Here is a 55,736-nt window from a genome sequence, read left to right as displayed (position 1 = left end):
CCGGCGCAGCCGCGGCTGCGGCCGAGGTGGCCGACCCGCTGCACCCCGAGCCGTTGGAACCGCCGCTGGATCCCCCGTCCGCCGGTGTGCCGGCCAGTGAGGCCCTGAAAGAAGGAGTCGGTTCGAAGGATGGCTGACCGCACCCTGCGATCCGCGGGGGTGATGGCAGCCGGAACCGTGCTGTCCCGCCTGCTCGGATTCGTCCGGATCGCCCTGCTCGCTGCCGCCATCGGCACCGCGCTGCGCGGCGACATCTTCACCGCCGCGAACACGATCCCGAACAGCCTCTACATCCTGCTGGCCGGCGGGGTGTTCAACACCGTACTGGTCCCGCAACTGGTCCGCGCGATCAAGAACCACGACGACGGCGGCCAGGACTTCACCAACCGGATCCTCACCTTCGGCTTCGTCGTACTGGCTGTCGTCACGGTGGCGTGCGTCCTGTTCGCGCCGGCGATCGCCGAGCTCTACCTGCCGAAGGAGCTGCACGATCCGTCGCGGGTCTCCGAGCGGGCGTCGATGGTGATGTTCGTCCGGCTCTGCCTGCCGCAGATCTTCTTCTACGGCGCGTTCGTGCTGGTCGGCCAGGTGCTGAACGCGCGGCGCCGGTTCGGCCCGATGATGTGGGCGCCGATCGCGAACAACATCGTCGCCTGCGGGTCGATCGTGATCTTCCTGCTCATCTACCGGGTCGGCGACACCCCGCCGACCTACAGCCACGGCGAGGAGTTGCTGCTCGGACTCGGCCACACGATCGGCATCGCCGTACAACTGCTGGTGCTGTTGCCGTACCTGAAGGCCAGCGGGCACACGTACAGGCCGAAGTTCGGGCTGCGTGGTACCGGTCTAGGGCATACGGCCCGTTTGGGCATCTGGACCGTGTTGTTCGTCGCAGTGAACCAGGTGACGCTCGTCGTGGTCACCCAGCTCGCGATCGCCGGTAGCGCCTCCGACGACCCGGGGGCGAAGGCCGGTCTGTTCGCGTACAGCACCGCGATGCTGATCATTCTGGTGCCGCACGGCATCGTCACGGTCTCGCTGGCCACTGCGGCGTTGCCGCAGATGTCGGCGTTGGCTGCCGAAGGCAACGTCACCGAGGTCGGGCGACTGTCGGCGCGGTCGATCCGGCAGACGCTCGCGATCGTCGTCCCGGCGGCGGCCGCGATGATCGCGTTCGCGTATCCGATCGTGACGGTGATCGCCGGCTACGGCTCCGGTAAGAACAACCTGACGCTGATGTCGTACACGCTGATGACGCTGGCGCTGGGGATCGTGCCGTTCACCATTCAGTACTTCCAGCTGCGGACGTTCTACGCCTTCGAGGACACGCGAACGCCGTTCTTCATGCAGTGCATCATCGCGGCCACCAACATCGTGGCGGCCGTGGTCGGGGTGCGGGTGCTGCTGGATGCGGAGCACCTGCGGTTCAGCGGTGTCGTCCTGGGTGCGGCGTACTCGCTGACGTACCTGGTCGCCGTACTGATCTCCCGGCCGGTGCTGCGGCGGAAGGTTCCGCACGTGCCCGGCGCCGGGATCGGGCTCCCGCTGCTGGCGATGGTGATCGCCGCCGTCCTCGGCGTGGCCGCCGGCCGCGTCGTCCTGTGGGTGGTCGACCTGGTCATCGACTGGTCCGGACCAGTCGGGGCAATCGTCCAGTTGGCCATCGCAGCGGCGGTCATGCTGCCCGTGTACGCCGCTGTCGCCCGGGTGCTGCGGATCCACGAGGTGAACGACGTGGTGTCCGTGATCACATCCAAACTGCCCGGCCGCCGCTGATCTCACCGCTTGTGCGCTTGTGGACCACTACCTGATGGAGCAGGGCACTAGCATGGGGGCTGCTTACGGACTCCCGCCGACAGGGTCCGGGGTGCCAGACGCAGGCCGACCAGTGCATCGAGGAGGGCGAGAGACACCGTGTCGAACCAGACCGTCAGTCCTGGTGCCCTGCTTGCCGGCCGCTACCGGATCGCCGAGTTACTCGCGGAGATCGACGGTGCGCGGGTGTGGCGAGCAGTGGACGAGGTGCTCAGCCGGGCAGTCGTCGTGGATGTCCTGCCGGTCGGCGATCCGCGAACCAACCTTCTCTTCGACGCGGCCCGGCGAGCCGCCGCGGCCGCTGACCCGCGCTTCCTGCGGGTGCTGGACTGCGACATGCACGACGGAGTCACCTACTGCGTCCGCGAGTGGGCCGGGGGTCGTCCGCTCGAGCGGATGCTCAGCGCCGGTCCGCTGACCGGACAGCAGGCAGGCTGGCTGGCCCGCGAGGTCTCCGAAGCACTCGAGAACCTGCACCGCACCGGCCTCGCGCACGGCGCGATCAGCCCGACGACCGTCGTCGTCACGGATGCGGGCGCCATCAAGGTCGTCGGCCTGGCGACCGAGGCGGCGCTCCGCTCGTTCGGCCCGGGTACGCCGGAGGGGGACGTGCTCGCACTGGGCGAGCTGCTCTACGCCTCACTCACTGGCCGCTGGCCTGGCCCGGCGCCGGCCTGGGGTCTGCAGCCCGCGCCCGTCGAGCACGGCCGGCTCCTCAGCCCACGGCAGGTGCGAGCCGGCGTACCGCGGTCGCTGGACGACATCACCGACCGCCTGCTGGCCGACCCGCCGCGGCACCACGCGCCTCCGATCACCAGCGCGGCCGGCCTGTCCGCGGCGCTGTCCGGAATCGTCGGCAGCTCGCACGAACCGCCGAACCAGATGGACGAGACGGTCCAGGTCGCCCGGCAGAACGGCAGCATCGACGACGCGACCCAGGTCGCGCAGGAGTTGCCGCCCGCGCTCGACCCGACGCCACCGGCCTACCAGTCGGAGAACGGTCACTCGGCGTACCAGACTGCGGCCGAGACTCGACCGGTGCGGCGCCAAACGCCCCCGCCGTCGAACGGGAAGGGCGGCGGCCGCCGCCGCGACGAGCCGAAGCCGAAGGGATCCTGGGGTGGCCGGATCCTGATCCTGCTCGCCATCCTGGCGCTGCTGTCCGTGGTCGCGATGGCGCAGTTCCTGCTCAAGGGCGGGCTGGGCAACAACAGCAACGACGGGTCCGGCGACAAAACCACGAGCGCCCCGCCGTCGACCAGCAACACCCCGTCGGCGACCGGTGGTCCGGCCAAGATCGTGGGCGCCAAGGACTTCGACCCGGAGCCGGCCGGTAACGGCGAGGAGCACCCCGAAGAGGTCAAGAACTCCTACGACGGCGACCCCAGCACGGCGTGGACGACGCAGTCCTACAAGAACAAGCCGAATCTGGGCGGTCAGAAGCCGGGCGTCGGCATCATCTACGACCTGGGCGCGCCGACCGCGGTGTCGAGCGTCGCGGTCGCGGTCGAGGGCGACAAGACGAGCCTGCAACTGATGGTCCCGAAGGGTGACACCAGTACCTCGCCGACGACCGTAGCGGGTTGGACCCCGATTGCCACCCAAGCGGACCAACCCGAGGGTACGGTGACCCTGAAGCCTTCGGCGCCGACCTCAACGAGATACGTGCTGGTCTGGCTGACCAAGCTGCCGAAGGATGGCAGCGGTTACCGGGGCAAAATCTCGGAGGTCACGATCCAGAAATGACGGCTCACCTGGACTCGGGCCCGAATCCGGCCCAGCCGGAGGTCCCCCGGATCGGCACGGCCCAACCGGTCGCGCAATCGGTCGGACAGCCGGTCGCGCCACCGGTCGCCCCAGCGGTCGCACAACCCGCCGCGTCGAGCGGTCCGACGAGCTATGACCAGCTGGACGACCACGAGCTGCTCCGGCTGCACGTGGCCGGCAACCCCGATGCGTTCGGGTTCCTGGTCAAGCGGCACCGGGACCGGATGTGGGCGGTCGCGATCCGGACGCTCGGCGAGCCCGAGGAGGCGGCCGACGCGCTGCAGGAGGCATTCATCTCGGCGTTCCGTCGGGCGGACTCGTTCCGCGGTGACGCGAAGGTGACCACCTGGCTGCACCGGATCGTCGTGAACGCGTGCCTGGACCGGATCCGCCGGCGCCAGGTGCGTGCCGCCGATCCGCTGCCGGAGGACGAGGACCGTGCGGCCGAGCTGGCCGGCCCGGCCGAGGAGGATCCGGCCGAGGTGCGCGAACGGCGCATCGACGTACTGAACGCCTTGAAGCAGATCAACCCGGACCAGCGCAGCGCGCTGGTCCTGGTCGACATGGAGGGGTACTCGATCGAGGAGGCGGCCGCGATCCTCGACTGCGCCCCCGGCACGGTCAAGTCCCGCTGTGCCCGCGGCCGGGCCCGGCTGCTGCCGCTGCTCAAGCACTGGCAGACGACCCGGGCCGGCGCCGCCGACGGACCGGCCAAGCCCGGCGAATCGACGGGAACCGAATGACCGGGCCCGCCGTCGAAGCGAAGTCGCCGAGTCCCGGCTCGCCCCGTTCCGGGTCCCGGCGAGACCTTCATGCCTCGACCCGGAGCATTCCGATGACCACACCGCGCGCCTGCCTGCGCACGTCCCGCGAGGGGGCGACGTTCCGATGACCGATTCCGGTCTGCCGACCAGTGAGCACCTCGAACACCTCGACACCGACACCATCGCCGACCTGATCGAGAACCTGCTGCCCGCGCCCGAGGCACACCGCGCTCGTGAACATGTGAAGGCCTGTCCGGAGTGCCAGCAGACGTACGACGCGCTCGTCGAGCTGTCCGAGGATCTCGCCGAGGAGGGCCGGACGGACATCCCGATGCCGACCGCCGTCGCCGAGCACCTCGACGCCGTCATCGTGTCGGAGTCCGTGCTGCGCGCCTCGACCGTCGGTGTCCACTCGCTGGCCCAGATCCGCGAGGAGCCCCGCCGCCACCTGCCCAAGCTGCTCGGCGCGGCAGCGGCCGTCCTCGTGGTCGCCGCGATCGGCGTCGGCGTGGTCCTGGCCACCAAGGACCAGGCCGGCGAGAGCGCCGCCAACGCGAATCCGACCTCGGTTCCGACCGGCGCGGTGGTCACGATGACCACCAAGGACGTAGGGCCGGACGCGCAGGCCTGGCTGGAGCACAACTCAGACCCGATCCTGAACGCGCCCGCGGCCGAGATCGCCTGTGCCCGGGTCTTCGCCTCCGGCCGGCCGAATCCGCAGCTCCAGCTGGTGCAGCCGGTGAAGCTGGACGGCAAGCGCGCCACGCTGATCGGATTGCAGGGAGGTTCGCCGCGTGACATCCAGCTGTTCGCGGTCACCGGATGTAGCGATGGCGGCGTCGCGACGCCGTTCTACGACACGACGGTGACACTGCGCAGTCGCTGAGGCGCCCATGCGGTGGAGAGGCCTCGCAGTAGGTACCGTATTCGTACGGCCCCTCCCCACCGCCCTCAGCAGGGGAATGCCAGGCCTCTAGGATCCGTTGACTACGACGTATCACAGTCTCGACGACAGAGGAACGCCTGCATGAGCGACTCGGTAGTTCGTAACGTCATCATCATCGGCTCCGGCCCGTCCGGTTACACGGCCGCCGTGTACGCCGCGCGCGCCCAGCTGGAACCGCTCGTCTTCGAGGGTTCGGTGACGGCCGGTGGCGCGCTGATGAACACCACGGACGTCGAGAACTTCCCGGGCTTCTCCCAGGGCATCATGGGCCCCGCGCTGATGGACGAGATGCGCACCCAGGCCGAGCGCTTCGGCGCCGAGCTGGTCCCGGATGACATCGTCGAGGTCGACCTGACCGGCGACATCAGGGTCGTCACCGACTCCGCGGGCACGCAGCACCGGGCCAGGACCGTCATCCTCGCGATGGGGTCGGGCTACCGCAAGCTGGGTCTGGAGCAGGAGGCCAAGCTGTCCGGCCACGGTGTCTCGTGGTGTGCGACCTGTGACGGATTCTTCTTCCGCGAGCACGACATCGCCGTGGTCGGCGGTGGCGACTCCGCGATCGAGGAGGCCACGTTCCTGACCAAGTTCGGCAAGAAGGTGACGCTGGTGCACCGCCGCGGCGAGCTGCGCGCGTCGAAGATCATGGCCGAGCGGGCGTTCGCGAACGAGAAGATCGACTTCGCCTGGAACTCCGAGGTCGCCGAGATCCACGGTGGCGACAAGCTGACCGGCGTCACCCTGCGGGACACCGCGACCGGTGAGACGCGGGAGCTGCCGGTGACCGGCCTGTTCATCGCGATCGGGCACGACCCGCGGTCGGAGTTGGTCAAGGGTCAGGTCACCTTGGACGAGGAGGGTTACGTCATCGTCAAGGCGGGCACCACCGAGACGAACCTGCCCGGCGTGTTCGCGGCCGGCGACCTGGTGGACCACACCTACCGGCAGGCGATCACCGCGGCCGGCACGGGCTGCGCGGCGGCGCTGGACGCCGAGCGCTTCCTGGCCAACCTGGAGCACTCCTCCGCCACCGCGGCCGCCGAGCCCGTCACCGTCTGAACCGCTTCAACCCGACCTCACCATCACTGAAGGAGATACGCCCGTGGGCGAGAAGATGAACGCCGTCACCGACGCCGAGTTCGACCAGACCGTGCTGAAGAGCGACAAGCCGGTCCTCGTCGACTTCTGGGCCGAGTGGTGCGGGCCGTGCCGCCAGGTGTCCCCGATCCTGGAGGAGCTGGCGCAGGACCACAGCGACAAGCTGACCTTCCTGAAGATGAACGTGGACGAGAACCCGGTCACCCCGAGCAACTACCGCGTTACGGGTATCCCTACGATCAACGTCTACGTGAACGGTGAGCTGGCCAAGTCGATCGTCGGCGCCAAGCCGAAGGCGGCGCTGCTGAAGGAGCTCGCGGACTTCACGTCCTGATCTGCATTCCGCCACCGCAAGGAGCACAGTCAGTAATGGAAGGTCCTCACGGCGTGTACCGGATCGGCGACAGTGGCGAAGCTGTCGCCGAGATCATCGGAAAGCTTCAGCGGCTCGGGTTGCTGACCGGCGGTCATGACGTCTACGACGAAATGACCGCACACGCCGTGCGGGGGTTCCAGCAGCAACGCGGACTGATGGTCGACGGAGTCGTCGGCCCACAGACGTACCGGGCGATCGACGACGCACGCTGGGCGCTGGGCGACCGGCTGCTCACGTACGTCGTCTCGCACCCGCTGACCGGTGACGACGTGCTCGCCCTGCAGGCGAAGCTGCAGGAGCTCGGGTTCGCGGTCGCCCGGATCGACGGGATCTTCGGGCCGGACACCCAGCGCGCGGTGACCGACTTCCAGCGGAACATGGGCCTTCCGGGCGATGGCACGTGCGGTCCCTCGACGTTCAAGGCACTGCAGCGGATCCGCCCGATGGCGACCGGTGGCCGGCCGGACGCGTTGCGTGCGTCGGAGGCCGTGCGGGCCGCTGGGCCGCGACTCTCCGGCAAGACCGTGGTGATCGACCCCGGCCACGGTGGCTTCGACTACGGCTGGGAAGGCTTCGGGCTCCGCGAGTCCGACGTCGCGTACGACCTGGCGGCCCGGATCGAGGGTCGGCTCGGTGCTACCGGCGTACGGGCGTATTTGTCCCGTGGGCGCGATCAGGGGCCGGACGAGCTGGCGCGGGCCGCATTCGCGAACGAGACGGACGCGAACCTGTGTGTCTCGCTGCACACCGACGGCTCGATGAACCCGGAGGCTCAGGGCGTCGCGACGTACTTCTACGGCAACGACCTGCACGGCGCCTCGTCAAGCGTCGGTGAGCAGTTCGCCGGTCTGGTGCAGCGCGAGATCGTCGCGCGGACCGACCTGCTGAACTGCCGGACGCACGCCAAGACCTGGGACCTGCTGCGGCGGACCAAGATGCCCGCGGTCCGGCTCGAGATCGGCTACGTCACCAATCCGCACGACTCCGCCCGCCTGGCCGACCCGGCCTTCCGGGACGTGATCGCGGAGGCGATCGTCGTCGCGATCCAGCGTGTGTACCTGCCGCCGGAGCAAGACGCAGCGACTGGCATGCTCCGCTTCGGGCAACTGACCGTCTAGTAGGCGGGCAGTGTGATGGCTCGCGCGGCCTCGTGGATCGGGCGGGTCACTTTGGCGATCATCGCGTCCTTGCCGGGCAGCTTCGGCATGACCCGGAGCATCATCGCGCCGAGCCAACTTTGCAACGCGCTCTTCGACACCATCCGGCCCAGGTTGTCCCGGCCGAGCTCGAGGTTGCGCTCGACGTACGGGCGCATCAGCCGTTCGTACGTCGAGAACGCAGTCCGATGATCTGATCCCGCCAGCTCGCCGGCCAGCACATACGCACCGACCAGAGCGAGACTCGTGCCTTGGCCGGATGCGAACGACGGACAGTACGCCGCATCGCCGACCAGACTCACCCGACCGGTCGAGTACGACGGGAGCCGGACCTGGCTGACCGTGTCGAAGTAGAAGTCGTCGGCCCGAACGACCTCGTCGAGCAGCCGATCGGTCTCCCACCCGGCGCCGCGGAAGGTGGTGTCGAGGATCTTCTTCTGCTGGTCGGGATCGCGCCGGTCGTAGCTGACGTTCGGCGCGGTGAAGAGGAACAGCGCCTTCGCGTCGTCGGTCCGGGCGGTGCTGTAGAGGTTCACGGTCCGCCCGGGGACCGAGTAGATGAGCTCCCACCGGTCGAGCCCGAGGTGGTTGGGCACCGTCCCGATCGACACGATGTGGCCGAGGTCGTCGAGCTCCTGCGTCCCGAAGGCCAACTCCCGGACTGCGGAGTGCAAACCGTCCGCACCGATCACCAGGTCGAACGTCCGCGGCTCGGCGTGCTGGAAGGTGGCGGTCCCGCTCTCCTGGTCGATGCCGGTGATCGTGTCTCCGAAGACGTAGTCGACGTCGGCGCGGGTTTCGTCGTACAGGATCTGGCTGAGGTCGCCGCGCATCACCTCGAGGTCGGCCTCGCCGCGGCCCATGAAGAGATCGGCCGGGACGCTGACGAGTCGCTTGCCGGCGCCGTTGACGAACGACATGAACCGCATGTCGGTCTCGAGGCCCTCGAGTCTGTCCTTCAGGCCCATCCGTTCCACCACGTCGATCGCCGCGCCCCGGATGTCGACCTTGTAGCCGCCGGGCCGCAGCGCCGGCGCCCGCTCGACCACGGTGACGGCGAGGCCATGCCGATGCAGCCACCAGGCCAGCGCGGGGCCGGCGATACTCGCACCCACGATCAGTACCCGTCTCATGGTCCGAGCGGACCACGCCCGACCTTTCATGGATCTGACGCGCTACTCCTTCTCGAGGGCGAGGTTCGGAAGGAGGCGATCGAGGCTGCGTGGCAGCCACCAGGCCCGATCGCCGAACAGGCGCAGGACCGCGGGGACAATCACGCAGCGGATCACCAAGGCATCCAGCAACACCGCGGTCGCCAGGCCGAGTCCGAACTCCTTCAGCATCCGATCCGGACTGAGCAGGAAGGCGCCGAAGACCACGATCATGATCGCGGCCGCCGCGGTGATCACGCTGCCCGTGTTCGCCAGTCCTTCCCGCACTGCGGCTCGCGCGTCCTTCGTACGACGCCACTCCTCATGGATCCGGGAGACCAGGAAGACCTCGTAGTCCATCGACAACCCGAACACGATCGCGAAGATCATCACCGGCACGAACGCCTCGATCGGTCCGGACTGCGCCCCGAACCAGCCCTGCTGGAACACCAGCGTCATCACCCCGAGCGAGGCTGCGATGCTGAGCAGGTTGAGCACGGCTGCCTTCAACGGGATCAGCAGGGACCGGAACACTGCCATCAGCAGCAGCGCCGACAGACCCACCACCACCAGGATGAAGATCGGCAGCCGCTTGCTCACCGCCGAGGCATAGTCGTCCGCCGCGGCGGTCGAACCACCGACCAGGTACGTCGCCTTCGTCTGCGACCCGAGTGCCGGCAGGGTCGTGTCGCGTAGCCGGTTCACGAGCTCGCTGGTGGCGGCGTCCTGCGGCGCCGACTTCGGGAACGCCAAGAGGGTCGCGATCTTGCCGTCCGGCGACAGCTGCGGCGGAGTGACGCCGGCGATGCCCGGATCAGCGGTGAGCGCCGGAACGAGAGCGTTCGCCGCCGCCTGGTCTCCTTCGGACACGATCACGAGCGGACCGTTGAAGCCTGCCCCGAATCCGTCCGCGAGTAGGTCGTAGGCCTTCCGACTCGTCTTGGCCGGGTCGTCCGTCCCGGCGTCCGCGAACCCGAGCCGCATGTCCTTCGCCGGTAGCGACAACGCGATCAGGGCGACCACCCCGAGCACCAACGGCACCCACGGTCCGCGCTGCACCAGACTCGCCAGCTTCCGCCAACCCTCTCCCGGCGTACGACGCTTCTTCGCGGCATGCTTGCGGACACTCCGCTCGATCCGTCGACCGAACAGCGTCAACAGCGCCGGCAACAACGTCACCGCGGCCAGCATCGTCGTCAGCACGGTCAGCGTGACCCCGAGCGCAACGCCTTGCAGGGAACCAAGTCCGAGCGCGAGCAGACCGAGGAGCGCGATCACCACTGTGCAGCCCGCGAACAACACCGAGCGCCCGGCCGTATCCAAGGCCTTCATCGATGCGCTGGTGCGATCGGCGCCGTCCTTCAGCAGCTCATAGCGATACCGCGAGAAGATCAGCAGGGCGTAGTCCACTCCGACACCGAGCCCGACCAACGTCATCACCGGCACTGTGTACGACGGCACCGTGAAGAAGTGCGACGCGAGCACGAGCAGGCCGATCGTGCTGCCCACCGCGAAGACCGCGGTCAGCAGCGGAAGCGTTGCCGCAAGCAACGATCCGAACAGGAGCACGAGGATCACCAACGCGGCCAGGATCCCGGCGCCCTCGGCCGCGCCACCCGGTGCCTGCTGCGCGGATCGGGCCAGGTCTCCGCCCACCTCGACCTGCAGACCGTCCCGCTGGAATTGCTGGGCTTTGTCGATGATCGCCACGACATCCGTGCTCGGCACATCCACAGTGGCGACATCGAGGCTCACCTCCGAGTACGCCGTACGCCCATCAGGTGCGAGTGATCCGGGCGCGGTGAACGGGTCCGCGACCGCGGCGACGTGCGGGAGGGCGCGAACCGCGGCGAGCATCGAGAGGACCCGTGGCTTCGCGGACGCGAGTCCGCCGTCGGCCCGGAGCACGATCTGCACCGAGGCGGTTTCGCCTCGCGGTTGGTGCGCTGTCAGGGCGTCACTGACTCGCTGGGAGTCCGTCCCCGGGAGCGAGTTGTCGTTCTTGTAGTTGTTGCCGATCAGCACCGAGGCCGCGGTCACGGCCACGAGGGCGACGACCCAGAGCACCAACGCCAGGCCGGCGTGACGCATCGACCAGCCGGATACGCGGTGCAGCAGCCCGGCTCGCGCACCCGTGTCCTTCCCGGGCGGTCGTCGTACGGGGGTCTCTACAGGCATTGCGGCTCCTCACACCTTTATACGTAGTTCCGCTACATGTCGTCTCTCGACGGTAGCAGTTGTATGAGTAGACTGGCTACATGAAGGCTGATGCGCTGCGTGGGCACCTGGACCCGATGATCCTGGCCGTCGTCGAGCACCAGCCGCTGCACGGCTACGCGATCATGGAGGCGCTGCTCGAGCGCAGTGGTGGCGAGCTCGACCTGCCGACCGGCACGCTGTACCCGGCGCTGCGGCGACTCGAGCGGGCCGGCTACCTGGCCAGCGAGTGGAGCACGGTCGGTGGGCGCAAGCGCCGGACGTACGAGCTCACCTCGGCCGGTCAGACGATGCTTGCCTCGGGCAAGCGGGAGTGGGTGACGTTCCGGGCCGTCGTCGAAGGCGTGCTACGCCCGGGCGAGGCGTAGGCCGCGCACGGACTGCAGGCCAACCAAGAGCAGCGGCAGCACGACGAAGGCGGTGACCACGCCGTACCCGGCCAGCATCTCGCCCGGGCGCTCGCTCGTGGCTGCCATAGCGACGCCGATCACACTGATCACGACCGCGCTGGCGAGTCCGAGGTGCGCGGTCGCTCGGCCGACGCGCTCCCGGACGGCCGGGTAGCGCATGCCGGTGCTGGTAGCGATGAGGACGAGGACGGCCCCGGCGGCCGCGGTCATGCCTACTATCTCGACCAACGTGTTCAGGATTGTGTTCAGCGAGTTCGACGGGTCGACGTCGCGATTCCAGCTCCAGATGCCGTCCTGCCAGACGATCGGCTGGATCATCAGCACCATGAACAGCAGCACCGCCGTACGCCGGCTCTGGCTGATCGCGAGCTCCGTCCGGTAGCCAGGGACCACGTCGGCGAGGTCACCGAAGTCGGCAATGGCCGCACGCTCCGCCGCCTCTCGATCGAGCCCGTCGGCCTCGAACGCTTCGATCGCGTCGGTCAGGTGGTCGCGCGCTTCCGCCAGCAGATCGGCCTTGGGGCGCCGCGGGCCGCCGAGCGACCTGCTCATGGCGGCCAGGTACTCGTCGACCGGTGTGCGGGTGCTGACGCGGGTAGGCACGTCATCAGTATGGAGATTCACCTGCCCGCTCACGTCCGGGGTCCCACTGACTCTCCCCTGAGCTTCTTTCCACGGGCAACTGCCCGGCGTCGCCGTACGACGAAGAACCCGACGTAGGAGGCCACGACAATCACGAAGCCGACCTTCTCGACGATCGGAGTCGCGCCCTCGGGCCAGAGCCGGCCATCGAGGTAGTGCTCGATGTAGCCGGCCGCGTACGGCGTCTCGCCGCCACGCCGGCGGAAGTACTTCTCGGTGGCGGTGACCGGGCAGCCGAAGTCGACCAGGACGATCACGACGTTCCACGCGACGATGCCGAGATGGACCCAGATCAGCTTCGCCCAGCGCCAGGCGAGGAATCCGCCGATCAGGAAGAACAGCAGCAGGGCGCCGTGCAGGACCATCACGACATCGGCCAGCAGGCGCCAGATCATGATGCTGCGGTCAGTCGCTCGCGTCGCGCTGCATGCCGTCCCGGACCGTGACCGGCGCGGGCTCCGGCCGGATAGCGCCCATCAGCCGCTCGACCGCGGCCTCCATCTCGCTGCGCCAGGTGATCGCGGAGCGCAGGTCGAGCCGGAGCCGAGGATTGCGCGGGTGTTCGCGGACGACCCCGAAGCCGACGGCCTGCAGGAACTCGGTCGGCCAGACACAGCTCGGCCGGTCCCACCGTGAGTCGCCGAACGCCTCGACCGCCCGGAAGCCACGCTTCAGCACGTCCTTCGCGACCGCCTGGACGAGGATCTTCCCCAGGCCGAGCCCCTGGTACCGCGGCAGGATCCGGCCGGTTGCCAGGACGACGGCATCCGGACTCACCGGCGCGGTCGGGAACGCCTGGATCCTGGGCAGGTACGCCGCCGGCGCGTACACCGCGAACCCGGCCGGCTCGTCGTCGACCGACAGCACGACTCCCGCCGTACCCCAGTCGAGGAGCAGCTGGGACAGCCAGGCTTCCTTCTCCAGGCCGGTGCCGCCGTTGCGCTCGGCCTGGCGCGCGGCGACCGGATCGAGCTCCCAGAACACACACTCACGGCATCGCACCGGGAGCTCGCCGAGGTTGGCGAGCGTCAGCGGTTCGAGCCGTCGAGCCATCAGCGCATCCGGTCCTGCGGTGGCGTACCCGTTGTTACCTTGGTCACTGCCGGTGTCCCTGGACTCTCACTGTCAGCGACCAGCGGGCTCCGGCGCGGGGGCCGGGGTCCGTGCGTCCGGGGTGACCGCCGCCTCGGGAGCGACGTACCGCTGTTGCACCTTCTGCGCCGGTTGCCGCCGCAGCAGCTCTCCGGCGAAACCGGCCAGAACGCCCAGTAACAGGCCACTGAGAGCCCAGCCGACGACCTTGCCCACGCTCATCCGATCTGCCTTCCGTTGCACCTCTCAGGCCGCACCGCGCCGTGGTGCGTCTGGACGCCTGTCTCAGCAACCAGATCGCGGCATGGTCGAACCTGCCCCTATAAGGCATGGTAGTGAGAGGTCGCGCCGATCCGAAGCCCGGGCACAACCCGGGTCTGTCGTCGTAACCTGGTGACTTCCCCCTCGAGCACCGTTGGAGTGGCCCCCGTGAGTCCTGACGTACCTGATGTCCGGCAGACCCGCCTCGACAACTACGTCGACCGGTACGCAGCACGGACCAAGGGTATGACCGCATCGGAGATCAGAGCCCTGTTCTCGGTCGCGAGCCGGCCCGAGGTGGTCTCGCTCGCCGGCGGCATGCCGAACATCGCAGGCCTCCCCCTGGACGTTGTCGGCGGCGCAGTCCGCGACCTGGTGATCGACAACGGCGCTGTGGCGATGCAGTACGGCTCCGGGCAGGGCGATCCGACGCTGCGGGAGCAGATCTGCGATGTGATGCGGCTCGAGGGGATCGAGGCACATCCGGACGACGTCGTGGTCACGGTCGGGAGCCAGCAGGCGGTCGACCTGGTCACGCGGGTGTTCTGCGATCCGGGCGACGTGGTGCTCTGCGAGGCTCCGTCGTACGTGGGGGCACTTGGCGTGTTCCGTGCGTACCAGTGCGATGTCGTCCATGTCGCGATGGACGACGACGGAGTGGTGCCGGAGGCGCTCGAGCAGGCGATCGCGACGGTGCGTGCCGCCGGCAAGCGGATCAAGTTCTTCTACACGATCCCGAACTTCCACAATCCTGCAGGGGTTTCGCTGGCCGACGAGCGTCGGGCCCGGGTGCTGGAGATCTGTCAGCGCGCCGACCTGCTGGTGCTGGAGGACAACCCGTACGGGCTGCTCGGCTTCGACGGTGAGCCACAGCGGGCGTTGCGCGCGGACGATCGCGAAGGGGTGATCTACCTCGGCTCGTTCTCGAAGACGTTCGCGCCGGGGTTCCGCGTCGGCTGGGCCGTGGCGCCGCACGCAGTCCGCGAGAAACTCGTGCTGGCACAGGAATCCGCGACCCTGTGTCCGCCGATCTTCAGTCAGCTCGCGATCTCGTCGTACCTGGTCCGTCATGACTGGATCGGGCAGGTCAAACAATTCCGCGAGATGTACCGGGAACGCCGTGACGCGATGCTGGCGGCATTGGCCGAGAAGATGCCTGCGGCAACGACCTGGACCAGGCCGGGCGGCGGGTTCTACGTCTGGCTGACCCTGCCGGACGGCCTTGATTCGAAGGCGATGCTGCCGCGGGCGGTCACTGCCCGGGTGGCGTACGTACCGGGGACGGCCTTCTTCGCCGACGGTTTCGGCTCGCAGTGCATGCGGTTGTCGTACTGCCACCCGACCCCCGAGCGGATCGTCGAAGGGGTCTCCCGGCTCGCCGCGGTGATCAACGAGGAGCTCGAGCTGCGGCAGACCTTCGGGCCGCTGAAGCCGGGGACCGGCCGCAACTACGATGCGCCGGGACCTGAGCTGACGTAAGCCCTTCTGCGCAAAGGTTGCGCAATGGATCGATGGGTGGGCGGGGGTCCTTGATTCGCTAGCGGTACCGTTCCAGTGGGCCTCGGGACCGGCGGCCGTGCCGGAGTTGCCCACGAGTGATCGGGATATTTGTGATGAGTGATCTGGGTCGAGTGCTGGTACTGGCCGGCGGACTGTCACACGAGCGGGACGTTTCGCTCCGGTCCGGCCGGCGGGTCACCGACGCCCTGCGCAGCGTCGGTGTCGAGGTCGAGCAGCGCGACGTCGACGCGAGTCTGGTCGAACGCCTCCGTGACGATCCACCGGACGCGGTCTTCCCGGTACTGCATGGCGTCACCGGCGAGGACGGCGCGCTCCGCCAGGTCCTCGACCTCTACAACGTTCCGTACGTCGGCGCCGACGCCGCCGCGTGCCGGATGGCCTTTGACAAGCCGGTCGCATCCACGCTGGTCGGATCGGCCGGGCTGTACACGCCTTCGTCCGTGGTGCTCGGGCACGACACCTTCCGTGAGCTCGGGGCCGCTGCGCTGATGGAGGTGGTCATCGGCGAGATCGGGCTGCCATTGGTCGTGAAGCCGGCCCGCGGTGGTTCTGCGTTGGGTGCGTCGATCGTGCGGGCCGCGGATGAGCTGCCGGCGGCGATGGTGAACTGCTATGCGTACGGCGCGGTGGCGTTGATCGAGCAGTACATCGACGGGACCGAGGTCGCCATGACCGTGGTCGACGTCGGCGACGGGCCGCGCGCACTGCCTGCGGTGGAGATCCGGCCGGACTCCGGGTTCTACGACTACGAGGCGCGGTACACCGCCGGCGCCACGCAGTTCATCGTCCCGGCTCGGCTCGACCCCGCGGTGGCGGCGGCGTGCGCTTCGGCAGCCGTGTGCGCTCACCAGGCCCTGGGGCTGCGCGACCTGTCCCGCTCGGACCTGGTCGTCGACGCGGCCGGCATCCCCTGGTTCCTGGAGGTCAACGTGGCGCCGGGCATGACCGAGACCTCGCTGGTCCCGCTGGCCGCGGAGGCAGCGGGCATCGAGCTCGGCGTGCTCTGCCGGGACCTGCTGGCCACCGCCGCCTCCCGTTAATCCCATGTCTTCGCCGTCCCCAGCCGACTCCCCCTCGCAATCCGTGGATCGGGGCGCCTTGGTGCGCACTGTCTTCACTCCGCGGTGGTTGGGGTTGTTGCTGCTGGCGCTGGCTATCGCGGGGATCATGTCGGTGCTCGGGGTCTGGCAGCTCGGCGTTTACCAGTCGAAGACCTCGGCAGCGACCGCGCAGCGGGCTGACGCTGCGCCCGTCCCGCTGCAGTCCCTCTTCGCCATCGACGACGGTTTGCCGTCGAAGGCGGTCAGCCGACGCGTGACGGTCGCCGGCACGTGGGGCCCGGCCGCGGACCAGGTCTTCATCGCGGATCGCCGCCAGGGTTCGGCAGACGGCTTCTGGGTGGTGTCTCCGGTGATGCTCGACAAGTCCGGTGCCGTGATGGTCGTGCGTGGCTGGGTCGCCTCGGTCAACGATCCCGCCGGTACGGCTCCGACCGGCCCGGTTCAGCTCACCGGCTCGGTCGTGTCATCCGAAGCGGAGGACTCGTCGGACGACGCCGCCAAGGGGCGGGTGCTGTCCTCGCTACGCATCCCCACGATCGTCCACCTCGTCAGCTACCGGCTGTACGACGCCTTCGTGATCCAGGCGTCCGTGGACTCCGGCGTCGTACCGTCTCCCGCGCCTGCCGTCGTCACGCCACCGGCTCCGCCCACCGATCATGCCGGACTGCGGAACATCGCGTATGCCTTCCAGTGGTGGGTTTTCGCCGCCTTCACGCTGTGGATGTGGGGCAAGATGGTGCTCGACGCGCACCGGTCGCCCGAGGATTCAGATCCCTTGTCTGGCGGGGATTCCGGCGACGACGGGGATGAGCCGGACCAGGCCGCTCGGCCCGTCGAGCCGAGCGGTACCGTTTCAGCGTGACTTCCTCAGCCGATCCCGCCACCCCCGCCACCCCATCGCTGACGCCGGCCATCCGCGGCGCCCTGACGCGCTACCGCGTGATCGCGTACGTCGTCGGCGTCATGCTCCTGCTGCTGGTCTTCGTCGCGATGCCACTCAAGTACTTCGGCGACAATCCCGGCGCTGTGAACGTGATCGGCCCGCTCCACGGCTTCCTCTACATGATCTACCTGCTGGCGACCTTCGACCTGTTCCGCCGAGTGCGCTGGTCCTTCCCCCGCCTCGTCCTGATGGCCCTGGCCGGCACCATCCCGTTCCTCTCGTTCTACGCCGAACGCAAAACCACCCACGAACTCCAACCCCACTGACCCCTAGACCGTTTCACGTGAAACACCCGAAGTCAGTTAGTGGTTTTGTCGACAAATCACACGCTTGAACTGCAGCACCGGCCCGCCGCACTCCGCCCCCAGAATCCCGGCCCCAGAATCCCGCCCTCAGAGGAATCCGGCCTCCGGCCGGTCCGACCTGGCGCCGCGCGGAGCGCAGAGCGCGCGCTTCGAGCGACACTGTGATGGCGCCGCCGGATGGTCGTGCGCGGCTCAAAGCCCGGTATTCCTCTGTGAGCGCGATTCTCCGGGCAGTCGCCCGAGTTACCTCGCCGCCCTCTGGGCTCTCCCGGATCTGACGCCCGCGGCGCGCAGGCCCGAGCATGCTGCCTGCGGCACGAGCGCCGCAGGCGTCTCAGCCCAGCAACTGGTGCCCCGCGTCGGAAGTTGCGTTAGCGCTACCGGCGCCCAGAAACTTCCGACGCGTGGCACTAGTCCTGTTGTTTGTTGGGGTCCATGAGGGTGACGATGCGTTCGAGGTCGTCGAGGGTGGCGAACTCTACGGTGATTCGGCCCTTGGACTTGCCGAGGTCTACCTTCACGCGGGTCTCGAAGCGGTCGGAGAGGCGATCGGCCAGATCGACCAGGCGCGGGGCTACCGGCTTGTTGCGGCGACGCTGGGGGGTGGGGTCGTCGGCGTTCATATCGCCCAGGGCGACGATCTCTTCGACTGTACGAACCGACAGACCTTCGGCAACGATCCGCTGGGCGAGCCGCTCGATGGCGTCGCCGCTGGGGAGGCCCAGGAGCGCGCGGGCGTGACCGGCTGAGAGAACACCAGCGGCGACTCGACGCTGGACGCCGGCGGGGAGTTTCAGCAGACGCAGCGTGTTGGAGATCTGCGGACGCGACCGACCGATCCGGCTGGCGAGCACCTCTTGGGTGCAGCCGAAGTCGTCGAGCATCTGCTGGTACGCCGCTGCCTCTTCCAGCGGATTCAGCTGGCTGCGATGCAGGTTCTCCAGGAGCGCGTCCCGAAGCATCACGTCGTCCTGCGTGTCCCGCACGATCGCAGGGATCGTGGTCAGGCCGGCCTGCTGAGTCGCGCGCCAACGGCGCTCCCCCATCACCAGCTCGTACTTGTCCTCGGACAGCTTCCGGACGACGATCGGCTGCAGCAGCCCGATCTCCTTGACCGAGTGGACCAGCTCTTCCATCGCCTCCTCGTCGAAGACGGTGCGCGGCTGCTTCGGGTTCGGGCTGATCTGGTCGACGTCGATCTCCGCGAACTGAGCCCCGGGGACGGCGGCCAACTCCGGACCATCGGACCTCGGCGGCGCACCCGGGATCGAGTGCGACTTGCTGCCGAGCGTGGTCGTGGTGCCGGGAGCGGGGGTGCTGGGAATCAGCGCACCAAGTCCGCGTCCGAGTCGGGTGTTCATCGCGCTCCCTCGTGTTCGACAGCCTGCTGAGCTACTACTGGCCTACCACACCAACTGCCGGCGACCGCCGACAGCCGTTTCACGTGAAACGCAGCGGTGATCAGGTGTTGTTCCGCAGGGCGATCTCGCGGGAGGCCTCCAGGTACGACAGCGCGCCGGCCGACGCCGGGTCGTACGCGAGCACGGTCTGCCCGTGGCTCGGGGCCTCGGAGATCCGGACCGAGCGCGGTACGGCGGTCCGCAGCACGGCATCGCGGAAATGCCCGCGCACCTCGGCCGCGACCTCACCGGCGAGCTTGGTGCGAGCGTCGTACATGGTCAGCAGGATGGTGGAGACGTCGAGCCCCGGGTTCAGGTGCGACTTCACCATGTCGATATGGCGGAGCAACTGGGACAGACCCTCGAGCGCGTAGTACTCGCTCTGGATCGGGACCAGGACCTCGCGCGCGGCGGTCAGCGCGTTCACGGTCAGCAGGCCCAACGACGGCGGGCAGTCGATGAAGACGTAGTCGTACTTCTCGCCCGCGGCCTCGGTCTCTTCGAGGTGCGCGTCGAGGACCCGCTTCAGCCGGCTCTCCCGCGCGACGATGCTGACGAGCTCGATCTCGGCACCGGCCAGGTCGATGGTCGCCGGGACAACGACGATGCCGGGGTGCTCGGCGCAGGGCTGCAGCAGCTTGCTCAGCGGCTCGTTCTCGATGATCGCCTCGTAGACACCTGGGGTGCCTTCGGAGTGGTCGATGCCGAGCGCGGTCGAGGCGTTGCCCTGGGGGTCCAGGTCGATCACCAGGATCCTCGCGCCGTACAGCGCGAGGCCGGCGGCGACGTTCACCGTGGTCGTGGTCTTGCCGACTCCGCCTTTCTGGTTGGCGACGACGAAGACTCGGGTCTCGGCGGGCAGCGGGAACTCGCGGCCCATAGTGCGTCCTTCATTCACCAGCAAGGTCCGTTCGGTGGCGGCGGCGATCGGTGTCTCGAGAAGTCGTCGCTGAAGCTCGTCCGACGTGGCCCGCGCGGCGATCTGTGCGGCAGTCATAGCGCCCATTCCAATAGGTGCGGGACTTGGCCCGAAGAGGATGTCGGTAGGGGTCGGTGCAGCTCTGCCCCCAGCTTCGTCCACAGGCCTCTGTGGACGAATCCCCGTCTGGGAGGGCAGATTCGTACGGTCGTCATCCACAGGCAGTGGAGACTCCGAGAAGTCCTGGTCGGCGTCCACCAGTGACGCCGTTTCCGGTTCAGCACCATCATCTACCAACTCTCCCGTTTCACGTGAAACGGGACCAGAGTCAGTCACAGAGTCAGGGACAGCTTCAGGTGCCGGGAGTACGTCGAGACCACTCGCGGCGGCCGCCCGCAGCCCGGACGTGTCGAGCGGCTCGGCCGCCGGCGGTGCCGTCACCACCGGAGGTGCGGCGGCCGGACGCGCGGCGGCGATGCGGGTCTCTTGCGTGATCAGACGGACGGCGGAGTCCGGGTCGGTAGGCCAGCCAATGCCCTGCGATGACTTCGGCTCACCCGTGCTCTTCTCGGGCCACCCGAGGGCACGACTCACCAACCCGCTCACCTCCTGGATCTTCCGTGCCGGGATCCCCCTGCAGCACGTCCGGCCACAATACTCACCACCGTCGTCGGGTGGGTCAGCTCATCCACACCAAGTTCGTGAATGTGCCACAACTCGGCTCCCAGCGAGGTCAGCTCCCGCTCGGAGGCTTCCAACTCCTCCTCGGCGGACGAGCCCTTCATCGCCAGCATCAGCCCGCCCTCGACACACAGCGGCAGGCACCATCCGGCAAGTTTGCCCAACGGAGCCACGGCCCGTGAAGTCACCACGTCGTACGAGGCCCGGGGAAGTTCCTCGGCCCGCGCGCGAACCACTGTCGCGTTGTCGAGGCCAAGAGTCTCCACGGCCTCCTCGAGGAAGGTGGTGCGCCGGAGCAGCGGCTCGACGAGCGCGACCTGGAGGTCGGGGCGCACGAGTGCGAGCACGATCCCGGGCAGGCCGGCTCCGGTGCCGATGTCGGCGACCGAGGACTCCGCCGGAATCAGGCGCTCGAGGACCGCGCAATTGAGCAGATGCCGATCCCACAGCCGCGGGACCTCCCGCGGCCCGATCAGTCCGCGGACCGTGCCCTGATCGGCCAGCAGCTCGGCGTACGCCGCAAGCCGAACCGCCGCCCGTGGATACAGCTCTTCCACGAGCGGCGGCGGCGTTTCACGTGAAACGGAATCGGTCACCAGTGGACCAGACTCCGGAGTCGGCCGGTGATCATCGGCTCACGACGGCTGCACCACGACGCGGCGCCGGGGCTCCTCGCCCTCGGACTCGCTGGTCAGGCCGGCGGCCGCGACGACGTCGTGGACGACCTTGCGTTCGAACGGCGTCATCGGGTCCAGCCGCACCGGAGCTCCGGTGGCGTTGACCTCGTCGACCGCCTTGCGGCCGACCTCTTCCAGCTCGGCCTTCCGGTTCGCCCGGTAGTTCGACACGTCGAGCATCAGCCGGGACCGCTCGCCGGTCTCCCGGTAGACGGCCAGCCGGGTCAGCTCCTGCAGCGCCTCCAGCACCTTGCCGTTCTCGCCGACCAGGTTGTTCAGCTCTGCACCCACGATCGACACCGCGGCGCGATCGCCGTCGATGTCCATGTCGATGTCACCGTCGAGGTCCGCAATGTCCAGCAGCTCCTCGAGGTAGTCGGCGGCGATGTCGCTCTCCGCCTCCAGCGCCTTCAGGCGATCGCCCGGGGTGCTGGTCGTTCCGGCGGACTGCTCCGCCGTGTCAGTGTCATGCATGCCGTCACTCACGGCCACTCCTTCACAGTGTCGAGATCCGCCCCACGGGGACCCAGGTCAAACGCAAGCAGGGAGAGCAACCGGTGCGCGCCACTCAGCGCGAACCACCGGGCTTCTTCTGTGCCGCCCGCTTCTGTGCGGCAGACTTCGCCGCGGGCTGGCGCTTCGGTGTTCCCTTCTTGCCGGCCGGCTGCTTCTTGGCAGCTCCAGCCTGAGTCTTCTTGGCCGGGCTCTGCTGGGCGTTCGAGGACGCCTGCCCGTTGCTGGCCGCGGGGGTCTCCTCCGCGTCCGTCGCCCCACCCGTCACCGGGCCGGTCGTCCTGCGGTCGCTGCGCGACTGACGCTTCGGCTGCTGCCGCTGCGCCGGACGACGGTCCTGAACGACGGTGTCGGTGCCGGCGTCGGCGCCGCCGAGGCCCTCGTTCTCCGGGCGGCCGGAGCGACGGTTGTGCTCGCGCTTGCGGGCCTCCATCGCGTCGAACGCCGGGGTGCCCGGGGCCGGGTTGCGGCGAATCACGTAGAACTGCTGGCCCATCGTCCACAGGTTCGAGACGAACCAGTAGATGAGCACACCGATCGGGAAGTTGAAGCCACCGATCAGGAAGAAGACCGGGAAGACGTACAACATGACCTTCTGCATCTGAGCGGCCTGGCCGGTCAGGGCTTCCTTCGGCATGTTCTTGCGCATCAGCTGCAGCTGCGTGGTGAACATGGTCGCGGTCATCAGGATGATCAGCACGATCGCGACGATCTTGACGTTGCTCGAGCCGTCGCCGTTCGCCTTCACGAAGGTCTGCGAGATCTCCGCGCCGAAGATCTTCGCGTGCTGCAGCGAGTTGACGTACGGCTTCATGATCTCGCTGTGCCACTGGCCCTTCGCGGCATAGTCGAGCACGCGGAACAGCGCCAGGAAGATCGGCGACTGCAGCAGCAGCGGCAGGCACGAGGAGAGCGGGTTGGTCCCGGTCTCCTTGTACAGCTTCATCATTTCCTGACCGAGCTTCTCCCGGTCGTGGCCGTACTTCTTCTGCAGCTCCTTCATCTTCGGCTGCAGCAGCTGCATGTTCCGGCTGGAGCGGATCTGCCGGACGAAGAGCGGGATCAGCAGGGTCCGGATGACGATGGTCAGGCCGGCGATCGACAACGCCCAGGCCCAGCCGCCGTTCGGGTCGAGCACCTGGCCGAGCAGCCAGTGCCAGCCGACCAGCAGCGCCGAAACGGCCCAGTACAGCGGCGTCATGACGGTGTTGAACAGGTCTACGATCCCGTCCCACACCGCGAGCCCGGGGATGGCCAGAAGAGTCACTCATGCACCTCGCTGCGCAGGCCCGGCGTCGGTCGACGGTTCGGGCTGGTTGGCGGAGATCGAGTCTCCGCGCTGGTCGACATCTTTGGGTGGAACGGGGTCGTAGCCGCCGGGGTTCCACGGGTGGCAGCGAAGGAGTCTCCTCATCGCCAGCCAGCAACCGCGCACCGCACCGTGGCGCTCGACCGCCTCCAGGGCGTACGCCGAACAACTCGGGTAGAACCGGCACACCTGCCCGTACATCGGGCTGATGATGAGTCGGTACCCCTTCAAGAAAATGATGATCCCGCTCCGCACGGGATTGATCCGCATCATGGTGTCAACAGCCGATGCAGCGCCGCGTCGACGTCGGCCACGAGCTCGTCGTACGACGCCTCGGACGACGACGGGAGCGCCCGCACGACCGTCAGGCTGCCGGCCGGCAGGTCAGGGAGCCGCGTCGCCATGACGGCACGCAGACGGCGGTGGACCCGGTTCCGCAGAACCGCGTTGCCCACCGCCTTGTTCACCACGAATCCGACGCGAGCGGGCTCGGCCAGGGTGTCGTCAACACTGTCCTCCCGGCTGGTCCGCACCAAGAGGTGCAGGACCACCGCGCGCCGACCAGCGCGCCGTCCCGAACGGACGGCGCGACGGAAGTCGTCGGACCGACGGAGCCGGTTCGACGCGGGCAACACGAGGTGGTCACCGTCGAGGAGGTCGGTCAGGCCGCGAGGCGCTGACGACCCTTGCCACGGCGGGCGGCGATGATCGCGCGGCCCGCACGGGTACGCATCCGAAGACGGAAGCCGTGCTTCTTGTGCCGGCGACGGTTGTTCGGCTGGAACGTCCGCTTGCTCACTGGAATGACTCCGGTTACTCGAGAACACAAAATTGTCGACAAATCCACTGATAGATCTGCCGATGGTGCATGTCCTGCACGCTGTCGGTGAACCAGGAGGGTCCCGCAGGGAGCGCAGCACGAAACGGCCGGCTCAACACCGACTGATCCACGGTACGTGGCCGCCTGTGGACAGGTCAAACCAGGTATCCCCAGAGTTGTCCACAGGCCTGTGGACAGAATAGTGGATAGCCGGTTGCGCGCCGGTTCGTCACTGTCTGCTGGAGTTGGCGACCGACAGCGATCGCACACCACGACTACGCTCCGCCGTCTACCCGACACGCCGGAGGTTGCCCCCAATTTCAGGTTCATAGCCTGTGGATGACGGCTTGAAGCAGGCTGGTCAACCTTGTTAGCGTCAGCCCCTCACACCAGAGGTCCCACACCCCGCAATCGGTAACCAACCTGCTCCACCCGTCGTTCACAACTGTGGACAACCGTGTGGACAGTGCGGCGATCGGCAGCGGAACCAGCAACCGCGCTGAGCCGAACAGCACCACGACTCACCGGCCGCACGGTGTTGGGTCGAACGGTCGCGCCGCCCGGGTCCGCCTGGAACGCGCCGGCCACCGCAGCGATGGATTCGGGGAGCAACGCGTGGTCGAGGACCATTCCGCCAGTGCGGAATACATACCGGCGGAGTACACACCGGCGCGGTACGGACCGGTCTACACCGGACCGCAGTACAGCGAACCGCACTACACCGAGCCGCACTACACGGAGCCGCACTACACCGGCGACGGCGGACAGGACCTCCGGCCCGACCCGGTCGCCGACTTCCGCACCGAGCTCGCCCCGACCGAACCAGAGTTCCTGCCGGAGTCCGAGCTCCGGCCGTCCCTCCCGATCCCGATGCCCGAGCCCATGCCCGAGCAACTGCCCGAGCAACTGCCCGAGCCGACACCCGAGCAGACGCAGCCGGCACCGGGCGGCGGCTACCGGTATCGCTCCGACCTCGAGCGCGCCGCAACGGACTTCCCCACCGGTACGGCGTACTTCGGCACGGCCCCCGCGGTGAGCAATCTCGGGCACCCCAGTGGGAGCAACAGCACTGCCTGGAGTGGTCAGCAGTACGCCGGAACGGGTACTGGCACTGGCGACACAGTGGGCGCGGCACGGAACGAGGGTGATGTACGTGCGGACGACGAGGCTGCTGAACCTCGAAGGTCACCGGCAGAGCAGCCGGCCCAGCAACCAACCCAGAAACCAACCGTTCAACCACAGGGGCAGCAACTGGCGCAGCCGGCGGCCGCACCACCGACCGTCCCAGCAGCTGGCCCAGCGGCGAGCGCAGCATCGGGCCCAGAATCCGGCCCAAAATCTGGCCCAGAATCTGGCCCAACACCTGTCGCAGCACCGGCCGAACCGGCGAGCCCGGTGATGGACCTCGGCGATGCGTGGACCCGGGTGCTGGCCGGCCTCCCGCCGAACCAGCGCGCCTGGCTGACGAACTCGCGTCCGGTTACGCTGCACGAGAGCACAGCGATCGTGGCCGTGCCGGACGACTTCACCCGCGGTCAGCTCGAGACCCGGCTGCGTCCGGACCTCGAGCGGATCCTGACCGAGAGCTTCGGTCGGGACATCCGGATCGCGGTCACCGTCGACCCGTCCCTCGATCCCGAGCTGCGCGAACAACAGGCACCGCCGCCGGCACCCGTCGTACGCGAGCCGTTGCGCACCGAGGGCTCGTACCAGCCGACCATCCAGTCCGCGCTGACCGATCCGGACCAGGGGCCGCAGTTCGGTCAACCGCGTCCTGAGCAGCGGTACGAGCAGCCCGAGCCGCAGCAGTACGCACCGCCGGCCCAGCAACAACAGCAGCCCTTCGGCGGAGGCGGCGGTGGAGCACAGCTTCCGAACGGCGCACCTCCGGCCCACCAGCCGACCGAAGGACAAGGTGAAGCCCGGCTCAACCCGAAGTACACCTTCGAGACCTTCGTCATCGGCAGCTCGAACCGGTTCGCCCACGCGGCCGCGGTCGCCGTCGCCGAGGCACCGGGCAAGGCATACAACCCGCAGCTGATCTACGGCGACTCCGGTCTGGGCAAGACCCACCTGTTGCACGCGATCGGCCACTACGTCCGCAGCCTCTACACCGGTGCGCGCGTCCGGTACGTGTCGAGCGAAGAGTTCACCAACGACTTCATCAACGCGATCCGCGACGACAAGGCGTCCCAGTTCCAGCGCCGGTACCGCGATGTCGACGTCCTGCTGATCGACGACATCCAGTTCCTCGAGGGCAAGATCCAGACCCAGGAGGAGTTCTTCCACACGTTCAACACCCTCCACAACGCGAACAAGCAGATCGTGATCAGCTCCGACCGCGCGCCGAAACGCCTGGAGGCGCTGGAGGATCGGCTCCGGAACCGGTTCGAGTGGGGCCTGATCACCGATATCCAGCCGCCGGACCTCGAGACCCGGATCGCAATCCTGCGCAAGAAGGCGGCGACCGAGCGGCTGACCGCGCCGCCCGAGGTGCTGGAGTTCATCGCGTCGAAGGTGCAGACGAACATCCGTGAGCTCGAGGGCGCACTGATCCGCGTCACCGCGTTCGCCAGCCTGAACCGGCAGCCGGTCGATCTGAGCCTGGCCGAGATCGTGCTGAAGGACCTCATCCCCGAAGGCAGCAAGCCCGAGGTGACGGCCAGCATGATCATGGGCCAGACCGCGTCGTACTTCGGACTCTCCATCGACGACCTGTGCGGATCCAGTCGCAGCCGCGTGCTCGTCACCGCCCGCCAGATCGCCATGTATCTGTGCCGCGAGCTCACCGACCTGTCGCTACCGAAGATCGGCCAGCAGTTCGGCGGCCGCGACCACACCACAGTCATGCATGCCGAACGAAAGATCCGTCAGCTGATGTCCGAACGGCGCAGCGTCTTCAACCAGGTCACCGAACTGACCAACCGGATCAAGCACCAGGCAAAACAACAGTAGGAAGCACACACAGGCTGGGGACACAGCTGTGGATAACTGTGGGTACTGCAGTGGATACGTCGGTGTGTGGTGTGGATGCGCTGTGGGCAAAGAATCCGTCGTACCCAGGCGTCCCCAACACAGCGAGAGCTCGTCCACACGCAGTACACAGGCCCATTCGCGGTCTGACCTGCGAAGTCGCGGCTTTTCCACACTATCCACCGGTGCGAAGAACACTATGGAATCTGTAGAGGAATCCCAGTCCACAAAACGATGGTGCGGCCCAACCTGGGGAAAACCCCGCACTCGCGCCGGCTTGAACTACCTGTCAGGCTGTCCCCGAGACACCACCAGTGACACCAGCAGAGGCACCATCAGCAGCACCTTCAGCGGCACTTGGTACGACGCAGACGCGACCCGCCCGAAAGCGCCACGTCAGGCCCGATTGGCGTAGAGCACACTTGTCCGTGGCAGGATCTGCCTGGCACACAGCCGAATCAGGAGGCACCAGCGGTGAAGTTTCGCGTCGAGCGCGACGTACTGGCCGAGTCGGTGGCCTGGGCCGCGCGCAGCTTGCCCAGTCGTCCCAGCGTCCCGATCCTGGCCGGCCTTCTGGTCGAGGCCGAGGACGGGCAGATCACCTTGTCCGGCTTCGACTACGAGACCTCGGTCCGGGTCACGGTCCCCGCACAGGTGGCCGATGCCGGGAAGTGCCTGATCTCCGGCCGGCTGGTCGCCGACATCTCGAAGAGTCTTCCGAACCAGCCCGTGGACATCCAGGTGGACGGGGCGAAGGCCCAAGTGACCTGTGGCAGTTCGCGGTTCACGCTCCAAACGCTTCCCACAGAGGAATATCCGGCTTTGCCGGAGCTTCCGGCCGCCAGCGGGACGGTCAAGGCCGACGTCTTCGCCCAGGCGGTCTCCCAGGTGGTGACCGCGGCCGGCCGTGAGGACACGCTGCCGGTGCTGACCGGCGTCCGGGTCGAGATCGAGGGATCCACGATCTCCCTGCTGGCCACCGACCGGTACCGGCTCGCGATCCGCGAGCTCGAGTGGAATCCGCAGTCCCCCGATGCGTCGGCGGCCGCGCTGGTTCCGGCCCGGGTGCTGTCGGAGACCGCGAAGGCGATGACCGGCTCGGACGTGATCGTGTCGCTGGCCGCGCCCGGTACCGGTGACGGCATCGTCGGCTTCGAGGGCGAGGTGTCCGGCGGTAACCGGCGGGCGACCACCCGGTTGCTGGACGGCGAATTCCCGAAGGTCCGCGGCATCATCCCGACCGACGCGGCGATCCAGACCCGGGTCCGGATCGAGACCGCGACGCTGGTCGAGGCGGTGAAGCGGGTCGCCCTGGTCGCGGAGCGCAACGCCCCGGTCCGGCTGACCTTCAGCGACGACGGCGTGACCCTGGACGCCGGCAGTGGCGACGAGGCGCAGGCCTCGGAGTCGATCGAGGCACGTGTCGTCGGCGACCCGGTGACCGTAGGCTTCAATCCGACGTACCTGCTCGACGGCCTGAACGCGATCGGTACGCCGGTCGCACACCTGGCCTTCACGCAGGCGACGAAGCCGGCCGAACTGACCGGTGTGAGGGATTTCGACGGCGAACCGATCACTGAGTTCCGGTACGTGCTGATGCCGGTCCGCCTGAACAGCTGAACCAAACGCCAAGAGAACAAGGGGATTCACGATGGAGCTCGGCCTTGTCGGTCTCGGCAAGATGGGCGGCAACATGCGCCAGCGGATCCGCAACGCTGGTCACACCGTGGTCGGGTTCGACCACAACCAGGACATCTCCGACGCCACGGACCTGGCCGACATGGTCGGCAAGCTCACCGCCTCCGATCAACCGAAGGTCGTCTGGATCATGGTGCCGGTCCAGGCCATCGACCCGGTCGTCACCGAGCTCGCCGAGCTGCTCTCACCCGGCGACATCGTCATCGACGGCGGCAACAGCCGCTGGACCGACGACACCCGACGGGCCGCGCAGCTCGCCGAGAAGGGCATCAAGTTCGCCGACTGCGGTGTCTCCGGCGGCGTCTGGGGCCTGGAGAACGGCTACGCCCTGATGTGTGGCGGCGACCAGGACACCATCGCGACGATCATGCCGATCTTCGAAGCCCTCAAGCCCGAGGGTGAGTTCGGCTTCGTGCACGCCGGCAAGGTCGGCGCCGGGCACTTCACCAAGATGGTCCACAACGGCATCGAGTACGGCATCATGCAGGCCTACGCCGAGGGCTTCGAGCTGCTCGAGGCCGCGGACATCGTGGACAACGTGCCCGCCGCGTTCGACTCCTGGCGTGAAGGCACCGTGATCCGGTCCTGGCTGCTGGACCTGATGGTCATCGCGCTCAAGGAAGACTCCCACCTCGACAAGATCCGCGGGTACGCCGACGACTCCGGCGAGGGCCGGTGGACCGTCGAGGCCGCGATCGACAACGCCGTACCGGTGCCGGCCATCGCGGCGGCGCTGTTTGCCCGGTTCGCCTCGCGTCAGGACGACTCGCCCGCGATGAAGGCGATCGCCGCGATGCGCAACCAGTTCGGTGGCCACGCGGTCAAGGGCGCCGAGGCCGCTGACCCGTCGTACGCGACACCCCCGATCAAGCACTGAGGTGTTCGTCACCGCCCTGGGTCTGCTCGACTTCCGGTCCTACCAGCAGGCGGAGGTCCAGCTCACTCCGGGCGTGACGGCCTTCGTCGGCCCGAACGGCCACGGCAAGACCAACCTGGTCGAGGCGATCCACTACACCGCGACGCTCGGTTCGCACCGGGTGGCGAACGACGCACCGCTGGTGCGGGCCGGCGCCACCCGGGCGATCGTGCGGACTGAGATCCACAGCCAGTACGACCGGGATGTGGTCGTCGAGCTTGAAATCAATCCTGGGAGGGCAAATCGGGCCCGGGTGAACCGGTCGCCGGTCCCGCGGCCACGCGAAGTGCTCGGATTGCTCCGCACGGTGCTGTTCGCGCCGGAGGATCTCGCCCTGGTGAAGGGCGATCCGTCCGAACGGCGACGGTTCATGGACGAGCTGCTGACCCTGCGATCGCCGCGGATGGCCGGCGTACGACAGGACTACGACCGGGTGCTCAAGCAGCGGAACTCGCTGCTCCGCAGTGCCTCGATGGCTCGGCGGCAGAACCGGTCGAGCGCGGCCGAGGGCCAGCTGCGCACCCTGGAAGTCTGGGACTCCAACCTGGCCCGGACCGGTTCGGAGTTGCTCGCCACCCGGCTGGAGTTGCTGGAATCCCTACGTCCATTGGTTTCCAGCGCGTACGACGCTGTTGCCCGAGGCAAGGGTGATGCGCGGCTGGAGTACAAGTCCTCGGTCCTGCTCGAGCCGGGTGTGGTGTCGCGCGAGCAGTTGGCCGAGGTGCTGATGGAGGCCGTCCGCGAGAAGCGGCAGGACGAGCTCGACCGGGGAGTGTCGCTCGTCGGTCCACACCGCGACGACGTCGTACTGGGCCTGGGTGACTTGCCCGCGAAGGGGTATGCGAGTCACGGTGAGTCCTGGTCGTTCGCGCTCGCGTTGCGGTTGGCGTCGTACGAGCTGCTTCGAGCCGACGGGGGTGAACCGGTGCTGATCCTGGACGACGTGTTCGCCGAGCTCGACACGCAGCGCCGGGACCGGCTGGCCGAGTTGGTGGCGCCCGCGGAGCAGGTGCTGGTGACGGCGGCGGTGGGCGCGGATGTGCCCGCTGAGCTCAGTGGGGCGCGTTTCGAGGTCGGCGATGGGGTCGTTCAGCGTGCCTGAACCCGAGAATTCCTCTGAGAGCGGCCTTGAGAGCCAACTACCGGAAGAGCCCGAGCACGACAAGCAGGGTCTGGACCTGGCGAAATCGCTCGCGGGACGGCTCAAGGGGATGAGTCCGATCAAGCCGGCCAAGCGGCGCCGGCGGCCGCGGATCGACGGTGCGCAGATCAGCAGCGCGCGCCCCGACGACCGCGATCCGCAGAAGCTGACCAGCACCCTCGGCCGGTTGATGCGTGACCAGGGCTGGGAGGTCGACGTCGCCGTACACGGCGTGATGGCCCGCTGGCCGTCGATCGTCGGTCCGGAGATGGCCGAACACTGCACCCCGGAGTCCTACGAGGACACAGTGCTGACCGTACGAACGTCGTCCACGGCGTGGGCCACTCAGCTCAAGCTCCTCGCGCCCGACCTGGTCCGTCGCCTGAACGCCGAACTCGGCGACGGCACGGTCACCCTCGTCAACGTCCAAGGCCCCCACGCCCCCAGTTGGCGCAAGGGCCCCCGAACCATCCGCGGCGGCCGCGGCCCACGAGACACCTACGGGTGACTGGTCCCGAGACCCGGTCCCTCACTTAGGATCATCCGCGATGCGCACGATCGTCGATGGCTTCGTTGAGATGGTCCACCTGATCGGAGACACCTTCCGGCTCTGGTGGCGGAACCTGCTGCCCATGACGACCTGGTGGCTCGGCGGATTCGTCGGGTTCACGGTGTCGATCAATGCGGCGATCTGGCTCGCGCGGCATGCACATCAGAGCCTCGGGACCGGTGTCTTCGCGATCGGCGTGCTGTGTCAGATCACCGCAGCCGTCGGCATGATCCGGACCTGCGCGATGTCGCTGTACCGGTGGCGGGACGCGGCGTCCAGCGAGACCGAGGAGACCTCGGACCCGATGCAACACGGTCTGCTGGAGTTGCTCGCCGTCACGCTGCTGCCGCTGGTCGCGGTCTGGTCGGCCTGGGGCTTCTTCGACGACCAGGTCGGTCAGCTCACCGCCACCTTCCTGGTCCAGAACGGGACCCAGAGCACGTTCTTCCAGGTCGGCATCCACTCGTGGCACAAGTACCTGCCCGCCTTGCTGGTCCTGCTGGTACTTCGCCGGCTGCTCCAGGCGGTCGACGATCGGTGGCCGAGCCGACCGGTCAAGTTCGCCCAGGTCTGGTCCGAGGCCTTCTTCGTTCTGGTAACCGTGGTCATCACGCCGTTCGCGGTCAGCGAGGGCAAGCTGTGGTTCAAGGAGCGCAGCTTCTGGTACTGGTCGGTGGACTGGTGGAGTGGCCTGAAGGACTTCTTCGAGAGCATCCGGATCCCGCTGCCCGCCGGTATCGAGTTCCTCTGGGGCTTCTTCTGGGAGACGCTCTGGCCGCTGTTCAAGCTCGGCATCGGTGAGCCGCTGACCTGGCTCGCGATCACGACCGTCGTCTTCGGCCACCGCGTGCTGTCCAGCGGTGGGGTCTTCCGAGGCACCCGGCTGGAGCGGCGCCTCGGTGCGCAGCCCGATCCGGAGGCAGCGCAACCGAACCGCTTCGTCGCGCTGACCTACAAGGCGCCCGACCTGGTGCTTGGTGGACTGCGGGAAAAGTTCTACCCGGCGCTGAACGCGTTCCGCCTGCTGGTCCGAGTCGGGCCGGTCTTCCTCGGCGTCGTCTGCATGGTTTACACGTTCTGGTTGCTCGGCGAGGCGTGGGCGTTCGTCGGCATTCAGCGCACGATCGGGATCCACGGCATGTACTGGGGTCTGATGAACATCGAGATCTCCGGTCTGATCCGGGACATCGTCTTCCAGCCGCTGCGGATCGCCTTGCTCGCGGCGGCGTTCGACCTGTGCATCTCGGTCGGGATCCAGCGCCGCAACGAGGCCGCCGCGAAGAAGGCGGCTGAATCGCAGCCGGCGAAGGCCGCCGCTACGGCGTGATCATCACCCGGAAGTAGCCCCCGGAGTCACCGACGAGGACGCCGGTCAGATGCGGGACCGCCGACGCCGGTACGACGTAGACCTGCGCGATCTGTCCGGGCTTGTTCAGAGTCCACGGAAAGTCGTCGTTGGTGCAGTAGGTCGGCAGCTTGAACTTGTACGGCTGCTGGCCGTCCCAGGTGTTGCCGCGGTCGTCGGTCAGCGACGCCGCGCACTGGAACCCCTTGTCCTTCAGGTAGGTGCCTTCGCGCGGTGTGACCGTCATCGTGGCGACCATGATCACCGATCCGGCCGGCTGCGGCAGGTCGATCGGCTCGCCGTCGGTGTCGATGAGTTTCGTGTACGCCTGCAGGGAATTCAGCGTCCAGTCGACGTGGTCGACCGTCACCGGACCTTTGCTGACGACCTGGTCGATCTTGCCGTTCTCGTACAGGCGTTCGGGGTCGTCCAGGTAGTTCCGCAGCAGGACGAACGCCGAGGTCGACAGCAGCGCCAGCAGCAGGGCGAACTGCACGACCAGCCGGGACGCCCGGCTCGCGATCTTCACGATGCCACCCGGGTGACCGGCCGCTGAACGACGTACTGCTGTTCTGCCCCGTCGACGAGCTGTTGCGCGATCTCGTCGCTCGGTATGCCGAGGTCGACCGCGATCTCGGAGTTGAGGACGTTGAAGATCATCGTCGGAACCACCCTGAGCGTCAGGTTCTTCAGGTCGGCGGGGTTCACCTCGAACACGATGGCGCCGGTCTTCGCGTAGCCGGCGTCGGGGAAGTCCAGGCTGCTGCTGGTGATCCCGTCGATAGGCGCGTAGACGCTACCGCCGTCGGCGACCAGAGTCGCGTTGATGTTGTCCGGCTTCTTCGTCCCACGGACGGCGTCCCACTCGAGGGCGACGTACACGCCGTTGGTCGTGATCGGCTTGGTGTCGTCGCTCGCACCGCCGTCGATGACGGCCTGCGCGAACTTCATCCGGGTGATCTTCACGGTCGAATCGCTGCCGGAGTACGTGAGCGCCTCGCCGATCGTGCCGTGCACGACCTCCATGTTCTGCTTGTCGTACACCTGATCGGGCGTGGCCAGGCGGGTCAAGCCGCCGAGCAGGACGAACAGGACGCCGACGACGATCGTCGCGGGCCGGTAGACCTTCACGAGTCCTCCCCCTTGTCGACGATCACCTTCGGCTTCAGCCGAATGACGGCTGAGGGGGTCTCGTTGTGCCAGTACGGCGTGTCGTCCGCGCCGAGCGTGCTGTTGTCGGCATCGAAGCTCTCGGCCAGGACACCGATCTCGACCTGGTCGGCGGTGAAGTCCGGCGCGACGTCGAACTCGGTGTAGCAGGGCTCGGGCGGAAGGCCGTAGACGACCGTCCAGCCGATGACGCCGTGGCAGCTGCCGCCGTTGGACTCGATGTTGTCCTGCCCCTTGCCGGGGACGAACAGCATCAAGCCGCCGTCCACGCGATGGGTGGTGTGCTGCTCGGTGTCGACGTTCTTCGCGTCGAAGTAGACCCGCAGCTTCGCCTTCGCGTCGTTGTACTCCCCCTTGGGGGTGCGGAGGATCTCGGCGTTCTTGAAGTTGAACTCCCACCGGCCGGCGGTCACCGTCACCGGGGCGTTCAGGGTCGGGACGGTGCGGCCCTGCTTCTCCTTCCAGCCGCCGGTGAACAGGACGACCAGGGCGAGGACGACGACGACCGCGAACGCGATCAGCCACTTGCGCCGGTGCCGGTGAATCACCCGGTCCGCGATCATCGCGTCGATGACGTCGTCGAGACTTTCCACGGCAGCGATCCTAAAGGCCCGTGGGTGCGCGCCGGACCCTTGTTCGAGTCCAGCCTTTGTGGTCCGGACCGGATCGTCGCGTCTCGGTGCCCAGACCGTCAGTCGCGAACACCCCGGAGGCCACTGAGCGGCCGTGAGCGCTTTCTGGCCCCCCATCCGTGAGTGGGGACATGGCGAGGAGGGAGAAAAGACGCCCTAGACCGAGTTTCGGCCGCCTGGTGGCCGGTTCTGCTTTCGGCGACGGGTAGAATGGGAGCTGTAGAGAGAGCTGCACCTCTACCAACACTGTAGGGTGCGGCTTCCACTGTGCGCGACGGCTCGCAGATGCGAGTGTGCGCGATGCCTCGCGAACGCGGGGTCCGAGGAGGACAACAGCCGGTGACCGACGAGCCGACCGAGATCGACGTCAACCCATCCGCCGACCCGAGCGGCACCGTCGTACCCGACGCTGAGCTAGCCCCGATGCTCGACGAAATCCCGTCGAACGTCGTCGAGCACGAGTACAACGCGAGTGCGATCCAGGTCCTGGAGGGTCTGGACGCGGTCCGGAAGCGTCCGGGGATGTACATCGGATCCACCGGTGAGCGTGGTCTGCACCATCTCGTCACCGAGGTGGTCGACAACGCGGTCGACGAGGCGATGGCCGGGTTCGGCGACCGCATCGTCGTGACCCTGCTCCCCGACGGCGCCGTCCGGGTCGAGGACAACGGCCGTGGTATCCCGGTCGACATCGTCGAGTCCGAGGGCAAGCCGGCCGTCACCGTCGTACTGACCGTCCTGCACGCCGGCGGCAAGTTCGGCGGCGGCGGGTACAAGGTCTCCGGCGGTCTGCACGGTGTCGGTGTCTCCGTGGTGAACGCGCTGTCCACCAAGCTCCGCGTCGACGTCAAGCTGAACGGCAAGCTGTACACGCAGTCGTTCACGCACGGCGTCCCCGACGAGGACCTCGCCGAGATCGGTATGTCGGAATCCAACGGCACCACCGTGACGTTCTGGGCCGACCCCGACGTGTTCGAGACCACGACGTACTCCTACGAGACGCTGGCCACCCGGTTCCGCGAGATGGCCTTCCTGAACAAGGGCCTCGAGATCGTGATCCGCGACGAGCGTCCGGACCACACCGAGGACGGCCACCCGGTCGAGCAGGCGTTCAAGGCCGACAACGGCCTGGTCGACTACGTGAAGTACCTGACCGGCATCCGCGAGACCGTGCACCGCGACGTCATCTCGTTCGAGGCGGCGGCGCAGGAGAAGAACAGCATGAGCCTCGAGGTCGCGCTGCAGTGGAGCGGCTCGTTCCAGGAGTCCGTGCACACCTTCGCGAACGCGATCAACACCCACGAGGGTGGTACGCACGAGGAAGGCTTCCGGGCCGCGCTCACCTCGCTGGTCAACTCGTTCGGCGAGGACCAGGGCATGATCAAGAAGAAGGAGGACAGGCTCACCGGTGACGACATCCGGGAGGGCCTGACCGCGATCATCTCGGTCAAGCTGGCCGAGCCGCAGTTCGAGGGGCAGACCAAGACCAAGCTCGGCAACACCGAGGTCAAGGGTTTCGTCCAGCGGGTCGTGAACGACCGGCTCGGCGCCTGGTTCGAGCAGAACCCGGGCGAGGGCCGCGAGATCATCCGCAAGGCGACCGCCGCGGCGAGCGCCCGGATCGCGGCCCGCAAGGCGCGCGACCTGGCCCGCAACCGCAAGGGCCTGCTCGGCGGTGGCGGCCTCCCGGGCAAGCTGGCCGACTGCCAGTCGACCAACCCCGAGGAGTGCGAGGTCTACATCGTCGAGGGAGACTCGGCCGGTGGCTCCGCCAAGGGCGGCCGGGACCCGAAGTTCCAGGCCATCCTGCCGATCCGCGGCAAGATCCTGAACGTCGAGAAGGCCCGCATCGACAAGGTCCTGCAGAACAACGAGGTCCAGGCGATCATCTCGGCGCTGGGCACCGGCATCCACGAGGACTTCGACGAGGACAAGCTCCGGTACCACAAGATCGTGATCATGGCCGATGCCGACGTCGACGGCCAGCACATCCGGACCCTGCTGCTGACGCTGCTGTTCCGGTTCATGCGGCCGCTGATCGAGCGCGGACACGTGTATGCCGCGCAGCCCCCGCTGTACAAGATCCGCTGGAGCAACCAGCCGGACGAGCTGGCCTACACCGACCGCGAGCGCGACGGCCTGCTCGAGGCCGGCTACGAGGCCGGTAAGAAGCTGCCCAAGGAGAACCCGATCCAGCGCTACAAGGGTCTGGGCGAGATGAACGCGAACGAGCTGTGGGACACCACGATGGACCCGGCCAACCGGGTGCTGCTGCAGATCACCCTCGACGACGCGATCCGCGCCGACGAGACGTTCCAGACGCTGATGGGCGACGACATCGAGGCGCGGCGCAGCTTCATCCAGCGCAACGCCAAGGACGTTCGCTTCCTCGACATCTGACCCGGTTCGTGGTCCGTTGCCCCGGGCCACGATCCGTTCTGCGCACAAACGACGTACTGACTTGAACGGGACGAACTCTTCATGACCGAGACCCCCACCACCCCGGGCCACGACCGGGTCGAGCCCCTCGACCTGCAGACCGAGATGCAGCAGTCGTACCTCGACTACGCGATGGCCGTGATCGTCGGCCGCGCGCTGCCCGAGGTCCGCGACGGCCTCAAACCGGTGCACCGCCGCATCCTCTACGCGATGTACGACGGTGGCTACCGGCCGGACCGTGGATTCAACAAGTGCTCCCGGATCGTCGGTGACGTGATGGGTCAGTACCACCCACACGGCGACTCGGCGATCTACGACACCTTGGTCCGGCTGGCGCAACCGTGGGTGATGCGGGCGCCGCTGATCCAGGGCCAGGGCAACTTCGGTTCCCCGGGCAACGACCCGGCGGCCGCGATGCGGTACACCGAGTGCCGGATGGCGCCGCTGGCCATGGAGATGGTCCGCGACATCAACGAGGACACCGTCGACTTCCGGCCCAACTACGACGGCAAGTCGCAGGAGCCGGTGATCCTGCCGGCGCGCTTCCCGAACTTGCTGGTGAACGGCTCGTCCGGGATCGCGGTCGGCATGGCGACGAACATCCCGCCGCACAACCTGCGCGAGGTCGCCGCCGCGGTCGACTGGGCGCTGGAGCACCCGGACGCCACCCCCGAAGAGCTGCTCGACGCCTGCCTGCAGTACATCAAGGGCCCGGACTTCCCGAACGGCGCGTTGATCGTCGGCTACAAGGGCATCGACGACGCGTACCGCACCGGCCGTGGTTCGGTCACGATGCGCGCGGTGGTCGACATCGAGGAGGACGCGAAGGGCCGCACCAGCCTGGTCGTCACCCAGCTGCCGTACATGGTCAACCCGGACAACCTGGCGTTGAAGATCGCCGAGCTGGTGAACACCGGCAAGATGAGCGGGATCGCGGACATCCGCGACGACAGCTCGTCACGGACGGGTCAGCGGCTGGTCGTCGTACTGAAGCGGGACGCGCAGCCGCGCGTCGTGCTGAACAACCTCTACAAGCACACGCAGCTGCAGGACACCTTCGGCTGCAACATGCTCGCGCTGGTCGACGGCGTACCGCGCACGCTCAGCGTGAACTACTTCATCAGCTACTGGATCGATCACCAGATCGAGGTCATCCAGCGGCGGACCCGCTTCCGTCTGCGCGAGGCCGAGAAGAACGCGCACATCTACCGCGGGTATGTGAAGGCGCTGGACGCCCTCGACGAGGTGATCGCGCTGATCCGGCGCAGCCCCGACGTCGAGGAGGCACGCAACGGCCTGATCGCGTTGCTCGACATCGACGAGGTCCAGGCGCAGGCGATCCTGGACATGCAGCTGCGCCGGCTGGCCGCCCTGGAACGGCAGCGGATCATCGAGCGGTTGCAGGAGCTCGAGGCGATCATCGCCGACCTCGAGGACATCCTGGCCAGCCCGGAGCGGCAGCGCACGATCGTCAAGGACGAGCTCGCCGAGATCGTCGAGCGGTACGGCGACGAGCGTCGTACCGAGATCATCGCGGCCGACGGCGACCTGTCCGTGCAGGACCTGGTCCCGGACGAGGACGTCGTGGTCACGATCACCCGCGGCGGGTACGCGAAGCGGACCAAGACCGACCTCTACCGGACGCAGAACCGCGGCGGCAAGGGCGTCCGGGGTGCCGCGCTGCGGGCCGAGGACGAGATCAGCCACTTCTTCGCCACCACGAACCATCACTGGATGCTGTTCTTCACCACCAAGGGCCGGGTCTACCGGGCCAAGGTGTGGCAGCTGCCGGAGTCTGCACGGGACGCGAAGGGCTCGCACGTCGCCGGGCTGCTCTCGTTCCAGCCGGACGAGGACATCGCCCAGGTGTTGACGCTGCGTGACTACGAGCAGGCCGACTACCTGGTGCTGGCGACCAAGCGCGGCCTGGTCAAGAAGACCGCGCTGACCGACTACGACTCGGCCCGGCAGAGCGGCATCATCGCGGTCAACTTCCGCGAGGACGACGACGAGCTGATCGGTGCCGACCTGGCCACCGCCGAGGACGACCTGCTGCTGGTCTCCCGCAAGGGCCAGTCGATCCGGTTCACCGCGAACGACGAGCAGCTCCGGCCGATGGGCCGGGCCACCTCGGGCGTCACCGGGATGAAGTTCCGGTCCGGCGACGAGCTGCTCTCGATGTCGGTGATCCGGGCCGGCGCGGACGAGGATTCGCAGTTCGTCTTCACCGTGACCGACGCCGGGTACGCCAAGCGGTCGAAGGTCTCCGAGTACCGGCAGCAGGGGCGCGGCGGCCTCGGGATCAAGGCCGTGAAGCTGAACGACGAGCGTGGCTCGCTGGTCGGCGCGATCATCGTGGTCGACGAGGACCAGGTCCTGGCGATCAAGGCGAGCGGCCAGGTGGTTCGCAGCCGGGTCGACAGTGTGCCGGTCAAGGGCCGCGACACGATGGGCGTCCGGTTCGCCGGCGTCGGTGAGTCCGATGCGGTCGTCGCGATCGCCCGGAACACCGATCTGACCGTGGTCGGGGAGGAGTTGGACGGCGCCGAGGAGGGTACAGACTCCGCAGGTGTTCAGGATGTGGACGGATCGACAACCGAATCCACCCCTGAGAGCGTCCACAATGATGACCAGCGTTCGACGGACTTCGACGGCGCGGCTACCGTCGAAGACGACGACGCCGGCCAGGAGGGTGACTGATGACCAACCGCGCGAGGCCGACCTGGCCCGAAGGTGCGGCGGACAATCCCCAGAGCGCGCGTTCGGCGCAGGGCGGGACACAGTCCACCGGACCGGCCACCCCGGCCTCCAACGGTCGTTCCGGAGCCGCGCCCAGCGGCAACGGACAGCCAAGGACCAGCACGGGAAACGGCCAACGACCGGATCTCCGGCAGCAGCCGCGACCGGGCACGACCCCGGTGCGTCCGCAGCAGGCTCGCCCCGGGGCGGCGCCCAGTACGCCGGGACGTCCGGAGCCCTGGTCCCCCACGCACACGCCGGTCCCGCCTGCGGGCGGTCCGGCCGCAGCACCGTCGTACGGGCAGACCGAGGCCAAGACCGAGACGTTCGGTGACCGGGTGAGCGCGGCGCGTCAGGCGGTCCTCGACAAGGCCGCCGCGGTCACGTCGGCGCGGCCGGAGAAGGCTGACCGGAGTGAGGCGCGGCTGGCGTCTCGCGCTGAGAAGGAGCCGAAGGCTTCGAGCCGGCCGCAGACTCGCAAGGCCCGCCTGCGGATGTCGCGGATCGACCCGTGGTCGGTGATGAAGACGTCGTTCCTGCTCGCCATCGCCTTCGGCATCGTGACCTGGGTCGCGGTCTTCATCATCTGGTCCGCGATCGGTGCGGCCGGGGTGTTCGACAACATCAACAGCACGGTCCAAGAGGTCCTGGGTACGCCGACGGCCGAGCCGTTCCGGATCGAGAACTACATCAACACCGGCAAGGTGATGGGCTTCACCACCCTGCTCGCGTGTGCGGATGTGCTGATCATCACGGCGCTCGCGACGCTCGGATCCTTCCTCTACAACATCGCCGCCACGCTGCTCGGCGGCCTCGAAGTCACGCTGGCTTCGGAAGACTGATCGGAACGGCCGGGCCCGGTCGGGTCCGGCCGTAACCGGTTTGGGAGTACGGCGCTTGGTGCGGTAATCTCTCCCGGGTTCGACCCCGCAATGCGGGCCTATAGCTCAGACGGTTAGAGCGCTGCCCTGATAAGGCAGAGGTCACTGGTTCAAGTCCAGTTAGGCCCACCCCTCGATGTTTCCACCATCCCGATCCGAGGAGTCCCAGTGCTGAGAAAGCTCCTGCTGGTGCTACTGGCCGGCATCGGCGGATACTTCGTCTACAAGAAGACCCAGCAGTCCCGCGCCGACAAGGACCTCTGGGCCGAAGCAGTAGACCCGGTCACCCCGGGCCGCTGACCACCCCACACCCGGGGGCGTAGCTCAACTGGCAGAGCACTGCCTTTGCAAGGCAGGGGTTAGGGGTTCAAGTCCCCTCGTCTCCACAACCACTTCTGAGCGGGAATCGCGCCTTCACGGCCCCGCCCCCTTGGTGTCGTCCTGGGAGTCCGTGCCCTTCGCCTGCCCAGATCGATCGTCAGGCGCACTCTTCCAGCGGCCCGCGACGAACTGGCGGACCGAGGTCGAATCGCCAGCTATCGCCGAAAAGCCGCAGACTCTGCCCACCCGCCGATCCCGTTTTGAGTCGTTCGAGCGTGCTCTCTGGCTGGTGCTAGGCCACGCGACGATCCGACCGAGACTCACATTCGGATGAGAAGCTGGTCGAGCAACTTCCCGCAACATCGCTGACAGGCAACAACGCGTAACCCCAGACTCGACAGGGCAAGTTCACGCAACTACGGCAGCAGGGGAATGATCATGCAACTCACGCTCGTAGCAGGCGACCCGGAGTCTCAGCCCACCAACTCGCCCACGCTCTACAAGACCGACCGGGGAAGCTGGATCGTGCAGGGCTGGGTGGTCGACGACCCTGACGCTTTGGCAACGCTCAAGCTTCCGAACGGTGAAACCGCCGTCGAGATCCCGGATCGCATGATCCAGTTCTTCAAGTAGGACTCGTGGAGGAGATTACCGACGACGAGTTCCAAGAGCTGCTGAGGACGTTCAAGCGCAGCTCCATTCATCTGGAGACCCGCGATGCCTATGGCACCGAGGTCGAATTGCCTCACATGGCGCAGTGGGCCGCAGGCGCACCGGATGATCTTGAATGGCTTCAGGACTGGTGCACGACGTTGCGCGCCCACATCGCGGCAGGACGGTCTGTGCGACGGGCTCGGATCGTCTCTGAGCCCCTCAGCGACTATCAGCGCTGGACGCTTGCGATCGGTCATCCGATGGTCGAGGCCGGCGAAGATGTTCGGTTCGTGCCACGACGCGAGGTCTCGGAACTCTGCTTCCCGGGCAACGACTACTACCTGTTCGACGACGAACGGGTCGTGTTCCTGCACTACTCCGGCGCAGGTCTGAACAACGCACTGACCACTACGACGAACCCGGCAACGGTCGAGATGTGCCGCAAGGCATTCGACCGGGTGTGGCCGCTGACGATTCCCTACAGTGAGTACGAACCCGAATAGCTCAGCCCGAAAGGTCCAGGAAGCCCTAGGGCTACGCCTTCGGAATCTGCGCAAAGATGCAGGCCTGACCGGTCGCGAGCTCTCTGCCGCGACCGGCTGGCATTTCACCCGCATCAGCAAGCTAGAGCATGGTGTGCAGCCTCCCACCGATGCCGACATCCGAGCTTGGTGCGCAGCGTGCGGTGCGGAGGACCAGGTGGCGGACCTGGTCGCCCAGGCGCGAGCTATCGAGTCCATGTACGTCGAGTACCGGCGACGCGGGTCTTCGGGCGTGAAGCAACTCATGCTCGCTTTCCAGAAGACCTACGAGACCGCCGAACAGTTCAGGATCTACGAACACAACGTCATTCCGGGCCTCTTCCAGACGCCCGACTACATCCGCGCGATGCTGACGTTCTGGATGCGATTCCTCAACACCACAAACGATGTCGAGGAAGCGGTTGCCGCTCGGATGCAGCGCCAGACCATCCTCTACGAAGGCCGGCGAAAGTTCACCGTGGTCTTGGAGGAGAACGCGCTACGTACCTGGTTCGGCACAGCCGAGACGATGGTCGGCCAGCTCGACCGCCTGCTCTCGCTGATGAGCCTCCCGAACATCGCAATCGGTATCGTGCCCGCCATGATCGAACGCCAGGGCGTCGGCTCGGCCGGCTTCTGGATGTTCGACGACAAGCTCGTCACCCTCGAAACCCCCACCGCCAGCATCGAAATCACCCAGCCACAGGAGATCCGCCTCTACGACCGTATGTTCGACCTGCTGCGTCAGTCGGCCGTCTACGGCCCGGATGCACGTGCCCTGATCATCCGAACGCAAACTGAGATGAACGCCAGCAACTAGGTGCAACAACGTATCCCTCACGTTCCCCCAGTTCCTAGCGTCGGAGCATGACAACAACCGGGAATACGTCGTTCGGAGTCGAGTGGAGCGACCACCCTGATGACGACCAGCACACCGCGACCGGCTGGCCCACGCTCCATTCCGCGGAACGCTGCGACGGCGAAAACCCGATGACCGGCAGTCCCTGCATCAGCGGCCACCACAAAGGTCACCATCGCGACACCAACGGTGCGGAGTGGCTGGACGACTGAGGGCTCCGAGCGTGCAACTTCGTGAAGCGCGGCAACGGCTGAGGTCGCCCTACGACCCAAACCGGGTGATGTCGCGGAACGAGCTAGCGGAGGCCGTCTGTGCGTGGCTCTGGCACACGCAGGGCAGACACGCTGAACTGGACGGCGCGTACATCGCCAAGCTCGAACGTGACGCCGTCCGACGACCGGGCATGGACTATCGCGAGGCGCTGCGCGCAGTCCTCACCGCTGCCACGGACCGAGACATCGGCTTGCTGCCGGACGGATCTGGCCGCTGATCCGGTGGGGTGGGTGCTGCCCCCTGTGCAGCATCCTGTCAACGGTCGCGCGGGGTCAGTTTCCACGTGCCGCGACACATCCGCCTCGCTTAACCCTGAGGCCCTCCTGGTGTGCTGCCGAGTTGACCTCTTATGGATCAAGGGTGCGCCTTCGGCGCGCGGTCCCGGTCTGCGGGCGGCGCCGGGGCGCCGTCCTCGCCGGAGCCCAGTAGCAGGACGCTTCCATATCCACGCGATCCCAACCGCCAATGGCCGACGTGTCTGGCGTCTGACCGCCGGTTAGCCCCGTCCCCCTGGCCGCTCGATCGTACGGCCATCACGACCCACATCAAGAGCGCTTCGCGTCCTACGGATCGGCAAGCCGACCCTTGACGTGCGCCGCGCTGACCTGGGTTTGGCAGCTATCAGGGGGACGGGGCAACTATTGGTGAGCGGTGATGAGGCTCACCGGGTTCGGTGCTTCTGTTCCTTAAGTCACACCGCTATGGTGACTAACAAGTGCTGAGCGGGTCCGCTTGACCCGGGTAGGTGCTTCCCGCCCCTCGGCTACGGCCGGGGGGCCTTTCCGTTCCTGACCACCACTCCCGGAATGCCCCCGGAGTACTTGTTGACCGCCGAATGCGTTGCTTGGCCAAGTTCCTGCCACATCGCGGACGGCGCGACGATCGCCACGGCCTTCGATGGTGGGAGGTAGGACCGCCAACCAGCGTAGGCGAGCAGATCGGCCGTTTGAATGAAGTAGGAATGCTGGGACGCGCGCGGGACAGGGTCCTCAATGAGTGCCTTGGCGGGCAGCCGGAACGTGCCGCCGCCGTGCATCCGTCCAGCCGTCATGTGTCGACGAGCCTTCCGGACTTCGGCCCGTACAAGGTCATTCTCGCCGTCGTCGTGGATGAGCATGAATGGTGCCTTCTCGTAGTGGCTCGTGCGCTCCAGTCGCTGAAGGAGGGTCTCCCAAGCGGTATGGAAGATCTCTGGAGCGGGAGCTTCGCTGCCCCGCTTGTCGATGACGACTGCGAAGCCCCGTCCGCCGATCGAATGGATCATGCGGAGATGCGCGCGGTAGATCAGGCTGCGCTCTGCGGGTGCCAGCTTCAGTTGACGTAGCGGTCCACCATTACGGATGAGGTAGTTCGCCTTCAGTTCGGCGCGCATCGGAATGCCGAATCGATCACGAACCCGGCGGCGGAATTCGATGATCTCATCGAAGGCACGAGGCCAATCGGCGATGGGGATGATCAGACATCCGAGCGCGTAACAGAGCGACGCGCCATCCTTGGAAATCGGGCCGGGATCACCGGTCTCGTCGACATAGGCGAGGAACACATGACCATGATCGCAGGGAGTACCGATAGTCGCAGTGAAACGCAACGTCGGCGTCAACCAGCCCACTGTGTGACCTTGTGGACGACCGTCGTGGCAGTCGTAGTGGGACGTGCCCTCCGCGTGCCCTAACGAGAACGCAGCAAGGGGGCCGACCGGTCACTCACGGGGTGGAACCGCTCAAGCCCCCGCTCAGCGATCCAGCGCTCGGGCCAGCGGGAGCGCCACAACCGCCTTTGCAAGGCAGGGGTTAGGGGTTCAAGTTCCCTCGTCTCCACCACCTCTCGGTTTCGCGCCCGCGCGCTTCGCGGCCGCTCCCTTCGTCGCTCCTCACCGCGACCACTCCGCGCGCTCCCGCCCACCCCCGGCTAATCGCCGGTGCATCCTTTCCGGCTGCCGCAGGACGTAGCGAGCTACCGCCCGCATGCGACCGCTGGGCCGGCGCCCGTGGGCCCAGTCGGACCGTGGTGCCGACGACCGCCGTTCCGTCGACGCACCGAACTGAGCGGCCGTTGCTGAGTTGGGCTCGGTTTCCACGACTGTGACAAACCTGTGGACACACCGACGTTGCGTCGAGCAAGCGCGTCCAGCTCGCCAAACCGCAGGCTCATAAATGTGGCCAGCGCCATCATCCGCAGACGTGCCAATTACGATGCTGGCGGCATGATAGGTGGCGTGATTATGGTCCGCTGCTTGGCGTTCGTGCTCGTCGCCTCGTTGATCAGCGCTCAAGTGGTGATGCTGATGGAGCGTGGACGCTCAATGCGTGAGCGGTTGGGTGATGTGAGCTGGGGCGGGGATGCGAGCTCGCTCTTGCTGGTCGCTGCGCTCATGACCGGTGCTGTCGGCGCGGTGGTGGGTAGCCTTCGTGGCGGTGCATTGATCGGCGCAGGTGTGGGGATCGTCGTCGCCTTGCTGGCGTGGGCGGCTGCTGTCGCGTGGGCGCATCGACAGCAGCCACAAGTACCACCACGTCATCGGCTGCCGGAGCAGTAGACGCGAGCGCTGCGTCGATCTCTTCGGTCAGGATGGGCGACGCGTTGCAGTGAACGCCTTCTCGGGGTGGTAGTGCTGGCCGGTTTGGAGGCAGAAGTAGAGCTGGCCGAGCGTCCGGTTGAACCGCTGGCGTAGTGCGGCTGGGTGCCGGTCGCCGTGGTTGCGTCGGTGTCGGTACTGGCTGTGTGGGTGTTCATCGTCGGCCAGTGCGGCGAACGCCCAGGCCCAGCCTGCGGCGGCGAGTCGGTCGTTCTTGGCGCGGCGGTGGGTGATGGAGATGGTGCGGCCAGAGGCACGTGTGATGGGTGCGGACCCTGCGTAGGCCTTGACTGCTCGGGCGTCGGTGAAGCTGGTCCGGTCGTCGCCGAGTTCGGCCAGCATCCGGGCGCCGCTGTTGTCGGTCAGGCCGGGAAAGCTAGTGATGATGGCGTGGTCGAGGTGTTGCTGGAACCTTCGTCGCTCCTCGCCGGGCGGTGCCGGCGCCCGTGAGTCAGCCAGACTGGGGTGCCGACTGTCGGCGTACCAACCTCGAGTGTCCCACCAGGTTGTGAGCGTGGACGGAGACTTCAGGTTGACTGTAGGCGTGGACATGAATACAGAGCAGACGGCGAAGCGCGAGTTGTTTGATTGGCTCGACGCGCAGCGGACGCATGTTGTGGAACAGGTCATGGCGATGCCGGCTGAGGCTCGCCGTCGCTCTCAGGTCCCCTCAGGCTGGACACCCCGAGGTGTCATCAGGCATCTGACCCTGGACGTCGAGCGCGTGTGGTTTCGAGCCGTCATGGCTGGCGAGCAAGTGGATCTTCCCCAGGGGTACGACGGCTGGACCGCGCCCGACCTCCACAGCGACGAGGAGCTTCTCGAGCAGTACGCCAATGAGTGCAGCCTGGCCAAGGCGGCGGTCGCCGAGTTGCCGCTGGATGCGGAGCCGGTTTGGTGGTTCGAGGACAGCGGCGACCCGCCGTACTCCTCACTGCGAGAGGTCTTGTTGCACGTGATCGTCGAGACGGCTACTCATGCCGGACACCTCGACATCTGTCGTGAGCTGGTCGACGGCGGACAACGCCTCGTCCTCGACGAGCCAACGGCCTGAAGACATTCGCATGCCGCGATCCGTGCTTTCCGCCCTGGCAGACAAGCGTCGCGCGCATCACCCGACGCAGAACAGTCCTTCTCCTCGGCGGTGGTGCAACTCTCCCAGACGGCCAACGATCCCCGCGGACCGAATTCGGATCTCAGCAGCGGCTCAGGAGGTGCCGTTCTGTACCGGATAGTGGATGACGACCGCGCCGCCGGTGGCGTAGTTGGCGACGTCGGCGGATACCTGTTGGCCCTGTAGGGACGCCCTGGATGCGGCCATTGCCTCGGCGTCGGCGAACTCGGCTTCGAAGACTGCGAAGTACGGCGTTTGTCCCTGCGTCGCTGCCACGTCGAAGCTGTAGCGCCACGCGAGCAGGCCCGGCATGCGTGCGACCAGCGGCAGGTGGTTGCTGACGTAGTACTCGCGGAAGTGGTCGGGATCGGCGGGCTCGGAATACAAGACCATCAATTTGTGCATAGCAACCTCCGTTGAGCAGCGAGCGGGCACAACACCCCGAGGATCTCCGGCTGTCGCCGTACCGGCACCTTCGATGCCCAGCCGGTCGGACAACCCGGTCGTAGTCGCCTCACGAAACCCCTCCGAAGTGCTTCGGAAATAGAATCACTGAGGAGCACGATAGTGTGTCGGATATCGAAGCGGCAAGAGGGGACGGAACGACGGATGGCGGCACCCAGGCCGGGACAGGCAGTCCGAGGGTCGAGCACCGGCCGGCCACTGATGGCCGCCCTCGATCTGTTCGGCCGTAGATGGAACCTGCGAATCGTGTGGGAACTGCAAGACGGGCCGGTCGGGTTCCGTGCGTTGCGGGAGCGCTGCGACAACATGTCCTCCAGCGTGCTGCGGCAACGACTGACCGAGCTGCTCGACGCCGCTCTCGTCGAGCAGCATCCAGACTCCACCTACGCCCTCACCGACCTGGGCCACGGCGTCTACCGCGCGCTGCGCCCGCTCGGCCGATGGTCCGCTGACTGGGCCGCGGCCCTCGCCACCGCCGGTTCCGAAGACACCGCTAGCTCTGCATCGAGTATCGGTGAAGCACCACTCCGGGTGGAGCGAGATGGATGAGCTCGCGCACCGTCACAACTTGGTGCGGGCTAAGCCATTCCTGACCTGGTTTATGCAGCGCCCAGCCGCCTCCAAGCGTGACCGCGGCGTGCGTGTTGTTGCCGTGGGCGTCGCGCCACACCAGCACGGTTCCCGGCAGATCATCTCGACCTTCCGCCGTGCAGTAAGCCGCTAGCCAACCTTCGAAGACCCCCTCGTCGGCGCCCTGGACACCTGCCGCCGCCATCACGGTGGCGAAGCAGGATGTTGCACTTCCGCTGGCGAAGGAGCTTCCTCTGCTCCCTCTGGCGAAGGTTCCACTGAGTGTTCGGGCACGGGGAAGAATGGATGAGGCGGCGCGCCAGATCTCCTCCGGCACCGACATGCGCCGGCAGGGTAGCTGCCGCTCACTCACCACGCGCTTGAGGACGGCCTCGAGGTGAGGCTCAACCAGGGTCGGCCACCAGACGAACCGATGCCCGTCAGCCTGCTCGCGCAGCACCTGTGCATCGAGAATGTCCGCCCAATCGGTGATGGCGGGTACAGCTCCCCGCCCGTGCCTTGCCTGCGCTCGGACGAGCTCGGAACGCACATCGCGCGCGTGTGCATAGAACGGACCCTCCTCAAGCCAGACGACTTCCAGGTCCTTCGCGAGATTCCACACTTCGTAGGTGTCGCGAAGCTCGGGCGACAGGTCGTATGCGGGACTTGCAGGTGTGAGCCCGAGTTCGGCCGATTCGGCGGCCGTCAAGAAGAACGGCTGACTGGCCGGGGCCAGCCAACCGGCCCAGCGCAGAGCCAGTGACGTTTCGACCTCGATCGCCAACACGTCCATCGCCACACGGTACAAGCCGGGTCGACGTCAATACCGATGTGAGCTTCCAAACGAGCGGCCGATCATGTCGGTGAATCGGTTGCCGTCTGGATTGCGTTCTGGATGTTCGGGAGGCTTGTTGGGTGGGCTAGCTTCAGGGCTGGGAGTTCGGTGGGACGGAACCAGCGGAGATCGTCGTGCTCTTCGGGTTCGGCGTTGACCGGATCGCCGTGCCAGCGCGTGATGAGGAACGCGTGCAGCTCGAGGGTTGGGTCGCTGATCGTCATCGGGAAGGGAACGGGGTCTTGGACACGGACCCCAAGTTCTTCGAGACACTCCCGGGCTACGGCCTCGTGAGGTGACTCGCCCGGTTCGACGTGCCCACCGACGAGGTCCCAGCAGTCGGGATACCACCGACGCGACGGATGCCGATGCACCAGGAGCACGAGCCCGTCCCGCACCAGCGCAGCAACTGAAATCGCAATCGGCGCAACTATGCCGACACACTAGGCGCGAACCCACCTCATGCTGCGATAGCTGACGTGGGATTGTGGCTCGATGGCTCTGGTGTGTCGACGGTGTGGACGAGATGTTCGGGTTAGTGCTGAGCAGTTCGAGGTCTTCGAGCGGATGCATTACGTGTGCTTCCACTACGAGTTTGAGCATGACGACGCTGACGTCGATGAGGAATGCGGCGCCGGCGGGTGTCCGTCCGCGTCACTGATCGGGGGTCGTGACCGCGTGATTGCGACTGCGCGTGAACTCGCGATCGAGAGTGCGTCGGGTGAGCCGTGGGAGAACCCTCTGACTCACCAGTACCTGGAAGCCTTCGCCGCATGGCTGGCCGACTCCGACGGCTACTACGTGAACCAGGGACGAGTTCCGCCCGGCAACGGCTGGGAGATCGTCAACGATGCGTTGCAGGCGGCAACGATCTACGAATGACCACCCTGCCGCGGATCTGCGCCGCCAAACTGCCGCAGGTCACGTGATAGACCGCTGCCGTCGCGGTCAGCAGGCGTAGGTGTCAGGTTGGTGGAACACCTACCGTGGTTCTGTGAGCAAGATGCGGCGAAGGGCAGATTCGGCTACGCGGATCCAGAAGGCAGCGGACCAGGCGAGTAAGGCGACTACTGTTGGCGGCCAACTCCAGGCCTCAGATGCGGACGTCCTTCGCATTGCAGAGGCAATCGCGGCGCAGCGATCAGACCTAATGGACCGGCTGGCCCGGTGAGCGAGATTGTCGTTCTCACCACTGATTGGGTGGTGCTGATCAACGGACCCTTCGGCTGCAGAGTTCGCCAGCGAGGATTGTGGACATCGCCTTGAGTTCGCTCAGTTCGTCATCGACGCAGGTCACCGATACCCTCGTAGGGCTCGGGGCAGTAGCCCTTGGGAAGTGGACCCGGCAGCCTTCCGGACGGTTGGTGAGCCGGGTTTCGCGCGTTCAAGGCGAGGAGGATCCGCCAGCGATAACGAGCGCTGGGGCTATGCCTGTGTTGGGCCGTCGGGGTGGAGGCGTTTGTCTAGCCAGTGGGGGCGGCGGGGCCAGCGGTGGTCCCAGTCCCATTGCCAGGTTTTGTTGGCGTAGCCGACGGGGTCCAGTTCGATGCCTGGTTGACCGATTGATTCGCCGTGTTCGCGGAGGAGGGATTGCAGAAGGTCTGGGGCTAGTTCGTCGGTCAGTTCGAGTACGACGAGTTCTTTCTCCGTCGTCATTTTGATCACGCGACCTGTTTCGGTCAGGGCGGCGGTGTATTCGCCGTCATCGACATCGATTGCTTCCAGGTAGTCCTGTGCGTCGGTGATCGACGGGAACCTGGTCAGGTCGGCACCGGCGAAGACGAAGACAACTCGCGGAGCGGGAAGCACACCTCAGCATCGCGCAGGTGCGGCGATCGCGCACGCGACTTGCGTGTGCAGCACCTGTTCCGTGCGACAGTTTCCCGGTGGAGCTGATCCGGGTTGAGTTCGATGATCAGGAGCTCAGGTTTCTGCGGGCCGCGCTGCTTGACTGGGGTGGGCCGGCCGCGCCGACCGATGAGATCTCGGTGGCGATGGGCTTTACGAACGCTCGGTTGTTGGCGTCTGAGGCGTGGGCGCTGTGGAAGCGGATCGAGGCCGGTGAAGGGCTGAGCTTGGCGGACTGGCGCCGTACGTTGCTGGCGGTTGAGATCGTGTTTGTGAGTGACGTGGTCGGCTCTGGGTTGGACTGGAGGCTCACGTCGGGGGTGAGTGACGAGGAATCGATCGACATCCTCCGAAGGGTCCAACGGAAATTGCCTCGGTGGCGCAACTCGGCCCAGTTCGGCGTGGGTGATGACGGCGGGGTCATGATTTCCGATTCTGAGCGGCCTGAACTGATCTGAACCTGGCTGCGGTTGAGAATTCGGATCATGACTACATCCTTCCGAGCGGTTGAGTTGGTCGACATGACCGGTACCGCATTGAGTGCGTTGCTAGCCGACGACCGGGCAGCGGCAGAGGCCGAGCTGGGCTTCGCATTGGGCGACGAGTTCCTGACCGACAGGGCTAAATGGCTCTGGAGGTATCGCTTCGATCAGCTGACTCGGGATCCCAGCACCTTCGGGTGGCTCGTGAAGCTCGTCGTGGCCGACGGGACCGTGGTCGGGTACGCCGGTTTCCACGGTCCGCCGAACGAGGACGGCATGGTCGAGATCGGGTACACGGTCGATCCGCCGTACCGGCGTCAGGGCTACGCGAAGGCGATCGTGGCCGCGCTCCTCGAACGCGCGGCGGCCGAACCCGTCGTGCGGACCGTTCGAGCCACGATCAGTCCTACCAACGAGGCATCGCTGGCCACCATCGCCGGCTTCGGGTTCGTTGCGAACGGCGAACAATGGGACGACGAGGACGGCCTGGAGCTCATCTTCGACCGCCCCAGCCGCTGACGCGCAGGCGGCTACTTGCCGTTGGCGACGCCGTACAGAACTGCGTCGACGATGACGGGGACCTTGGTGGTGTCGCGGTTGTTGCCGCCTAACAGGAATCGGCCGTGGAGTGGGCCGACGATCAGTTCGAAGATCAGGCGGTGGTCGCTGCCTGGGGGTAGCTCGCCACGGTCGACCGCACGCGAGATCACGGTGGCGCAGCGGTCCAGGCGGGCGTCCCAGTAGTTGTCTCGCAGCTCGACCAGGGCCGCGTCGCGCGACCGGACCACGTCCATGAGGACGGCCCCGAAGGGTGAGCCGAGCAGGGCGGCGACGCCTTCGAAGAGTTCGATCAGATCGCTGCGGACGTGACCTGTGTCGGGCACCGGTACGACGGTGTCGGAGGTGTTGAGGATCGCGTCCCGGATCAGGGTTCCGCGGTCCTGCCAGCGGCGGTAGATCGAGGTGTGGTGCACACCCGAGCGCTCGGCGATTGCGGGAATGGTGGCGGCGTCGAGGCCGCCGTCGAGGAGGATCTTCGCGGTCGCTTCGAGAACCTGCTGACGGACCCGAGCGCTTCGTCCGCCGGGACGCTGGGTGGGTGCGCTCATACCGCCCAGTCTAACGCACAACCTCCTTGCGTTTGACAAACACTCCACTTACGCTCAGTGCTAAGGCGACGGGGATGTGCATTTACAAGACCGCCCGGGTGACCTCGAGCCGGCCAACCGACCGTGCACAGTCGAAGGAGCGGGACATGAATGGGACCAGGTCGATGAAGTGGACGATCGCGGCCGTTGCGCTGATCGTTGCTGCGCTGCAGTACGTGATCGCGGAGGCCGTGACGGCTTCGGGCTGGAAGAACCCGACGTACAGCTACAGCTACAACTTCATCAGCGACCTCGGGGTGCCGTCGTGTGGCGGCGAGGTTCAGGGTCGGACGATCTGTTCGCCGCTGCACACGGTCATGAACGCCGGCTTCGTCGTACAGGGTCTGCTGGTCATCCTGGCGGCGTTGCTGGTGTTCGGTCTGCGGCGGCGGACCTCCCTGGTTCTGGCCGTGGTCCATGGCGTCGGCATCGTTCTGGTGGGGTTGGTGCACGGTTCGCCCGAGTCGATCGCGGACGGGGCGATCCGGTGGCACGGGCTCGGTGCGGCGATGGCGATCCTCGGAGGCAACGCGCTGTGGATCGTCGTGGGCCGCGATGTCCTGCGCAGGCAGGGGAAGCGATGGCTGGGAATTGTCGGGATCGCGCTCGGTGCACTCGGACTCGTGTGTTTGCTGGTGCTGGCGACGTTCATGGTGAGTGGCAACGTGCCCGACAACGTCGCGGTGTTCGAGCGGGGCTCGGTGTACACGATCATGGCCGCGGAGTTCGTGGCGGGCTTGGCGCTTCTGGTCTCGCGTGGGCCGCGTAACCGGCGAGTCGAGACGCCGCCCGTCACCTCATCCGCGATCTGACCCGAATCCTTCGAGCTCGGCGATGCGACGTAGCACCTCGCCGGTGTCGACACGCTCCATGGTCGGGTCGAGTTCGTAGTAGACGGCGAGCACGTTCTGCGCGATTCGCCCGCGTTCGTCGAGCTGAGCGAACCGGCCGAGGCTGATGTCGCGCATGGCCTCCTCGGCCGTCATTCCCTTCTCGTAGCGCGCCTGTGCTTCTGCTTGCACCCAGAGCAGGTAGTCACGCACCTGATGGATGCCCGAGGCCTCGATGGCAGGACCATGGCCCGGTACGACGAGAGCCGGTTCCAGGGCGAGCATCCGGTCGCAGGCAGTGATCCAGTTCGAGACCGGGCCTGTCCAGCTGATCGGGGTGCCTCCGATGAACAGCAGGTCCCCGGCGTACAGGACGCGTTCGGACGGTACGAACACCACGCTGTCGCCGGCGGTGTGTGCCGGGCCAAGGCGAATCACCTGCACCTCGGTGCCCCCGACGTACAGGGTCAGTTCATCGTCGAAGGTCCGGGTGGCGACGGTGGGTGTCACGGCGGAGAAGTCGAACTGCGAAAAGAGATGCCGGGCGAACCGTCCGACCGGCCCGGGCTGGGCAAGCAGCCCCAGCGCGAAGTGCGGCCCGTTCGCCGGCATCTCCTCGGCGGTGGCCCGCGAAGCGATGATCTCGGCGTCGCCGACAAGTTCGTTGCCGAACCAGTGATCGCCGTTCGCGTGGGTGTTGACGACGGTTCGGATCGGGTTCGCATCGGTGATCGGGCGCAGCCCTTCGAGCATCTCCCGCGTCGTGACCAGATCGAACAAGGTGTCCACCAGCAGCGATTCACCAGCGCCGGTCACCAGGCCGGCGTTGCTCCAGCCCCACGAGCCGTCGGGTACGAGCCAGGCGTGGCAGTGTTCGGTGAGGCGGTGCAGGCCGTGTGTATAGGGAATGTCCATCGGTTGTGTTCCTTAGTCGTGGCTGAGATGGAACGGCGGCGCACCGCGATAGCTCGTGATTCCCGCGCCTTCGCGAGGAGCCCGCTTCGGTCCAACGGAATTGCGCAACACACCGACGCCCGAGGCTTCGAGCTCGACGACGTCTCCGGGCTGGATCCATCGGTCGAGTTCGAGGCCGCAGCCGGCGCCGACCGTGCCGACCGCGAGGAACTCGCCGGGGTACACGTCCTCGTCCAGTGACGCCCAGGCGAGCACTTCGGCGAAGGAGAACTGCCGTTCCTTGGACGTGCCTGTCGCCCACTCCTCGCCGTTGACCCGGGCGCTCATGGCAATCGACCACTCGTCGACCTCGTCCATCGTCAGGACACACGGACCCATCGAGGTGCAGAAGTCCTTGCCTTTGGAGGGGCCGATGGACAGGCTCATCTCGAAGAGCTGAATGTCGCGGGCGCTGACGTCGTTGAAGATCGTGATGCCGGCGATGCGTTTCTCGGCCTCGTACGGCGTGAGGTCACGTCCGCCGGCCGAGGTGAAGAAGCCGATCTCCAGTTCGAAGTCGAGTTGATTCGTGTACGACGGCCACAGCAACTTCTCGTCCGGGCCGATGACCGTTTCGACGTTGCACTTGTAGCAGATCGGCATCGCCGCGAACGCCGGCGGCAAGGTCAGCCCGGCGCCGCTCGCGTGCTTGGTATAGGTCAGGTAGTCCCGGATCCGGCGCGGGCGTGGAACTGGCGCGAGTAGGCGGACATCCTCGACCGCATGCACGACAGGGGCGCCGTCGTCGTTCATGAGGAGGTCGCCCTGTTGACGCCGGGCGCGCGCGAGGTCGCGCGCCCGGCGAGCGTGCTCGAGCCCGCGATCACCGCTCTGGAAGAACGCCACCATCTCGGTCGCGACCTCGGGCGCCCGCGCTCCGGCTGCCTGTCCCGAGCGCAACCGGTGCTCGGCCTGGAGCACGGGTCCCGGTTCGAGTACGGTCTCGCCGTCGAGAATCCCGAGCCTGGCCTCGCCCGCGGCCGGCCGAAATGTCACGAGTCGCATGTCGCGCCTGCCGTAACTCAGAAGGGCACACGGGCCGCGGCGGCCTGGCGCTTGGGTTCGGGATAGACCGAGTGCAGGTCGAGCGGCTTCGGTAGGGATGCCAGTTCGGTGACTATGCCTGGACGGTGGGGTTGCCAGCCGAGTTCGTTGATCGCCTTGTCGCTCGATGCGCGGCAGTTGGACCAGAAGTCCAGCTCGCCGGCCCGGCCGTTGATCTTGCGCATTGTCGGGAAGTCGACCAGTTCGAGCTCGCCGCCCAGGCCCGCGGCGGCACTCACAGCCTTCGCCACGTCGATCGCGCTCACGGTCTCGGTGGCCGCGATATAGAGCCCGTGCAGGTTGGGGGTCCGCAGGGCAATCGCATAGAGGTCGGCGAGGTCGTCGACATGCACGAACGTCGAGGCGTTGTCGTTCATCACCGCGTGGACCACGCCGTGCTTGCGGACCCGCTCGAACATGCGGGCGACCGGCCCGATGTAGCCGCCGCCCCGGCCGTAGACCTGCCCGGGCGCGATCAGGATCGTCCGGACGTCGGTCACCGCGGTGATCTTGCGTTGAATGTCGCCGAAGTGACTGTAGAAGTACGGCGGGGAAATCGGATCCGCCTCGGTGACGACCCGATCCGGAACCATGATGCCGGTGTCCAGCCAGATCCCCGTGCCGCCGTTGAACACGTACGGCTTGTCGGTACCCGCGAGCGCATCGAGGATCGCGTCCGTGGTGGCGACGGCCTGGGGAACGGTCTCCAGGGCTTGGGTGAGAAAGCCGCCGCCGGTGAGCTGAACGACGCCGTCGGCCGCCTTGGCCCCTTCGGTGATGATCTCGACGTCACCCAGTCCGCCGCGAACAGGTTCGATGCCTGCCGCGCGCAACTGGTCGGCCGAATCCTCGCTGCGAGCCAGACCGGTGAGGACGTGCCCGTCGGCCTGCAGCCGTGGGGGGGCCCCCGCGCC

The 55,736-nt window shown here is 67.0% G+C and carries 61 protein-coding genes, 2 tRNA genes and 1 pseudogene (1 of these 64 running past the window's edge); 37 read left to right on the top strand and 27 right to left on the bottom strand.

The annotated features are described in order from the left end of the window. The 8 genes from ACWF4Z_RS23035 to ACWF4Z_RS23000 all read left to right on the top strand — a co-directional run. Window positions 1–137 carry the end of a hypothetical protein gene (locus tag ACWF4Z_RS23035; protein ID WP_452245174.1) on the top strand. The gene continues 2,137 nt to the left of window position 1, outside the view, so 137 of the gene's 2,274 nt are visible here — the last part of the coding sequence; its start codon lies beyond the left edge, outside the window; it ends in the stop codon at window positions 135–137. Further along, a complete protein-coding gene (gene murJ, locus ACWF4Z_RS23030; protein WP_452245173.1) occupies window positions 130–1,776 on the top strand; it encodes a murein biosynthesis integral membrane protein MurJ in 1,647 nt (548 codons plus the stop codon). Before ACWF4Z_RS23035 ends, murJ begins: the two co-directional genes overlap by 8 nt. A 138-nt stretch (window positions 1,777–1,914) precedes the next feature. Next, entirely contained in the window at window positions 1,915–3,561 is a 1,647-nt protein-coding gene (locus ACWF4Z_RS23025) for a protein kinase family protein (RefSeq protein ID WP_452245172.1), read from the top strand. Next, window positions 3,558–4,325, top strand: a complete 768-nt coding sequence (gene sigM / locus ACWF4Z_RS23020; protein WP_452245171.1) for an RNA polymerase sigma factor SigM — start codon at window positions 3,558–3,560, stop codon at window positions 4,323–4,325. Before ACWF4Z_RS23025 ends, sigM begins: the two co-directional genes overlap by 4 nt. Window positions 4,326–4,470: 145 nt before the next feature. Then, a complete protein-coding gene (locus ACWF4Z_RS23015; RefSeq protein ID WP_452245170.1) occupies window positions 4,471–5,232 on the top strand; it encodes an anti-sigma factor family protein in 762 nt (253 codons plus the stop codon). A gap of 141 nt (window positions 5,233–5,373) precedes the next feature. Further along, a complete protein-coding gene (gene trxB / locus ACWF4Z_RS23010; protein ID WP_452245169.1) occupies window positions 5,374–6,351 on the top strand; it encodes a thioredoxin-disulfide reductase in 978 nt (325 codons plus the stop codon). A gap of 55 nt (window positions 6,352–6,406) precedes the next feature. Beyond that, entirely contained in the window at window positions 6,407–6,724 is a 318-nt protein-coding gene (gene trxA, locus ACWF4Z_RS23005) for a thioredoxin (RefSeq protein WP_202867696.1), read from the top strand. 35 nt (window positions 6,725–6,759) lie between these two features. Further along, on the top strand, window positions 6,760–7,884 hold the full coding sequence (locus tag ACWF4Z_RS23000; RefSeq protein WP_452245168.1) for an N-acetylmuramoyl-L-alanine amidase: 1,125 nt from the start codon (window positions 6,760–6,762) through the stop codon (window positions 7,882–7,884). On the opposite strand, the gene ACWF4Z_RS22995 is transcribed toward ACWF4Z_RS23000, so the two are convergent. Then, window positions 7,881–9,056, bottom strand: coding sequence for an FAD-dependent monooxygenase (locus ACWF4Z_RS22995; RefSeq protein ID WP_452245167.1), 1,176 nt, complete (start codon window positions 9,054–9,056; stop codon window positions 7,881–7,883). The two genes, ACWF4Z_RS23000 and ACWF4Z_RS22995, sit on opposite strands and share 4 nt — an antisense overlap. 42 nt (window positions 9,057–9,098) lie before the next feature. Beyond that, window positions 9,099–11,252, bottom strand: a complete 2,154-nt coding sequence (locus ACWF4Z_RS22990) for an MMPL family transporter (protein WP_452245166.1) — start codon at window positions 11,250–11,252, stop codon at window positions 9,099–9,101. An 80-nt stretch (window positions 11,253–11,332) separates the two neighbouring features. Here ACWF4Z_RS22990 and ACWF4Z_RS22985 point away from each other — a divergent pair, with 80 nt between their 5' ends. Then, window positions 11,333–11,659, top strand: coding sequence for a PadR family transcriptional regulator (locus ACWF4Z_RS22985; protein ID WP_452245165.1), 327 nt, complete (start codon window positions 11,333–11,335; stop codon window positions 11,657–11,659). Here ACWF4Z_RS22985 and ACWF4Z_RS22980 read toward each other — a convergent pair. The 4 genes from ACWF4Z_RS22980 to ACWF4Z_RS22965 all read right to left on the bottom strand — a co-directional run bounded on the left by ACWF4Z_RS22980 (window position 11,639) and on the right by ACWF4Z_RS22965 (window position 13,657). Next, window positions 11,639–12,304, bottom strand: coding sequence for a permease prefix domain 1-containing protein (locus ACWF4Z_RS22980; protein WP_452245164.1), 666 nt, complete (start codon window positions 12,302–12,304; stop codon window positions 11,639–11,641). The two genes, ACWF4Z_RS22985 and ACWF4Z_RS22980, sit on opposite strands and share 21 nt — an antisense overlap. A 29-nt stretch (window positions 12,305–12,333) precedes the next feature. Then, entirely contained in the window at window positions 12,334–12,738 is a 405-nt protein-coding gene (locus ACWF4Z_RS22975; protein WP_452245163.1) for a DUF2784 domain-containing protein, read from the bottom strand. A 10-nt stretch (window positions 12,739–12,748) separates the two neighbouring features. Beyond that, window positions 12,749–13,396: an N-acetyltransferase family protein gene (locus ACWF4Z_RS22970; RefSeq protein ID WP_452245162.1), complete on the bottom strand. Its 648-nt coding sequence runs from the start codon at window positions 13,394–13,396 to the stop codon at window positions 12,749–12,751. Window positions 13,397–13,468: 72 nt separating this feature from the next. Beyond that, window positions 13,469–13,657: a hypothetical protein gene (locus ACWF4Z_RS22965; RefSeq protein ID WP_452245161.1), complete on the bottom strand. Its 189-nt coding sequence runs from the start codon at window positions 13,655–13,657 to the stop codon at window positions 13,469–13,471. A gap of 207 nt (window positions 13,658–13,864) precedes the next feature. Here ACWF4Z_RS22965 and ACWF4Z_RS22960 point away from each other — a divergent pair, with 207 nt between their 5' ends. From ACWF4Z_RS22960 to ACWF4Z_RS22945, 4 genes are all read left to right on the top strand, one after another. Then, the gene (locus ACWF4Z_RS22960; protein ID WP_452245160.1) at window positions 13,865–15,175 is read left to right on the top strand and encodes an aminotransferase-like domain-containing protein; all 1,311 of its coding nucleotides are present in this window, start codon (window positions 13,865–13,867) and stop codon (window positions 15,173–15,175) included. Between the two features lie 134 nt (window positions 15,176–15,309). Continuing rightward, window positions 15,310–16,257 carry a D-alanine--D-alanine ligase family protein gene (locus ACWF4Z_RS22955; RefSeq protein WP_452245159.1) on the top strand — a complete coding sequence of 316 codons (948 nt, stop codon included), beginning with the start codon at window positions 15,310–15,312 and terminating at the stop codon, window positions 16,255–16,257. A gap of 61 nt (window positions 16,258–16,318) precedes the next feature. After that, the gene (locus ACWF4Z_RS22950) at window positions 16,319–17,140 is read left to right on the top strand and encodes an SURF1 family protein (RefSeq protein ID WP_452245158.1); all 822 of its coding nucleotides are present in this window, start codon (window positions 16,319–16,321) and stop codon (window positions 17,138–17,140) included. Next, a complete protein-coding gene (locus ACWF4Z_RS22945) occupies window positions 17,137–17,487 on the top strand; it encodes a DUF3817 domain-containing protein (protein WP_452245157.1) in 351 nt (116 codons plus the stop codon). Before ACWF4Z_RS22950 ends, ACWF4Z_RS22945 begins: the two co-directional genes overlap by 4 nt. Window positions 17,488–17,936: 449 nt before the next feature. Here ACWF4Z_RS22945 and ACWF4Z_RS22940 read toward each other — a convergent pair whose 3' ends face one another. The 8 genes and pseudogenes from ACWF4Z_RS22940 to rpmH form a co-directional block, all read right to left on the bottom strand. Further along, a complete protein-coding gene (locus ACWF4Z_RS22940; protein WP_452245156.1) occupies window positions 17,937–18,887 on the bottom strand; it encodes a ParB/RepB/Spo0J family partition protein in 951 nt (316 codons plus the stop codon). Window positions 18,888–18,987: 100 nt separating this feature from the next. Continuing rightward, complete coding sequence (locus ACWF4Z_RS22935) at window positions 18,988–19,923, bottom strand: AAA family ATPase (RefSeq protein ID WP_452245155.1); 936 nt, start codon at window positions 19,921–19,923, stop codon at window positions 18,988–18,990. 524 nt (window positions 19,924–20,447) lie between these two features. Next, entirely contained in the window at window positions 20,448–21,122 is a 675-nt protein-coding gene (gene rsmG, locus ACWF4Z_RS22930; protein WP_452245154.1) for a 16S rRNA (guanine(527)-N(7))-methyltransferase RsmG, read from the bottom strand. A 39-nt stretch (window positions 21,123–21,161) separates the two neighbouring features. Next, window positions 21,162–21,689: a Jag family protein gene (locus tag ACWF4Z_RS22925; protein ID WP_452245153.1), complete on the bottom strand. Its 528-nt coding sequence runs from the start codon at window positions 21,687–21,689 to the stop codon at window positions 21,162–21,164. 304 nt (window positions 21,690–21,993) lie between these two features. Then, window positions 21,994–22,974: pseudogene (gene yidC, locus ACWF4Z_RS22920) on the bottom strand (membrane protein insertase YidC); the annotation flags it as partial. 9 nt (window positions 22,975–22,983) lie between these two features. Further along, window positions 22,984–23,256, bottom strand: coding sequence for a membrane protein insertion efficiency factor YidD (yidD, locus tag ACWF4Z_RS22915; RefSeq protein ID WP_452245152.1), 273 nt, complete (start codon window positions 23,254–23,256; stop codon window positions 22,984–22,986). Window positions 23,257–23,294: 38 nt separating this feature from the next. Continuing rightward, window positions 23,295–23,660: a ribonuclease P protein component gene (gene rnpA, locus ACWF4Z_RS22910; protein ID WP_452245151.1), complete on the bottom strand. Its 366-nt coding sequence runs from the start codon at window positions 23,658–23,660 to the stop codon at window positions 23,295–23,297. Between the two features lie 26 nt (window positions 23,661–23,686). Beyond that, window positions 23,687–23,824 (bottom strand): 50S ribosomal protein L34, encoded by a 138-nt coding sequence (rpmH, locus tag ACWF4Z_RS22905; RefSeq protein WP_130386492.1) that lies wholly within the window; start codon window positions 23,822–23,824, stop codon window positions 23,687–23,689. Window positions 23,825–25,243: 1,419 nt separating this feature from the next. Here rpmH and dnaA point away from each other — a divergent pair. From dnaA to ACWF4Z_RS22875, 6 genes are all read left to right on the top strand, one after another. Beyond that, window positions 25,244–26,800: a chromosomal replication initiator protein DnaA gene (gene dnaA / locus ACWF4Z_RS22900; RefSeq protein ID WP_452245356.1), complete on the top strand. Its 1,557-nt coding sequence runs from the start codon at window positions 25,244–25,246 to the stop codon at window positions 26,798–26,800. A gap of 492 nt (window positions 26,801–27,292) precedes the next feature. Then, window positions 27,293–28,438 (top strand): DNA polymerase III subunit beta, encoded by a 1,146-nt coding sequence (gene dnaN / locus ACWF4Z_RS22895; RefSeq protein ID WP_452245150.1) that lies wholly within the window; start codon window positions 27,293–27,295, stop codon window positions 28,436–28,438. Between the two features lie 31 nt (window positions 28,439–28,469). Further along, entirely contained in the window at window positions 28,470–29,393 is a 924-nt protein-coding gene (gene gnd / locus ACWF4Z_RS22890) for a phosphogluconate dehydrogenase (NAD(+)-dependent, decarboxylating) (RefSeq protein ID WP_452245149.1), read from the top strand. A gap of 1 nt (window position 29,394) precedes the next feature. Next, window positions 29,395–30,534 (top strand): DNA replication/repair protein RecF, encoded by a 1,140-nt coding sequence (gene recF / locus ACWF4Z_RS22885; RefSeq protein WP_452245148.1) that lies wholly within the window; start codon window positions 29,395–29,397, stop codon window positions 30,532–30,534. Next, the gene (locus tag ACWF4Z_RS22880; RefSeq protein ID WP_452245147.1) at window positions 30,527–31,081 is read left to right on the top strand and encodes a DUF721 domain-containing protein; all 555 of its coding nucleotides are present in this window, start codon (window positions 30,527–30,529) and stop codon (window positions 31,079–31,081) included. The genes recF and ACWF4Z_RS22880 overlap by 8 nt, the downstream gene beginning before the upstream one ends. A 40-nt stretch (window positions 31,082–31,121) precedes the next feature. Further along, a complete protein-coding gene (locus tag ACWF4Z_RS22875; RefSeq protein WP_452245146.1) occupies window positions 31,122–32,450 on the top strand; it encodes a hypothetical protein in 1,329 nt (442 codons plus the stop codon). Here the strand turns inward: ACWF4Z_RS22875 and ACWF4Z_RS22870 are convergent. From ACWF4Z_RS22870 to ACWF4Z_RS22860, 3 genes are read right to left on the bottom strand one after another with little or no spacing between them, the layout of a single operon-like run. Further along, window positions 32,440–32,997 (bottom strand): hypothetical protein, encoded by a 558-nt coding sequence (locus ACWF4Z_RS22870; protein ID WP_452245145.1) that lies wholly within the window; start codon window positions 32,995–32,997, stop codon window positions 32,440–32,442. The genes ACWF4Z_RS22875 and ACWF4Z_RS22870 overlap by 11 nt on opposite strands. Next, the gene (locus tag ACWF4Z_RS22865) at window positions 32,994–33,599 is read right to left on the bottom strand and encodes a hypothetical protein (RefSeq protein WP_452245144.1); all 606 of its coding nucleotides are present in this window, start codon (window positions 33,597–33,599) and stop codon (window positions 32,994–32,996) included. Before ACWF4Z_RS22865 ends, ACWF4Z_RS22870 begins: the two co-directional genes overlap by 4 nt. Then, entirely contained in the window at window positions 33,596–34,231 is a 636-nt protein-coding gene (locus tag ACWF4Z_RS22860; protein WP_452245143.1) for a hypothetical protein, read from the bottom strand. The genes ACWF4Z_RS22865 and ACWF4Z_RS22860 overlap by 4 nt, the downstream gene beginning before the upstream one ends. Window positions 34,232–34,570: 339 nt before the next feature. Between ACWF4Z_RS22860 and gyrB the strand changes: the two genes are divergently transcribed. The 11 genes from gyrB to ACWF4Z_RS22805 all read left to right on the top strand — a co-directional run bounded on the left by gyrB (window position 34,571) and on the right by ACWF4Z_RS22805 (window position 43,174). Then, window positions 34,571–36,670: a DNA topoisomerase (ATP-hydrolyzing) subunit B gene (gene gyrB / locus ACWF4Z_RS22855; protein WP_452245142.1), complete on the top strand. Its 2,100-nt coding sequence runs from the start codon at window positions 34,571–34,573 to the stop codon at window positions 36,668–36,670. Window positions 36,671–36,751: 81 nt separating this feature from the next. Further along, window positions 36,752–39,409, top strand: coding sequence for a DNA gyrase subunit A (gene gyrA / locus ACWF4Z_RS22850; protein WP_452245141.1), 2,658 nt, complete (start codon window positions 36,752–36,754; stop codon window positions 39,407–39,409). After that, window positions 39,409–40,290 carry a DUF3566 domain-containing protein gene (locus ACWF4Z_RS22845; protein WP_452245140.1) on the top strand — a complete coding sequence of 294 codons (882 nt, stop codon included), beginning with the start codon at window positions 39,409–39,411 and terminating at the stop codon, window positions 40,288–40,290. Before gyrA ends, ACWF4Z_RS22845 begins: the two co-directional genes overlap by 1 nt. A gap of 94 nt (window positions 40,291–40,384) precedes the next feature. After that, window positions 40,385–40,458, top strand: a tRNA-Ile gene (locus tag ACWF4Z_RS22840). 39 nt (window positions 40,459–40,497) lie between these two features. Continuing rightward, a complete protein-coding gene (locus ACWF4Z_RS22835) occupies window positions 40,498–40,629 on the top strand; it encodes a DLW-39 family protein (RefSeq protein ID WP_452245139.1) in 132 nt (43 codons plus the stop codon). Window positions 40,630–40,642: 13 nt separating this feature from the next. Next, window positions 40,643–40,715 (top strand) — tRNA-Ala (locus ACWF4Z_RS22830). A gap of 373 nt (window positions 40,716–41,088) precedes the next feature. Beyond that, entirely contained in the window at window positions 41,089–41,283 is a 195-nt protein-coding gene (locus ACWF4Z_RS22825) for a hypothetical protein (RefSeq protein WP_452245138.1), read from the top strand. 5 nt (window positions 41,284–41,288) lie between these two features. Further along, entirely contained in the window at window positions 41,289–41,807 is a 519-nt protein-coding gene (locus tag ACWF4Z_RS22820; protein WP_452245137.1) for a DUF6879 family protein, read from the top strand. Continuing rightward, the gene (locus ACWF4Z_RS22815) at window positions 41,788–42,645 is read left to right on the top strand and encodes a helix-turn-helix domain-containing protein (RefSeq protein ID WP_452245136.1); all 858 of its coding nucleotides are present in this window, start codon (window positions 41,788–41,790) and stop codon (window positions 42,643–42,645) included. Before ACWF4Z_RS22820 ends, ACWF4Z_RS22815 begins: the two co-directional genes overlap by 20 nt. A 47-nt stretch (window positions 42,646–42,692) precedes the next feature. Beyond that, window positions 42,693–42,896, top strand: coding sequence for a hypothetical protein (locus ACWF4Z_RS22810; protein WP_452245135.1), 204 nt, complete (start codon window positions 42,693–42,695; stop codon window positions 42,894–42,896). 68 nt (window positions 42,897–42,964) lie between these two features. Then, entirely contained in the window at window positions 42,965–43,174 is a 210-nt protein-coding gene (locus tag ACWF4Z_RS22805; protein WP_452245134.1) for a hypothetical protein, read from the top strand. Between the two features lie 546 nt (window positions 43,175–43,720). Here the strand turns inward: ACWF4Z_RS22805 and ACWF4Z_RS22800 are convergent. Continuing rightward, window positions 43,721–44,557 carry a DUF3800 domain-containing protein gene (locus ACWF4Z_RS22800; protein WP_452245133.1) on the bottom strand — a complete coding sequence of 279 codons (837 nt, stop codon included), beginning with the start codon at window positions 44,555–44,557 and terminating at the stop codon, window positions 43,721–43,723. Between the two features lie 555 nt (window positions 44,558–45,112). Here ACWF4Z_RS22800 and ACWF4Z_RS22795 point away from each other — a divergent pair. Further along, window positions 45,113–45,493, top strand: coding sequence for a hypothetical protein (locus ACWF4Z_RS22795; RefSeq protein WP_452245132.1), 381 nt, complete (start codon window positions 45,113–45,115; stop codon window positions 45,491–45,493). Window positions 45,494–45,520: 27 nt separating this feature from the next. On the opposite strand, the gene ACWF4Z_RS22790 is transcribed toward ACWF4Z_RS22795, so the two are convergent. Then, window positions 45,521–46,084, bottom strand: a complete 564-nt coding sequence (locus tag ACWF4Z_RS22790) for a transposase (protein ID WP_452245131.1) — start codon at window positions 46,082–46,084, stop codon at window positions 45,521–45,523. On the opposite strand from ACWF4Z_RS22790, the gene ACWF4Z_RS22785 reads away from it, so the two are divergent. Beyond that, complete coding sequence (locus tag ACWF4Z_RS22785) at window positions 46,083–46,586, top strand: DinB family protein (protein ID WP_452245355.1); 504 nt, start codon at window positions 46,083–46,085, stop codon at window positions 46,584–46,586. The genes ACWF4Z_RS22790 and ACWF4Z_RS22785 overlap by 2 nt on opposite strands. 153 nt (window positions 46,587–46,739) lie before the next feature. On the opposite strand, the gene ACWF4Z_RS22780 is transcribed toward ACWF4Z_RS22785, so the two are convergent. Beyond that, window positions 46,740–47,051, bottom strand: coding sequence for an EthD family reductase (locus ACWF4Z_RS22780; RefSeq protein ID WP_452245130.1), 312 nt, complete (start codon window positions 47,049–47,051; stop codon window positions 46,740–46,742). A 204-nt stretch (window positions 47,052–47,255) separates the two neighbouring features. Between ACWF4Z_RS22780 and ACWF4Z_RS22775 the strand changes: the two genes are divergently transcribed. After that, on the top strand, window positions 47,256–47,660 hold the full coding sequence (locus tag ACWF4Z_RS22775) for a winged helix-turn-helix transcriptional regulator (protein WP_452245129.1): 405 nt from the start codon (window positions 47,256–47,258) through the stop codon (window positions 47,658–47,660). Here ACWF4Z_RS22775 and ACWF4Z_RS22770 read toward each other — a convergent pair. Beyond that, complete coding sequence (locus tag ACWF4Z_RS22770) at window positions 47,605–48,474, bottom strand: hypothetical protein (RefSeq protein WP_452245128.1); 870 nt, start codon at window positions 48,472–48,474, stop codon at window positions 47,605–47,607. The two genes, ACWF4Z_RS22775 and ACWF4Z_RS22770, sit on opposite strands and share 56 nt — an antisense overlap. A 62-nt stretch (window positions 48,475–48,536) precedes the next feature. Continuing rightward, window positions 48,537–48,932 (bottom strand): NUDIX domain-containing protein, encoded by a 396-nt coding sequence (locus tag ACWF4Z_RS22765; protein ID WP_452245354.1) that lies wholly within the window; start codon window positions 48,930–48,932, stop codon window positions 48,537–48,539. Between the two features lie 262 nt (window positions 48,933–49,194). Between ACWF4Z_RS22765 and ACWF4Z_RS22760 the strand changes: the two genes are divergently transcribed. Further along, window positions 49,195–49,398 carry a DUF7660 family protein gene (locus tag ACWF4Z_RS22760; RefSeq protein WP_452245127.1) on the top strand — a complete coding sequence of 68 codons (204 nt, stop codon included), beginning with the start codon at window positions 49,195–49,197 and terminating at the stop codon, window positions 49,396–49,398. Between the two features lie 543 nt (window positions 49,399–49,941). Here the strand turns inward: ACWF4Z_RS22760 and ACWF4Z_RS22755 are convergent. After that, window positions 49,942–50,325 carry a hypothetical protein gene (locus tag ACWF4Z_RS22755; RefSeq protein WP_452245126.1) on the bottom strand — a complete coding sequence of 128 codons (384 nt, stop codon included), beginning with the start codon at window positions 50,323–50,325 and terminating at the stop codon, window positions 49,942–49,944. 77 nt (window positions 50,326–50,402) lie between these two features. Here ACWF4Z_RS22755 and ACWF4Z_RS22750 point away from each other — a divergent pair, with 77 nt between their 5' ends. Continuing rightward, complete coding sequence (locus tag ACWF4Z_RS22750; protein ID WP_452245125.1) at window positions 50,403–50,822, top strand: hypothetical protein; 420 nt, start codon at window positions 50,403–50,405, stop codon at window positions 50,820–50,822. A 27-nt stretch (window positions 50,823–50,849) separates the two neighbouring features. Next, window positions 50,850–51,365 (top strand): GNAT family N-acetyltransferase, encoded by a 516-nt coding sequence (locus ACWF4Z_RS22745; RefSeq protein ID WP_452245124.1) that lies wholly within the window; start codon window positions 50,850–50,852, stop codon window positions 51,363–51,365. A gap of 11 nt (window positions 51,366–51,376) precedes the next feature. Here ACWF4Z_RS22745 and ACWF4Z_RS22740 read toward each other — a convergent pair whose 3' ends face one another. After that, complete coding sequence (locus tag ACWF4Z_RS22740) at window positions 51,377–51,955, bottom strand: TetR/AcrR family transcriptional regulator (RefSeq protein ID WP_452245123.1); 579 nt, start codon at window positions 51,953–51,955, stop codon at window positions 51,377–51,379. Between the two features lie 146 nt (window positions 51,956–52,101). Between ACWF4Z_RS22740 and ACWF4Z_RS22735 the strand changes: the two genes are divergently transcribed. Then, window positions 52,102–52,806, top strand: coding sequence for a DUF998 domain-containing protein (locus tag ACWF4Z_RS22735; RefSeq protein WP_452245122.1), 705 nt, complete (start codon window positions 52,102–52,104; stop codon window positions 52,804–52,806). Here ACWF4Z_RS22735 and ACWF4Z_RS22730 read toward each other — a convergent pair. From ACWF4Z_RS22730 to ACWF4Z_RS22720, 3 genes are all read right to left on the bottom strand, one after another. Continuing rightward, entirely contained in the window at window positions 52,792–53,739 is a 948-nt protein-coding gene (locus ACWF4Z_RS22730; RefSeq protein ID WP_452245121.1) for an MBL fold metallo-hydrolase, read from the bottom strand. The two genes, ACWF4Z_RS22735 and ACWF4Z_RS22730, sit on opposite strands and share 15 nt — an antisense overlap. A gap of 12 nt (window positions 53,740–53,751) precedes the next feature. Continuing rightward, window positions 53,752–54,783 carry a fumarylacetoacetate hydrolase family protein gene (locus ACWF4Z_RS22725; RefSeq protein WP_452245120.1) on the bottom strand — a complete coding sequence of 344 codons (1,032 nt, stop codon included), beginning with the start codon at window positions 54,781–54,783 and terminating at the stop codon, window positions 53,752–53,754. Window positions 54,784–54,800: 17 nt separating this feature from the next. Beyond that, a partial coding sequence (locus ACWF4Z_RS22720; RefSeq protein ID WP_452245119.1) for an NAD-dependent epimerase/dehydratase family protein occupies window positions 54,801–55,736 on the bottom strand: 936 nt, incomplete at its 5' end.

Source organism: Kribbella sp. NPDC055071 (assembly GCF_053608045.1).
The sequence above is the reverse complement of the archived record's forward strand: the minus strand, read 5'-3'. Positions and strand labels throughout refer to the sequence as shown.

Coding starts and splice junctions, on each gene's coding strand:
- gyrB (WP_452245142.1), top strand. CDS start 34,571: ATGCCTCGCGAACGCGGGGTCCGAGGAGGACAACAGCCGGTGACCGAC.
- ACWF4Z_RS22810 (WP_452245135.1), top strand. CDS start 42,693: ATGACAACAACCGGGAATACGTCGTTCGGAGTCGAGTGGAGCGACCAC.
- ACWF4Z_RS23000 (WP_452245168.1), top strand. CDS start 6,760: ATGGAAGGTCCTCACGGCGTGTACCGGATCGGCGACAGTGGCGAAGCT.
- ACWF4Z_RS22790 (WP_452245131.1), bottom strand. CDS start 46,084: ATGTCCACGCCTACAGTCAACCTGAAGTCTCCGTCCACGCTCACAACC.
- ACWF4Z_RS22970 (WP_452245162.1), bottom strand. CDS start 13,396: ATGGCTCGACGGCTCGAACCGCTGACGCTCGCCAACCTCGGCGAGCTC.
- ACWF4Z_RS22845 (WP_452245140.1), top strand. CDS start 39,409: ATGACCAACCGCGCGAGGCCGACCTGGCCCGAAGGTGCGGCGGACAAT.
- dnaA (WP_452245356.1), top strand. CDS start 25,244: ATGGACCTCGGCGATGCGTGGACCCGGGTGCTGGCCGGCCTCCCGCCG.
- ACWF4Z_RS22825 (WP_452245138.1), top strand. CDS start 41,089: ATGCAACTCACGCTCGTAGCAGGCGACCCGGAGTCTCAGCCCACCAAC.
- murJ (WP_452245173.1), top strand. CDS start 130: ATGGCTGACCGCACCCTGCGATCCGCGGGGGTGATGGCAGCCGGAACC.
- gyrA (WP_452245141.1), top strand. CDS start 36,752: ATGACCGAGACCCCCACCACCCCGGGCCACGACCGGGTCGAGCCCCTC.
- ACWF4Z_RS22965 (WP_452245161.1), bottom strand. CDS start 13,657: ATGAGCGTGGGCAAGGTCGTCGGCTGGGCTCTCAGTGGCCTGTTACTG.
- gnd (WP_452245149.1), top strand. CDS start 28,470: ATGGAGCTCGGCCTTGTCGGTCTCGGCAAGATGGGCGGCAACATGCGC.
- trxA (WP_202867696.1), top strand. CDS start 6,407: ATGAACGCCGTCACCGACGCCGAGTTCGACCAGACCGTGCTGAAGAGC.
- ACWF4Z_RS22940 (WP_452245156.1), bottom strand. CDS start 18,887: ATGAACACCCGACTCGGACGCGGACTTGGTGCGCTGATTCCCAGCACC.
- ACWF4Z_RS22770 (WP_452245128.1), bottom strand. CDS start 48,474: ATGGACGTGTTGGCGATCGAGGTCGAAACGTCACTGGCTCTGCGCTGG.
- sigM (WP_452245171.1), top strand. CDS start 3,558: ATGACGGCTCACCTGGACTCGGGCCCGAATCCGGCCCAGCCGGAGGTC.
- ACWF4Z_RS22785 (WP_452245355.1), top strand. CDS start 46,083: ATGAATACAGAGCAGACGGCGAAGCGCGAGTTGTTTGATTGGCTCGAC.
- ACWF4Z_RS22745 (WP_452245124.1), top strand. CDS start 50,850: ATGACTACATCCTTCCGAGCGGTTGAGTTGGTCGACATGACCGGTACC.
- ACWF4Z_RS22805 (WP_452245134.1), top strand. CDS start 42,965: ATGTCGCGGAACGAGCTAGCGGAGGCCGTCTGTGCGTGGCTCTGGCAC.
- ACWF4Z_RS22985 (WP_452245165.1), top strand. CDS start 11,333: ATGAAGGCTGATGCGCTGCGTGGGCACCTGGACCCGATGATCCTGGCC.
- trxB (WP_452245169.1), top strand. CDS start 5,374: ATGAGCGACTCGGTAGTTCGTAACGTCATCATCATCGGCTCCGGCCCG.
- ACWF4Z_RS22735 (WP_452245122.1), top strand. CDS start 52,102: ATGAATGGGACCAGGTCGATGAAGTGGACGATCGCGGCCGTTGCGCTG.
- ACWF4Z_RS22780 (WP_452245130.1), bottom strand. CDS start 47,051: ATGCACAAATTGATGGTCTTGTATTCCGAGCCCGCCGATCCCGACCAC.
- ACWF4Z_RS22775 (WP_452245129.1), top strand. CDS start 47,256: ATGGCGGCACCCAGGCCGGGACAGGCAGTCCGAGGGTCGAGCACCGGC.
- ACWF4Z_RS23015 (WP_452245170.1), top strand. CDS start 4,471: ATGACCGATTCCGGTCTGCCGACCAGTGAGCACCTCGAACACCTCGAC.
- ACWF4Z_RS22990 (WP_452245166.1), bottom strand. CDS start 11,252: ATGCCTGTAGAGACCCCCGTACGACGACCGCCCGGGAAGGACACGGGT.
- ACWF4Z_RS22935 (WP_452245155.1), bottom strand. CDS start 19,923: ATGACTGCCGCACAGATCGCCGCGCGGGCCACGTCGGACGAGCTTCAG.
- ACWF4Z_RS22975 (WP_452245163.1), bottom strand. CDS start 12,738: ATGATCTGGCGCCTGCTGGCCGATGTCGTGATGGTCCTGCACGGCGCC.
- ACWF4Z_RS22995 (WP_452245167.1), bottom strand. CDS start 9,056: ATGAGACGGGTACTGATCGTGGGTGCGAGTATCGCCGGCCCCGCGCTG.
- ACWF4Z_RS22725 (WP_452245120.1), bottom strand. CDS start 54,783: ATGCGACTCGTGACATTTCGGCCGGCCGCGGGCGAGGCCAGGCTCGGG.
- ACWF4Z_RS22730 (WP_452245121.1), bottom strand. CDS start 53,739: ATGGACATTCCCTATACACACGGCCTGCACCGCCTCACCGAACACTGC.
- ACWF4Z_RS22955 (WP_452245159.1), top strand. CDS start 15,310: ATGAGTGATCTGGGTCGAGTGCTGGTACTGGCCGGCGGACTGTCACAC.
- ACWF4Z_RS22740 (WP_452245123.1), bottom strand. CDS start 51,955: ATGAGCGCACCCACCCAGCGTCCCGGCGGACGAAGCGCTCGGGTCCGT.
- ACWF4Z_RS22875 (WP_452245146.1), top strand. CDS start 31,122: ATGCGCACGATCGTCGATGGCTTCGTTGAGATGGTCCACCTGATCGGA.